At 68.0% G+C, this 56,993-nt stretch carries 44 protein-coding genes, 2 tRNA genes, 1 pseudogene and 1 CRISPR repeat array (1 of these 48 running past the window's edge); of the genes and pseudogenes, 18 read left to right on the top strand and 29 right to left on the bottom strand.

Annotated elements, in window-relative coordinates:
* The 5 genes in view from cas8c to cas2 are tightly spaced (at most 23 nt apart) and all read left to right on the top strand, a layout consistent with a single transcriptional unit that may run on beyond the window.
* Positions 1-782 carry the 3' end of a type I-C CRISPR-associated protein Cas8c/Csd1 gene (gene cas8c, locus CCZ27_RS11470; protein ID WP_096448291.1) on the top strand. It extends 1,036 nt beyond the left edge of the window, so 782 of the gene's 1,818 nt are visible here — the last part of the coding sequence; its start codon lies off the left edge, out of view; it ends in the stop codon at positions 780-782.
* The gene (gene cas7c / locus CCZ27_RS11465; RefSeq protein WP_096448289.1) at positions 782-1,663 is read left to right on the top strand and encodes a type I-C CRISPR-associated protein Cas7/Csd2; all 882 of its coding nucleotides are present in this window, start codon (positions 782-784) and stop codon (positions 1,661-1,663) included. The genes cas8c and cas7c overlap by 1 nt, the downstream gene beginning before the upstream one ends.
* Before the next feature lie 23 nt (positions 1,664-1,686).
* Complete coding sequence (gene cas4, locus CCZ27_RS11460) at positions 1,687-2,316, top strand: CRISPR-associated protein Cas4 (RefSeq protein WP_096448287.1); 630 nt, start codon at positions 1,687-1,689, stop codon at positions 2,314-2,316.
* A 3-nt stretch (positions 2,317-2,319) separates the two neighbouring features.
* Positions 2,320-3,360 carry a type I-C CRISPR-associated endonuclease Cas1c gene (cas1c, locus tag CCZ27_RS11455; protein WP_096448285.1) on the top strand — a complete coding sequence of 347 codons (1,041 nt, stop codon included), beginning with the start codon at positions 2,320-2,322 and terminating at the stop codon, positions 3,358-3,360.
* Between the two features lie 9 nt (positions 3,361-3,369).
* Positions 3,370-3,660, top strand: a complete 291-nt coding sequence (gene cas2, locus CCZ27_RS11450; protein ID WP_096448283.1) for a CRISPR-associated endonuclease Cas2 — start codon at positions 3,370-3,372, stop codon at positions 3,658-3,660.
* 189 nt (positions 3,661-3,849) lie between these two features.
* A CRISPR array of direct repeats spans positions 3,850-8,352; the repeat unit is 32 nt; unit sequence GTCGCGCCTTTCGTGGGCGCGTGGATTGAAAC.
* A gap of 158 nt (positions 8,353-8,510) precedes the next feature.
* Here the strand turns inward: cas2 and CCZ27_RS11445 are convergent.
* Together CCZ27_RS11445 and CCZ27_RS11440 are read right to left on the bottom strand one after the other, a co-directional pair.
* Positions 8,511-8,843: a YegP family protein gene (locus CCZ27_RS11445; RefSeq protein WP_096448281.1), complete on the bottom strand. Its 333-nt coding sequence runs from the start codon at positions 8,841-8,843 to the stop codon at positions 8,511-8,513.
* 364 nt (positions 8,844-9,207) lie between these two features.
* Positions 9,208-11,997, bottom strand: a complete 2,790-nt coding sequence (locus CCZ27_RS11440; RefSeq protein WP_096448279.1) for an AAA family ATPase — start codon at positions 11,995-11,997, stop codon at positions 9,208-9,210.
* A gap of 268 nt (positions 11,998-12,265) precedes the next feature.
* On the opposite strand from CCZ27_RS11440, the pseudogene CCZ27_RS11435 reads away from it, so the two are divergent.
* Positions 12,266-12,893: pseudogene (locus tag CCZ27_RS11435) on the top strand (hypothetical protein).
* Between the two features lie 3 nt (positions 12,894-12,896).
* Positions 12,897-13,595 (top strand): type 1 glutamine amidotransferase, encoded by a 699-nt coding sequence (locus CCZ27_RS11430; RefSeq protein ID WP_096448277.1) that lies wholly within the window; start codon positions 12,897-12,899, stop codon positions 13,593-13,595.
* A gap of 27 nt (positions 13,596-13,622) precedes the next feature.
* Here the strand turns inward: CCZ27_RS11430 and CCZ27_RS11425 are convergent, their stop codons facing one another.
* Together CCZ27_RS11425 and CCZ27_RS11420 are read right to left on the bottom strand one after the other, a co-directional pair.
* Positions 13,623-14,324 (bottom strand): hypothetical protein, encoded by a 702-nt coding sequence (locus tag CCZ27_RS11425; protein WP_096448275.1) that lies wholly within the window; start codon positions 14,322-14,324, stop codon positions 13,623-13,625.
* Between the two features lie 10 nt (positions 14,325-14,334).
* A complete protein-coding gene (locus CCZ27_RS11420; protein ID WP_096448273.1) occupies positions 14,335-15,612 on the bottom strand; it encodes a hypothetical protein in 1,278 nt (425 codons plus the stop codon).
* A gap of 276 nt (positions 15,613-15,888) precedes the next feature.
* Between CCZ27_RS11420 and CCZ27_RS11415 the strand changes: the two genes are divergently transcribed.
* Entirely contained in the window at positions 15,889-16,329 is a 441-nt protein-coding gene (locus CCZ27_RS11415; protein ID WP_157748551.1) for a hypothetical protein, read from the top strand.
* Between the two features lie 14 nt (positions 16,330-16,343).
* Positions 16,344-16,844, top strand: coding sequence for a YMGG-like glycine zipper-containing protein (locus tag CCZ27_RS11410; protein ID WP_096448269.1), 501 nt, complete (start codon positions 16,344-16,346; stop codon positions 16,842-16,844).
* A 132-nt stretch (positions 16,845-16,976) separates the two neighbouring features.
* Here the strand turns inward: CCZ27_RS11410 and prfB are convergent.
* The 4 genes from prfB to CCZ27_RS11390 all read right to left on the bottom strand — a co-directional run bounded on the left by prfB (position 16,977) and on the right by CCZ27_RS11390 (position 21,104).
* A protein-coding gene (prfB, locus tag CCZ27_RS11405) for a peptide chain release factor 2 (RefSeq protein ID WP_096448267.1) occupies positions 16,977-18,081 on the bottom strand; the annotation gives its coding sequence in 2 pieces (ribosomal slippage) (positions 16,977-17,999 and positions 18,001-18,081; 1,104 coding nt in all).
* 295 nt (positions 18,082-18,376) lie between these two features.
* Positions 18,377-19,225 carry a DODA-type extradiol aromatic ring-opening family dioxygenase gene (locus tag CCZ27_RS11400; RefSeq protein WP_096448265.1) on the bottom strand — a complete coding sequence of 283 codons (849 nt, stop codon included), beginning with the start codon at positions 19,223-19,225 and terminating at the stop codon, positions 18,377-18,379.
* A 14-nt stretch (positions 19,226-19,239) separates the two neighbouring features.
* On the bottom strand, positions 19,240-19,698 hold the full coding sequence (locus CCZ27_RS11395; RefSeq protein ID WP_096452461.1) for a carboxymuconolactone decarboxylase family protein: 459 nt from the start codon (positions 19,696-19,698) through the stop codon (positions 19,240-19,242).
* 215 nt (positions 19,699-19,913) lie between these two features.
* A complete protein-coding gene (locus CCZ27_RS11390; protein ID WP_096448263.1) occupies positions 19,914-21,104 on the bottom strand; it encodes a 4-hydroxybenzoate 3-monooxygenase in 1,191 nt (396 codons plus the stop codon).
* A 214-nt stretch (positions 21,105-21,318) separates the two neighbouring features.
* Between CCZ27_RS11390 and CCZ27_RS11385 the strand changes: the two genes are divergently transcribed.
* A complete protein-coding gene (locus tag CCZ27_RS11385) occupies positions 21,319-22,209 on the top strand; it encodes a helix-turn-helix domain-containing protein (protein ID WP_232516336.1) in 891 nt (296 codons plus the stop codon).
* A 34-nt stretch (positions 22,210-22,243) separates the two neighbouring features.
* Here CCZ27_RS11385 and CCZ27_RS11380 read toward each other — a convergent pair whose 3' ends face one another.
* From CCZ27_RS11380 to CCZ27_RS11350, 7 genes are all read right to left on the bottom strand, one after another.
* Positions 22,244-23,851, bottom strand: a complete 1,608-nt coding sequence (locus CCZ27_RS11380) for a SpoVR family protein (protein WP_096448259.1) — start codon at positions 23,849-23,851, stop codon at positions 22,244-22,246.
* Entirely contained in the window at positions 23,848-25,116 is a 1,269-nt protein-coding gene (locus CCZ27_RS11375) for a YeaH/YhbH family protein (protein WP_096448257.1), read from the bottom strand. Before CCZ27_RS11375 ends, CCZ27_RS11380 begins: the two co-directional genes overlap by 4 nt.
* A 101-nt stretch (positions 25,117-25,217) precedes the next feature.
* Entirely contained in the window at positions 25,218-27,140 is a 1,923-nt protein-coding gene (locus CCZ27_RS11370) for a PrkA family serine protein kinase (protein WP_096448256.1), read from the bottom strand.
* A 315-nt stretch (positions 27,141-27,455) separates the two neighbouring features.
* Positions 27,456-29,147, bottom strand: a complete 1,692-nt coding sequence (gene recJ / locus CCZ27_RS11365) for a single-stranded-DNA-specific exonuclease RecJ (RefSeq protein WP_096448254.1) — start codon at positions 29,145-29,147, stop codon at positions 27,456-27,458.
* On the bottom strand, positions 29,144-30,217 hold the full coding sequence (locus tag CCZ27_RS11360) for a hypothetical protein (RefSeq protein ID WP_096448252.1): 1,074 nt from the start codon (positions 30,215-30,217) through the stop codon (positions 29,144-29,146). The genes recJ and CCZ27_RS11360 overlap by 4 nt, the downstream gene beginning before the upstream one ends.
* 74 nt (positions 30,218-30,291) lie before the next feature.
* Entirely contained in the window at positions 30,292-31,101 is an 810-nt protein-coding gene (locus CCZ27_RS11355; protein WP_232516335.1) for a methyltransferase domain-containing protein, read from the bottom strand.
* Positions 31,094-31,849, bottom strand: coding sequence for an alpha/beta fold hydrolase (locus CCZ27_RS11350; protein WP_096452459.1), 756 nt, complete (start codon positions 31,847-31,849; stop codon positions 31,094-31,096). The genes CCZ27_RS11355 and CCZ27_RS11350 overlap by 8 nt, the downstream gene beginning before the upstream one ends.
* Before the next feature lie 191 nt (positions 31,850-32,040).
* Between CCZ27_RS11350 and CCZ27_RS11345 the strand changes: the two genes are divergently transcribed.
* Positions 32,041-34,233, top strand: coding sequence for a YgiQ family radical SAM protein (locus tag CCZ27_RS11345; protein ID WP_503660833.1), 2,193 nt, complete (start codon positions 32,041-32,043; stop codon positions 34,231-34,233).
* Here CCZ27_RS11345 and CCZ27_RS11340 read toward each other — a convergent pair.
* Positions 34,115-35,941 (bottom strand): GGDEF domain-containing protein, encoded by a 1,827-nt coding sequence (locus CCZ27_RS11340; RefSeq protein ID WP_157748550.1) that lies wholly within the window; start codon positions 35,939-35,941, stop codon positions 34,115-34,117. The two genes, CCZ27_RS11345 and CCZ27_RS11340, sit on opposite strands and share 119 nt — an antisense overlap.
* Positions 35,942-36,162: 221 nt before the next feature.
* Between CCZ27_RS11340 and CCZ27_RS11335 the strand changes: the two genes are divergently transcribed.
* Positions 36,163-36,606 carry a ProQ/FINO family protein gene (locus CCZ27_RS11335; protein ID WP_096448248.1) on the top strand — a complete coding sequence of 148 codons (444 nt, stop codon included), beginning with the start codon at positions 36,163-36,165 and terminating at the stop codon, positions 36,604-36,606.
* A gap of 9 nt (positions 36,607-36,615) precedes the next feature.
* Here the strand turns inward: CCZ27_RS11335 and CCZ27_RS23980 are convergent, their stop codons facing one another.
* A complete protein-coding gene (locus CCZ27_RS23980) occupies positions 36,616-36,777 on the bottom strand; it encodes a hypothetical protein (RefSeq protein ID WP_198363102.1) in 162 nt (53 codons plus the stop codon).
* Positions 36,778-36,892: 115 nt separating this feature from the next.
* On the opposite strand from CCZ27_RS23980, the gene CCZ27_RS11330 reads away from it, so the two are divergent.
* Positions 36,893-36,968: transfer RNA gene (locus CCZ27_RS11330), tRNA-Thr, on the top strand.
* Positions 36,969-37,071: 103 nt separating this feature from the next.
* Here the strand turns inward: CCZ27_RS11330 and CCZ27_RS11325 are convergent.
* From CCZ27_RS11325 to CCZ27_RS11310, 4 genes are all read right to left on the bottom strand, one after another.
* Positions 37,072-37,347 carry a hypothetical protein gene (locus CCZ27_RS11325; protein WP_096448246.1) on the bottom strand — a complete coding sequence of 92 codons (276 nt, stop codon included), beginning with the start codon at positions 37,345-37,347 and terminating at the stop codon, positions 37,072-37,074.
* A gap of 76 nt (positions 37,348-37,423) precedes the next feature.
* Entirely contained in the window at positions 37,424-40,204 is a 2,781-nt protein-coding gene (locus CCZ27_RS11320) for an Hsp70 family protein (RefSeq protein ID WP_096448244.1), read from the bottom strand.
* A gap of 10 nt (positions 40,205-40,214) precedes the next feature.
* A complete protein-coding gene (locus CCZ27_RS11315) occupies positions 40,215-42,101 on the bottom strand; it encodes an Hsp70 family protein (protein ID WP_232516334.1) in 1,887 nt (628 codons plus the stop codon).
* A 136-nt stretch (positions 42,102-42,237) separates the two neighbouring features.
* The gene (locus tag CCZ27_RS11310) at positions 42,238-42,798 is read right to left on the bottom strand and encodes a DUF2760 domain-containing protein (RefSeq protein WP_157748549.1); all 561 of its coding nucleotides are present in this window, start codon (positions 42,796-42,798) and stop codon (positions 42,238-42,240) included.
* 191 nt (positions 42,799-42,989) lie between these two features.
* Between CCZ27_RS11310 and CCZ27_RS11305 the strand changes: the two genes are divergently transcribed.
* Positions 42,990-43,066, top strand: a tRNA-Met gene (locus CCZ27_RS11305).
* A gap of 68 nt (positions 43,067-43,134) precedes the next feature.
* Here CCZ27_RS11305 and CCZ27_RS11300 read toward each other — a convergent pair.
* Complete coding sequence (locus CCZ27_RS11300; RefSeq protein ID WP_096448240.1) at positions 43,135-44,358, bottom strand: glycosyltransferase; 1,224 nt, start codon at positions 44,356-44,358, stop codon at positions 43,135-43,137.
* Between the two features lie 74 nt (positions 44,359-44,432).
* Between CCZ27_RS11300 and CCZ27_RS11295 the strand changes: the two genes are divergently transcribed.
* Positions 44,433-45,701, top strand: coding sequence for a lytic murein transglycosylase (locus CCZ27_RS11295; RefSeq protein ID WP_096448238.1), 1,269 nt, complete (start codon positions 44,433-44,435; stop codon positions 45,699-45,701).
* Between the two features lie 109 nt (positions 45,702-45,810).
* On the opposite strand, the gene CCZ27_RS11290 is transcribed toward CCZ27_RS11295, so the two are convergent.
* The 4 genes from CCZ27_RS11290 to CCZ27_RS11275 form a co-directional block, all read right to left on the bottom strand.
* Positions 45,811-46,665, bottom strand: a complete 855-nt coding sequence (locus CCZ27_RS11290) for a class I SAM-dependent methyltransferase (RefSeq protein ID WP_096452453.1) — start codon at positions 46,663-46,665, stop codon at positions 45,811-45,813.
* 230 nt (positions 46,666-46,895) lie between these two features.
* Positions 46,896-47,600, bottom strand: a complete 705-nt coding sequence (gene ubiG / locus CCZ27_RS11285; protein WP_096448235.1) for a bifunctional 2-polyprenyl-6-hydroxyphenol methylase/3-demethylubiquinol 3-O-methyltransferase UbiG — start codon at positions 47,598-47,600, stop codon at positions 46,896-46,898.
* A 118-nt stretch (positions 47,601-47,718) separates the two neighbouring features.
* Positions 47,719-48,438: an OmpA family protein gene (locus CCZ27_RS11280; RefSeq protein ID WP_096452451.1), complete on the bottom strand. Its 720-nt coding sequence runs from the start codon at positions 48,436-48,438 to the stop codon at positions 47,719-47,721.
* A 103-nt stretch (positions 48,439-48,541) separates the two neighbouring features.
* Positions 48,542-49,861, bottom strand: a complete 1,320-nt coding sequence (locus CCZ27_RS11275) for a TRZ/ATZ family hydrolase (protein WP_096448233.1) — start codon at positions 49,859-49,861, stop codon at positions 48,542-48,544.
* A 185-nt stretch (positions 49,862-50,046) separates the two neighbouring features.
* Between CCZ27_RS11275 and CCZ27_RS11270 the strand changes: the two genes are divergently transcribed.
* Entirely contained in the window at positions 50,047-51,411 is a 1,365-nt protein-coding gene (locus tag CCZ27_RS11270; protein WP_096452449.1) for a serine/threonine-protein kinase, read from the top strand.
* Between the two features lie 88 nt (positions 51,412-51,499).
* Here the strand turns inward: CCZ27_RS11270 and hemH are convergent, their stop codons facing one another.
* Both hemH and hrcA read right to left on the bottom strand, forming a co-directional pair.
* Complete coding sequence (hemH, locus tag CCZ27_RS11265) at positions 51,500-52,597, bottom strand: ferrochelatase (protein ID WP_096448231.1); 1,098 nt, start codon at positions 52,595-52,597, stop codon at positions 51,500-51,502.
* Positions 52,598-52,649: 52 nt separating this feature from the next.
* Complete coding sequence (gene hrcA, locus CCZ27_RS11260; protein WP_096448229.1) at positions 52,650-53,678, bottom strand: heat-inducible transcriptional repressor HrcA; 1,029 nt, start codon at positions 53,676-53,678, stop codon at positions 52,650-52,652.
* A gap of 123 nt (positions 53,679-53,801) precedes the next feature.
* Here hrcA and CCZ27_RS11255 point away from each other — a divergent pair, with 123 nt between their 5' ends.
* Together CCZ27_RS11255 and recN are read left to right on the top strand one after the other, a co-directional pair.
* A complete protein-coding gene (locus CCZ27_RS11255) occupies positions 53,802-54,686 on the top strand; it encodes an NAD kinase (protein WP_096448227.1) in 885 nt (294 codons plus the stop codon).
* A gap of 64 nt (positions 54,687-54,750) precedes the next feature.
* A complete protein-coding gene (gene recN / locus CCZ27_RS11250; protein ID WP_096448225.1) occupies positions 54,751-56,406 on the top strand; it encodes a DNA repair protein RecN in 1,656 nt (551 codons plus the stop codon).
* A 63-nt stretch (positions 56,407-56,469) separates the two neighbouring features.
* Here the strand turns inward: recN and fur are convergent, their stop codons facing one another.
* Complete coding sequence (fur, locus tag CCZ27_RS11245) at positions 56,470-56,907, bottom strand: ferric iron uptake transcriptional regulator (protein WP_096448223.1); 438 nt, start codon at positions 56,905-56,907, stop codon at positions 56,470-56,472.
* Positions 56,908-56,993 lie beyond the last annotated feature (86 nt).

The following is a 56,993-nucleotide window of genomic DNA, read 5'->3' as shown; positions in this document are numbered from 1 at the left end:
CGGTGCGCTACTGGCAGGTGGACACGCTGGAGGTGTTCGCCAAACGGCTGGCACAGCACGCCCAGGACTTGCGCATCGAACCGCTGCCGTGGCGTGTCGAGCCCACCGCCTATAGCGTGGTGCGGGCGACTGTGCCCAACCGCGAGGGTGCGAAGCCGAAGGTTGACGACGCCTTCGACAACCTGGTCGGCGAAACCATGCGCGCCATCCTCAGCGGTGGTTTGTATCCGCGCAGCCTGCTCGCCAACACCGTGATGCGCATCCGCAGCGACGGCAATCTTTCCGGCATGCGTGCCGCGATCTGCAAGGGTGTTCTGGCGCGTGAGCGCCGCCTGGGCATCCGCACTTCCGATGAGGAGATCCCTGTGAGTCTGAACAAGCAATCCACCCAGCCCGGCTACCTGCTCGGGCGGCTGTTCGCGGTGCTGGAGTATGCGCAACGCAGCGCGCTGGGCGGGCAGGTGAACGCCACCATCCGCGACCGCTATTACGGCGCCGCATCGGCGACCCCGGCCGCCATTTTCCCGGTGCTGCTGCGCAACACGCAGAACCACCTCGGCAAGCTGCGCAAGGAGCGGCCCGGCCAGGCGGTGACGCTGGAGAAGGAAATCCGCGAGATCGTCGAAGGTCTGCCGGATCGTTTCCCGCGCAGCCTGAAGATCGAGGACCAGGGCCGTTTCGCCATCGGCTACTACCACCAGTCCCAAGCCCATTTCACCAAGCGCGACGCCGCCGGCGACGCGGCCGAACACACCGCAATCGAGACCGAAGGAGCCATCTGATGACGGCCATCGCCCATCGCTACGAATTCGTCTACCTGTTCGACGTCACCAACGGCAACCCCAACGGCGATCCGGATGCCGGCAACCTGCCGCGCCTGGACCCGGAAACCAACCGCGGCCTGGTGACCGACGTGGCCCTCAAGCGCAAGATCCGCAACTTCGTGACCCTGGACAAGGAAGGCGGCCCGGGCTACGCCATCTACATGCAGGAAAAGGCCATTCTCAACAACCAGCACAAGCGGGCCTACGATGCGCTGGAGATCAAGCCCGAGGACAAGAAGCTGCCCAAGGACGAGGCCAAGGCGCGGGAGATCACCGCGTGGATGTGCGCCAACTTCTTCGACGTGCGCACCTTCGGCGCGGTGATGACCACCGGCATCAACGCCGGCCAGGTGCGCGGCCCGGTGCAACTGGGCTTCGCCACCTCGGTCGAGCCGGTGCTGCCGCTGGAAATCTCCATCACCCGCATGGCGGTCACCACCGAGAAGGAGGCCGAGGCGCAGAGCGGCGACAACCGCACCATGGGGCGCAAGCACATCCTGCCCTACGGCCTGTATCGCGCGCATGGCTTCGTCTCCGCCAAGCTGGCCGAACGCAGCGGCTTTTCCGACGACGACCTGCGACTGCTGTGGCGTGCGCTCATCAACATGTTCGAGCATGACCGCTCCGCCGCGCGGGGCGAGATGGCGGCGCGCAAGCTGATCGTGTTCGAGCACGACAGCGCCATGGGCAACGCGCCGGCGCACGTGCTGTTCGACACCGTCGAGGTCGAGCGTGTGAAGTCGGAGGATGACGGCCCGGCGCGCAGCTTTGCCGACTATCGGGTACGCATCGACGCAGAAGCCCTGCCGCAGGGCGTGAGTGTGCGCGAGTACCTGTAAGGCGCAGCGGCGGAGAACGGGCGATGGAAGACGACCTCCTGCCGATCTCCGCTCTGCAGCACTATCTCTACTGCCCGCGCCAGTGCGCGCTGATCCACGTCGAGCGCCTGTGGGCGGAGAATCGCCAGACCGCCGAGGGCCGCCTGCTGCATGACCGCGCCGACACGCCGCAGATCGAGCGGCGCCACGGCGTGCGCACGATTACGGCGATGCCGCTGTCCAGCGTCGAACTGGGCATCTCCGGCGTGGCAGACGTCGTCGAGTTCCGTCAGGAAGAGGGGGTGGAGATTCCCTGTCCGGTGGAATACAAGCGCGGACGCCCCAAGGCGCACCGCGCCGATGAAGTCCAGTTGTGCGCGCAGGCGCTGTGCCTGGAGGTCATGTCCGGCTGCCGGGTGGAAGAGGGGGCTCTGTTCTACGGCCAGACGCGCCGGCGTCAGGCCGTCGCATTCGACGACGACCTGCGCCTGCTCACGCTCGACACGATACGCATCACGCGCGAGATGATCCGATCCGGCCGGACCCCGCTCGCAACCTACCGGGCGGAACGCTGCGACGCCTGTTCGCTCATCGACCTGTGCCAGCCGAAACTGCTCGGCAAGGGGCAGGACGTCGAGGCGTGGCTGCGCGGCCAGATCGCGGAGGAGCCCTGATCCATGCGGCGACAGCTCAATACCGTATACGTGACGACGGAAGGCGCATGGTTGCGCAAGGATGGCGCCAACCTCGTCATGGAAGTCGAGGGCGAAGTACGGGCGAGACTACCGGCGCACATGCTCGAAAGCCTGGTGTGCTTCGGGCGGGTGCTGGTGTCGCCGCCGTTGCTCGGCTACTGCGCGGAGCAGGGCATCAGCGTGTGCTATCTGAGCCCCAACGGCAGGTTTCTTGCCCGGGTCGAGGGGCCGGTATCCGGCAACGTGCTGTTGCGGCGGGAACAGTATCGTCGTACCGACGATCCTTCGCGTTGCGCGGCTATCGTGCGGAACGTGTTGATCGGCAAGGTGCACAATCAGCGGGCAGTGGTGTCGCGCGGACTGCGCGACTACGGCAGCGATTTACCCGACCCGGCACAGGCTGAACTCGCGCATACCGACAAGCGGCTCAAGCGGATTGCCGACCGCCTGCTTGCCGATGCCCCGATCGACGTGTTGCGCGGCCTGGAGGGCGAGGCTGCGCAGAGCTACTTTGGCGTGTTCGACCATCTCATCCGCGTGCCGGACGCCGACATGCGCTTTGGCGGGCGCAGCCGGCGCCCACCCGCCGATGCGGCCAACGCGCTGCTCTCCTTCCTCTACACGCTGCTCACGCATGACTGCCGCTCCGCCCTGGAAACGGTGGGCCTGGACCCGGCGGTGGGATTCCTGCATCGAGACCGCCCCGGCCGCCCGAGCCTTGCACTGGACATGGTCGAGGAGTTCCGTCCCGTACTCGCCGACCGCCTGGCACTGACGCTGATCAATCGCAAGCAGGTTTCGACGCGCGATTTCATGCGCATGGACAACGGCGCAGTGCTGCTGAAGGAAGAGTCACGCAAGACCGTGCTCACCGCCTATCAGGAGCGCAAACGCGAATCGCTGCGCCATGCCTTCCTCGACGAAAAGATCGAAATCGGCCTGTTTCCCGTCGTTCAGGCGCAATTGATGGCCCGCCATCTGCGCGGTGACCTCGACGCTTATCCCCCGTTTCTGTGGAAGTAGGGCAGGCCGATGATGGTTCTCGTCAGCTACGATGTGAGTACCCGTGACGCCGGCGGCGAGAAGCGCCTGCGCCGCTTGGCCAAAGCCTGCCGGGACTATGGCCAGCGGGTGCAGTACTCGGTCTTCGAGATCGAAGTCGACCTTGCGCAGTGGACCTTTCTCAAGAGCAGGCTGTGCGAACTGATCGATCCCGAGCACGATAGCCTGCGCTTCTACTATCTCGGCCGGAATTGGCAGAACAAGGTCGAGCATGTGGGTGCAAAGCCTGTCCTCGATCTGAATGGCCCCCTCATCCTCTGACTCATCTCTACGCGCGAACCCCAAGCAGCCGGGCAGACCACGGGAGGTTCGCAAAGGCCGCGGGGCCCCGTGAGCAGGCAGTTCCCCCCGCCTTTCCATGTCCCCTCTGGTTCCATTTGCAGGAGATTCCCCGCGGTTCGCGGGAATGCGGTATTTTCCTTTTTGTCTTCAATCGGTTGCGAGGACGACGTCGCGCCTTTCGTGGGCGCGTGGATTGAAACAACCTTATCGAGCACGGCAAGCTGCGATTTGGTCGTCGCGCCTTTCGTGGGCGCGTGGATTGAAACAGCGGAAGCGCAAGCAATTCACGCATGCCGATATGTCGCGCCTTTCGTGGGCGCGTGGATTGAAACACTGGAGTAACTACCATGAATGCCATCGCTACCCGTCGCGCCTTTCGTGGGCGCGTGGATTGAAACTGGCCGCCATTGACCCGCGCGGTGATGCGGTCGAAGTCGCGCCTTTCGTGGGCGCGTGGATTGAAACGAGCGCACGGGCGGCTACCGGGTGGCGGACCTGCGTCGCGCCTTTCGTGGGCGCGTGGATTGAAACGCGAGGCGCTCGTGCAGGTACAGCGACGTCAGTCCGGTCGCGCCTTTCGTGGGCGCGTGGATTGAAACGGGCGCTGCTACGCGCACGGCGGCATCCTGGTGGGTCGCGCCTTTCGTGGGCGCGTGGATTGAAACCGCCGGGGCGGTGCAAGCTGAAATCTTCAACTCTTGTCGCGCCTTTCGTGGGCGCGTGGATTGAAACTGGATGCGCGCCCCAGCCTGATCCTGCAGGCACTGGTCGCGCCTTTCGTGGGCGCGTGGATTGAAACAAGGAAGTCTGGTACTGGTCCGCCCAGCTCCACGAGTCGCGCCTTTCGTGGGCGCGTGGATTGAAACTGGCCACCATTGACCCGCGCGGTGATGCGGTCGAGTCGCGCCTTTCGTGGGCGCGTGGATTGAAACACCAGCATCGCGGTGTCGTTCTATCCGCCCGAGGAGTCGCGCCTTTCGTGGGCGCGTGGATTGAAACTTGAGTTCGGTGGTGACGCGGCTGGGGAAGTCGCGGTCGCGCCTTTCGTGGGCGCGTGGATTGAAACATTTTGGCCAATATGATTGGCGTTATCTGTTGCTCTGTCGCGCCTTTCGTGGGCGCGTGGATTGAAACTCCTGCGCGCCGGCGATCGTGCATGGGTGATCGAGTCGCGCCTTTCGTGGGCGCGTGGATTGAAACGCGCTCGACGGCGAGTGGATCGGGACCGACCTGCGTCGCGCCTTTCGTGGGCGCGTGGATTGAAACCTGTCCGCGAAGATCGAGTGGATCGTAGCTGCTCAGTCGCGCCTTTCGTGGGCGCGTGGATTGAAACAAGAAGGTCGCGAGTCGTTCGACCTAATCCTAATCGTCGCGCCTTTCGTGGGCGCGTGGATTGAAACGTCGGCAGGCGCGCCGGTGTCGCTGTCGTTCTATTGTCGCGCCTTTCGTGGGCGCGTGGATTGAAACTTTTATGCCCATACGCAGCAAGTCCAACGGCAACAGTCGCGCCTTTCGTGGGCGCGTGGATTGAAACTCGACATGGTGCATGGCGTTGGCCGATGTCGATCGTCGCGCCTTTCGTGGGCGCGTGGATTGAAACGCCGACCCGTCCGAGGCGCCAGCTATTGAAGTGGCGTCGCGCCTTTCGTGGGCGCGTGGATTGAAACCACAGCCGGACGTATGCGCGATCGAGCAGCGTGCGTCGCGCCTTTCGTGGGCGCGTGGATTGAAACTTCATGCTCGACGCCGGCGCGGTGGTGAGGCTCAGGTCGCGCCTTTCGTGGGCGCGTGGATTGAAACCCAAGCGCAGAGAAACATTTCGCGCTGCCACAAGTCGCGCCTTTCGTGGGCGCGTGGATTGAAACTTGACCACCGGCGCGACGGAGGTGTTGATGATGCGGTCGCGCCTTTCGTGGGCGCGTGGATTGAAACTGCCCCTGAAACTGCGCTATCATTTGGTCACTGGGGTCGCGCCTTTCGTGGGCGCGTGGATTGAAACAGTATCCCATTTGGTTGGCCGATTTAGGCCGTGAAGTCGCGCCTTTCGTGGGCGCGTGGATTGAAACCAACCACCGGCCCAGTCGCCATCGAAAAAGAGCCGGTCGCGCCTTTCGTGGGCGCGTGGATTGAAACGTTCTCATGATCACCTTCAAAACCCCCTCAACGTAACGTCGCGCCTTTCGTGGGCGCGTGGATTGAAACTATCTGCATTTGAAACACTTGCGCTCTGTTGGTGGTCGCGCCTTTCGTGGGCGCGTGGATTGAAACTCGCAAGCTTGGATGGGACACGTACCTGATTGCCCAGTCGCGCCTTTCGTGGGCGCGTGGATTGAAACCATCCGCGACCGCGTGCTGAACTGCCTCGGACGCGTCGCGCCTTTCGTGGGCGCGTGGATTGAAACCATCGACCACTAACAATCCGGACGGCTCGACGACGTCGCGCCTTTCGTGGGCGCGTGGATTGAAACTGGCGTCGCCGGTCGGCAGTTGGGAGGAATTGCGGGTCGCGCCTTTCGTGGGCGCGTGGATTGAAACCGTCAGTACTAGGCGTGCGCCCTCGCGTGCTGGGGTCGCGCCTTTCGTGGGCGCGTGGATTGAAACCCTTGATCGAACTCTTGCGCAAGCTGCCTCCGGGTCGCGCCTTTCGTGGGCGCGTGGATTGAAACTGATCGATTGGCTGACGCTCCGCCACCCCCTCGAGTCGCGCCTTTCGTGGGCGCGTGGATTGAAACCTTGGCTTTGTGCGCCTCGGCTTGCGCCGCCTGCGTCGCGCCTTTCGTGGGCGCGTGGATTGAAACTTGCTGCCACTCAAAAAAGCCAGGCCGCGCGACTAGTCGCGCCTTTCGTGGGCGCGTGGATTGAAACCAGCGCGGGTTAGAAGTTGCTGTCCTGTTTCAACGTCGCGCCTTTCGTGGGCGCGTGGATTGAAACTTGCGGTAATCGGTGCCGACGAGGGAACGGAAATTGTCGCGCCTTTCGTGGGCGCGTGGATTGAAACGCGCAGGACTGGTACTGGGGCAGCCAGCAGCTCGAGTCGCGCCTTTCGTGGGCGCGTGGATTGAAACCGATGAGCTGGCCAAGATCGAAGGCGACCTGGCGTGTCGCGCCTTTCGTGGGCGCGTGGATTGAAACGACTCGGGGCCAGGGTACAGATGCAGGGTGGCATCGTCGCGCCTTTCGTGGGCGCGTGGATTGAAACCAGCGGGGCGACAACCGGCAGGGCTACACGGTTATGGTCGCGCCTTTCGTGGGCGCGTGGATTGAAACCTCAGTCTTATCAATGCTACCGTCCGGATTCATTTGTCGCGCCTTTCGTGGGCGCGTGGATTGAAACGAAGTTCCACTGAGCAATCGGCAAGCCGACACCTGGTCGCGCCTTTCGTGGGCGCGTGGATTGAAACCCAGCGAGCACCGTGCATCCCCATTCAAGTTCCACGTCGCGCCTTTCGTGGGCGCGTGGATTGAAACACGCCAGCGAGTACCAAAGCCACGAATGTCGAAGGTCGCGCCTTTCGTGGGCGCGTGGATTGAAACTTGTGCCTGGTCGCTGCACATCAGCGACACGGCGCGTCGCGCCTTTCGTGGGCGCGTGGATTGAAACAAGCGTGGCGCCCATTTCGTCCGACACTGGCCCGATGTCGCGCCTTTCGTGGGCGCGTGGATTGAAACTCCTGCCTGCTACCGGAGGCGTCGGCGGTAGCGTGTCGCGCCTTTCGTGGGCGCGTGGATTGAAACGCACTACTGCGCCGGCTGCGCGCCCAGTCGCGGCACGTCGCGCCTTTCGTGGGCGCGTGGATTGAAACCGCGTCGCGGCGTTGCAGCGAGGGCGCCGATGAGGTCGCGCCTTTCGTGGGCGCGTGGATTGAAACGTACGCACGCCCAACACGAGACAGGCCCTCGCGATGTCGCGCCTTTCGTGGGCGCGTGGATTGAAACGAGGCGGATCTCGCGGAGGCCAAGGCATGAGACTCGTCGCGCCTTTCGTGGGCGCGTGGATTGAAACGCGTTCAACTGGCAGAAGCCGACCGAACTGGCCTCGTCGCGCCTTTCGTGGGCGCGTGGATTGAAACCCGGTACGCCGGTTGCGCGAGGACGACATGCCGCGTCGCGCCTTTCGTGGGCGCGTGGATTGAAACAAGCTCAGTGGTCGGGATGCCCGCGCAAGCGTTCGTCGCGCCTTTCGTGGGCGCGTGGATTGAAACGAGCACGCGATCCCCAGCCCTGTGACTGCGCGGTGTCGCGCCTTTCGTGGGCGCGTGGATTGAAACGGTTTGCCGGCGCCCGGCGATGTGATCACGCAGGAGTCACGCCTTTCGTGGGCGCGTGGATTGAAACCGCGAAGTCGGGCATGGCCTTGCGCCAGGTGTAGGGTCGCGCCTTTCGTGGGCGCGTGGATTGAAACATCACGAGGGCGGTCGACGCGCGTCCGCTTTCCGGTGGTCGCGCCTTTCGTGGGCGCGTGGATTGAAACAAGCGCTACCCACTCGCGATCGGCGCCGAGCGTATGTCGCGCCTCTCGTGGGCGCGTGGATTGAAACTACAAAAGCCAGATCGGTAGCATTTAGCTGCCTGAGTCGCGCCTCTCGTAGGCGCGTGGATTGAAACAACTGCTCCGACTGGGTCTTCCTGCTGCGCCAGAGTCGCGTCCTTCGCGGGCGCGCGGCTTGAAACAACGGCCTGCGTGACCAGATCCCGATGGCACACAGGCCGTTTTCCCTGCGAGACAGGCATCGAACAAAGCCAGTCCCCTACTGCCTCCCGGAAAGATCCAGGAGAGTGCCGAGAGGACGTCTCACAGTCTTACTGCAGGACGTCCCTTGCCGGAGCAGTTATGTATTGTCCTTGACCACCTGGCTCACGCCATTCGATTTGACCGAGGAGATGCCCGCGTCACGTGTGGACTCGGAGGCATACATCTGGCTGGTACCGATCACTTGGCTGTTTGCAGCCTTCAGATTGAAATAGAGCTTGCCGTTCGACGCCGACTTCTTCTCGTATCGGTCCTCCGACTGGCAGTTTGCCTGCACTGACGCTATGCCGTTCTCCGCGGAAGCCCTGGCTTTGTAAAGTTCACTTGTGAGTATCGTTTCTGCATTGCCGGCCTTGAGAATGAAACGAAACTGACCGTCTGTACTCTTGCTCAGCTCGAACCAGCCTGCCATTTTTATCTCCTTGCAACGAACGGATGGCGCTCAGCGCCGGTTGAAGAAACTGACACATGTGGTATGGATATCGGGAAATGGGGCTGCCGGTACCCGGACGCTGGTATCACGGCATCGGGCCACGTATTCTCCAGGGGCTTGCCCGCCGGAAGAAGGCTCGGTAGCGGGGGCAAAGCAGGTGCAGCGAATCGTACCCTGTGCCGCGACACTTCTTCCACCATTGGCTATCGGTTGCCAGTATGCGGCGCCTTCACATCGGGCGTGGCGAAGTGGGGCTGCCCGATGCGCTTGCAGTGAAGTGTCCAGGGGCGCATTCCTTGGGGTGGGAGAATCTGTAGACAGGGCGGGCTGAGGCCGCGTCGCCTCAAACCTCCCGCTGCAGTACCCCGATCGGCGGTGCCCAGTCGCCGCCGGGTTGTTTCTTGCGGGTGACTAGGGTGAGCTGTGCCGGTGCGAAGACGTTGGCGTTGTGGGTGACCGGGGTGGTGATCAGGTATTGCGCGCGGGTGGCGCGCAGGAAGGTGCCGACGCGGTCGATGTTGGCGACGTCCAGGTGCGCGAAGGGTTCGTCGATGAAGACGAAGCCGCCGGGGCGGGCGTCGTCCATCAGCAGGCCGATCAGCAGGATCAGCGACTTCATGACCTGCTGGCCGCCGGAGGCTTCGCCGTCGTTGAGGCCGACGGCGCCCTTGCGGTCGAAGTCGAAGCGCACTTCCAGGCCGGCCTGGGCCAGCGACAGGTCGTCGTTTTCCAGGTGCGGGGTGGGGCAGTCCACGCCGACGTTGGCGAGTTCGCCGAGCGCCTTCAGGTTCCTGGCGTACTGGCGCACGGTGACGCGCAGCTTGGCGATGTAGGCGGCGCGCGCGGCGTCGGTGTGGATGCGCGCGGTGGTGCAGTAGCCCTGGCGGTCGAGGTAGTCGCGTTCGCGCAGCGTCACGTCGGCGGCGAGCCGGTCGCGCACCACGAGCACCGCCGGGTCGGTGATCCACTCGCCTTCGCCGAGGTGGCGGCGCAGGCGCTCGGCCTGCAGGCGGGCGCCGCGCGCGTCGCCGTAGCGCTCGGCCAGCAGGGCGAGTTCGGAGGTGTCCAGCCAGTGCGCCGGCATGCCGCGCCGGCGGCGGCGCAGTTTCAGGATGCGCTCGGCCTGCGCGCGGCGGCGCGGGCCGTGCTCGCGCGCGATGTCGGCCAGGCGCAGGTCGATCGCCTTCTGTTCGCGCGCGCGGCGGTCGACCTCGATCTGGATGCCGCTCAGCTTCTCGCTCAGCGCGTCCAGCGCGCCGCGCGTCTCGGCGCGGTCGGCGATCGCCTCGGTGAGGGCTTTGCGTGCCTGCGGCAGTTCCGCCTCGGCGGCCGCGTAGCGTTCGGCGCTGGCCGCCAGCAGTTGCGCCGACTGCAGGCCGAGCATGCGCTGGCGCAGCGACGCGACCCGCGCGGCGGCTTCGTCCAGCTTTGGGCGCAGCGCTTGCAACTGTCTGTCGAGGCCGCCGATCTCGTCCTGCAGGGCGGCGATGCGCGACTGGCGGGCGAGTTCGCCGAAGTAGAATTCCTGCGGCCGGCCGAGGTGGCGGGCGCCGCGGCGCTCGCGGTGGTAGCCGTCGCGGGTGATCCATTCCTGCTCGCGCGGCAGGTCGCGAGCGGCGCCGGCGTCTTCGACGCGGCGGATGCGGTTGAGCAGGTCCGCGAGCCAGCGCGGCACCGGTGCGGAAAACTGCACCACCTCGGCCAGGCTCATCGGCCGCGGCGGCGGCGCGGGTTCGCGCTCGGGCACGATGAAGTGGCGGAAGCGCTCGCGCTCGCCCAGCGCCCAGGCGGCGTGGCGGTCTGCTTCGCGTTCGAGCAGGACCAGGTGGCGGTAGGTGCGCAGGATGGCTTCCAGCGCCGCCTGCCAGGCGGGGTCGGTGACCTCGACGATCTCGGCCAGGCTGCAGTGGGCGATGCCCTCGGCGCTCAGCTTGACGCGAAAGCGCGCGACTTCGGCATCGCCCGGCGGGCCGTTGCGGTTGCGTTCGGCGCGCAGCGTTTCGGTGCGTTCCTCGAAGGCGGCGACGAGTTCGCGTTCCTTGCCGCGCAGGCGGGCGAGGGCGGCGTCGGCTTCCTCGTGCTCCTTGTCCAGTGCGACGGCATCGGCGCCATGTTCGGCGGCGAGCTGGGCACGCAGCGCGTCGCGCTCGGCGAGCAGCTTTTCCAGGTCGCGCACGCGGTCGTGGGTCGCGAGGTGGCGCTGCTCGGCATCGCCGTCGTGCTGCTTCAGCCGCTTGCGCTCGGCGGCGGCGGCGTCCTGCTCGGCACGCACCTTGTCGAGCCGTGCGCGGGCTTCGCGCTGCTCGGCCTGTTTTTCGGTGCGCTCGCGGTCCAGCCGCAGTAGTTCGCCGCGCTCGGCGGCGATCTCGTGCGCGAGTTCGGCGGTTTCCAGCCGCGGCACGATTTCCGCTTCCAGCGCCTGCACTTCGTCGGCGAGTTGCTTCCATTCGAGGAAGCGGTTGGCCTCGGCCTTCTTTTCCTCGGCCTGCGTCTTCAGCCGGTCGAGATCGATGCCGAGTTCGCCCAGTTCGCGCTCGGCGTTCTTCTGTTCTTCGCGCGCGGCCTGGTAGTTGTCCAGCACCTCCTTGTCGCCGAAGACGTCGAACACCAGTTCGAGCAGCGCCTTGGGCGAGTATTCGCACAGCTTGTCGGTGTCGCCCTGTTCCAGCGCCAGCACCTTGGTGATGGCCGGCGTCAGCCCGCCCCAGGCGAGCCGGTTCTGGTAGTCGCGCAGGCCGATCCAGTCGCTGGTGGCCTCCAGCGCCTCGATGTCCTGGTTGCCGTCGACGATGGCGTAGTCGCGGATCCAGTCGCCGCCGGCCTTGCGGATGCGGCAGGCGAGCGTCACCTCGTCCGACAGGCAGGGGAAGAAGGGCCGCCTGCCGGTGCTGCCCGGCACGTTGGCGACGATGGCCCTGATCCACGCGAAGCTGCGGTCGGCGCGGCGCACGTAGCGGCGGAAGTCGCGCTTGCCGGAGCAGCGCAGCGCGAACAGCGTGCGCAGCGCGTCCAGCAGCGTGGTCTTGCCCGAGCCGTTGGGGCCGACGATGGTGATGATCTGGGCATCGAGCGGCAGCGAGAAGCGGCGCCAGAAGTCCCAATGGACGAGTTCTAGGGTCTTGATGTGGAACATCGGGTGCTCGGCTGGGCGTGTCGGGGCGGTTTCGGCACCGGAGCGGGCTCCGCATGCGCTGCGTCTGCGGCCCGGCTGCGGACAGCGGGGCAGGATGCGAGGCCGGGAGTGTACCGGCGGCTCCGGTCCGCGGCAAATGAGCGCCGCAGCACGGCCGCCGGGGCTTGCGCCGGAACGGCGCACGGCGCGAAATGAGCTGCATCAATGCCGTGCATGGCGGGCTCGGGAACACTGTGCGCCTGTGCATCGACGCCCGAGAGGCAGGACCATGGACTTTCCCGAATTCTTCTGCCGCGTGCCGCGCATCCGCGTGCGCGACCCGCTCGCCGAATTCCTCGGTGCCGCCGAGGGCGGCGTGCTTGAGTACGGCTACGAGGATGCCGTCAGGCTCGCAGGGCATTCCTGCCCCACGGTGGCTTCGGCCTATGTGCTGGCCTGCCGCTCGATGGCGCAGCTTTATCCCGGCGAACTGCCCGAGCGCGGCGGCGTCCGCGTCGATTTCGCCGGACCGCTGGAACACGGCGTGACCGGCGTGATCGCCAGCGTGCTGATGCTGGTCACCGGCGCGGCGCAGCAGGGCGGCTTCAAGGGCATCGGCGGGCATTTCGTGCGGCGCGGGCTGCAGCAGTTCGATGCCGAGATCCCGCTCACGCTGCGCCTGACGCGCATCGACACCGGCGCCGCGATCGATGCCGCGGGACCTGTCGCGCGTGCCGGCGGCAGCCGAGATGCCGGTGCTGATGGGGCGCTGCATCCGCAACGAGGCGGACGCCGGGGAGCGCCGCCTCTTCGGCCGGCTGTGGCAGCAGCGCGTGGAACGCATCCTGCTTGAGCATTGGGACGACGATGCGGTGTTCCACTTCCGCGTCCCCGCAACGAGCACGACGGACGCCTGACCCATGCACGCACACATCCTGCAGCACGTCGCCTTCGAGGGCCCCGGCAGCATCGCCGCCTGGCTGGAGATGGCGGGCTGCGACATCGGCTGCACCCGGTTCCACGACGGCGAGGCGCTGCCCGATCCGGCCACGGTCGACCTGCTGGTGGTGATGGGCGGGCCGATGAGCGTGAACGACGAAGCCGAATTCCCCTGGCTGGCCGAGGAGACGCGCTTCGTCGGCGACATCATCCGCCGCGGCAGGCCGGTGCTGGGCGTGTGCCTGGGCGCCCAGCTCATCGCCAGCGCGCTGGGCGCGCGGGTGTTCCCCAACCGCGAGCGCGAGATCGGCTGGTTTCCGGTGGAGGCGGTGGCGCACGGCGATCCGGCGCTGTTCGGCTTTCCGCCGTCGGTCGAGGTCTTCCACTGGCATGGCGAAACCTTCGACCTGCCGGACGGCGCGGTGCGCCTCGCGCGCAGTGCCGCCTGCGACAACCAGGCTTTCCAGTTCGGCAAGGCGGTGATCGGGCTGCAGTTCCATCTCGAGACCACGCCCGCCTCGGCGCAGCAGATCGTCGAGCACTGCCGCGCCGAGCTGCGGCCCGCGCCCCATGTCCAGTCCGAAGCCGAAATCCTGGCGGCGCCGATCGACAGGTACCTCGCGATCAACGACCTGATGGGCGAGGTGCTCGCCTTCCTGCGTGCCGCCGGCGGCCGGTGAGGCGGGCGCCGCGGCCCGGTCGAGCTTTCAGGCGGTGGCGTCTGTCTCGTCGTCGGGCAGGGGCTCGTCGGCGTCGGATGGGCCCGCGTCCGGCAGGCGATGCCCGGCGGCGGCGAGCACTTCGCCCAGCGTGCCGTGGATGATGCGGTCGGCCATCACCCGGTAGTCGAGCGCGACGTCGAGCAGCGGCCCCTCGCCGATGATGCCGCCGCGGCGCTCGATGAAGCCCAGCCGGGCGAGCTTGCCGAGCGCGATCGTCAGCTTCGTCTTGCCGCCCAGGCGCGGGCCGAAGTCGGCCACCAGCGAGGCTTCCTGCAGGCTGCCCGACACGCTGTCGCCGTGGGCCACCGGCTTGTCGCCGCCGAACATGTCGGCCTGGCCGTCGTCGGCCAGTTCGCGGCGGGTGACCTGGCGCTCGCGCTTGGGCAGCACGATCAGCGACCAGATCACCACCAGCAGCGCGATCTCGTCGCGCCCCAGGCCGAGGTTGCTGGCGGCGTATTCGCGGCCGGCGCCGAACACCGGCTCGGCCATCTCGGGTTGCAGCGCGACGCCGACGTGGGCGGCGTAGGGGTTGTCCAGCAACTGCATGCCGACTTCCGCCAGGCGGCGATCCAGTTCCAGGCGGAAGGCTTCGTCGACCAGCGCGCGGCGCACCATGCGGTCGCTGCGCGGCAGCCAGCGCTGCGCCAGCAGCCGCGCGGTGAGGGTCTTGATGTCGTGGTCCATGTGCGCTTGCTCAGGCGGGGAAGGGGGGGCGGGGCGCGACTTCGCCGGCGTTGATGGCGGCGATCTCGTCCTCGCCCACCGGGACCAGCCCGTCGCCGAACCGTACGTCCAGCGGCAGGCGCATGAAGGCGCCGATGGGGCCGTCGACCGGGCTGGCCGACTCGCCGTCGGCCAGCAGCGCGAGCAGCGACAGGCGGTAGCTGGCGTGGGCGAAACCGCCGCCGGCGACGACGTCGTGCAGCGGCCGCGCCGCGGGCAGGGCCTGGAGCCGGTGGGTGAAATGCTGCAGCAGCGCGAGATCCTCGGTCTGCAGCACCGCATCCGCCGGCGCGGTGTCGGGCGGCGGCAGCGCGGCGTCGGCTTCGGCGCGCAGGCGTGCGTCGCCGAGCGCCGTTTCGGCGCGGTCGAGCAGTTCGTGGCCACCGGCCAGCAGCGGCAGGTCGGGCACCATTGCGAGGGCATCCGCCGCCAGCGTGCCGATGGCGGCGGCGTCGAGCTTGCGCAGCCATGCCGCGACGTCCGACGACGAAATCCCCGAACCGCCCAGCGTGACCCGCTGCGCCTCGATCTTGTTCAGCGCGCGCTGGAACGCGGCATCGGCCCGCGCCAGCCGCGACTGCGCCAGGCCGATGCGCTGCGCGACGCGGGCGATGTCGAAATCGACCTCGGGATCGGCCAGCAGCTTGTCGAGGATATCGGTGCCGCGCGCCAGCCAGCGGCCGTTGGCCGACAGGCGGCGGCGCGCGTCGAGGATGCGGAATTCCGAGCCGGAGGCGATCGCCTCTTCGAAATGCCAGGTGAGGTCGTTGAGCTTGGACAGCAGATGGCCCAGCGACTCGGCCGTCACGCCGCCCACCGCCTGCAGGCCGGCGAGCTGGGCGGTGAGAAAGCCGAGTTCGGCATCTTCTTCCTCGCCGAAGCGCAGCAGCATCGCGATCGCCGCCACCGCGTTGCGGCCGATGTCCGACAGGTGGTACTGGCCGTCCTCGCCGATGGAGAGCAGCGCGTTGTCGCGCAGGCGCTTGAGCACCGTTTCCAGCTTCACCGCGTCGAGATAGGCGAAGCGGGCGCGCAGGGCCTCCGGCGACCAGCGCGGCGCCTCGGCCTCGCGCCCGATCTCGCGCAGTACCAGCAAGCGCATCAGCACCTCCGCCTCGGTGCCGCGGAACAGCGTGATGAAGGCGTCGAGCAGCGGGCGCGCGGCATTCAGCGCGGCCAGTTCGGGCACCTCGTCGGCATCGACGCCGGATGCGAGGAATTCGGTGTAGAGGGTGGCGTCGTCGTTCAAGAACAGCCTGCTTCGGAAAGGCGCGGTCTTGCCGGCCGGCCCGGATCGGTGCGAAGGACCTGTTCCCGGCCTGCGGTCGCGGGCGGAAATCGCGGTCGCGGGAGCGCATCGCAAAGGCAGGCATTATAGCCGCGCACCTTACCGATCCTTACAATCTTCAGCGCCGGGGACGTTGGGCCGAAGGGGGCCGAAGAGCGAGAATTTCAGCGGATTCCCGTGCCGGCCGCGTCCTTCGCCGGGGCCGCCGGCGGTCTTCCGGATGCCGGAGAAGATGCCATGAAAACCCCGTTCCCACGCCTGGCTTCCCTTGCCAGGTTCGCCTGCATCGCCACGCTCGCATCGGCCTGCATCCTGCCGGCCTACGCCGACCGGGGCGACTTCCGCGGACGCCCGGGCGACCGCCCGGCCGCGCGCCATTTCGACCACCGCGAATGGCGCGGCGGCCGCTGGGTCCATGGCGATCACGGCGGCCACCTGGGCTGGTGGTGGGTCGTCTCCGGAGCCTGGTACTTCTATCCGCGGCCGATCTATCCGTATCCGCCGGTGGTGATCCAGCAGCGCGTTCCGGAACCTGCGATCGTGCAGCCAGCGCCGCAGGCTTCGCCGCCGGTCTGGTACTACTGCCCCGGTTCCGATGCGTACTACCCCTATGTGCAGCGTTGCCCGGAGGGCTGGCGCACCGTGCCGGCCGTGCCGCCCGGGCTGCGTGAAGAATGAGCGGGAGCCCGACGATGAAGCGTCTCGACATCCGGCCGTACGTCCTCCTCCCGGCCCTGCTGCTCGCCGGCTGTGCCGCCGTCCCCAGCGGCCCGCGCGTGGCGGTGATGCCGGCGCCGGGCAAACCCTTCGACCTGTTCGTGGTGGAAGAACGGGAATGCCGCCGCTACGCGGAAGAATCCATCGGCCTGGCGCGCGGCGACCTCGAAGCCCGCAGCGCGGTGGGCAGCGCCGCGGTGGGGACTGCGGTCGGCGCGGCGGCCGGCGCGCTGGCGGGCGGAGAGCGCGGCGCCGCGACCGGCGCCGGGGTCGGCCTGCTGGCCGGGACGGCGAGCGGCACGTCGCAGGCGGCATATGCCGGCGCCGACGCCCAGCGCCGCTACGACATCGCGTACCAGCAGTGCATGTACGCCAAGGGCAACCAGATTCCCGGCTACGCCTCTCCCTACCGCTACCGCGAATCGGCCCCGGCGGAAACGCCGTACTACTACCCGCCGCCGCCGCCCCGGCGCTGAGGGTGCGCGGCAAAAAGGAAAGCGCCGCCAGGAAGGCGGCGCGATCGGTGGCCGGGCAGGCCGGCCCGCGGCGGAATCGGATGCCCTGCGTCAGATGTTTTGAGTCCGATGTCTTGAGTCAGATGTCCTGAGTCAGACGCCCTGCTTGAGGCTGGCGGCGATGAAGTCGTCGAGGTCGCCGTCCAGCACCGCCTGCGTGTTGCCCACTTCGTGGTTGGTGCGCAGGTCCTTGATGCGCGACTGGTCCAGCACGTAGCTGCGGATCTGGTGGCCCCAGCCGATGTCGCTCTTGCTGTCTTCGAGCTTCTGCTGCTCGGCCTGGCGCTTGCGCAGTTCGAGTTCGTACAGCCGCGCCTTGAGCATCGACATCGCCTCGGCCCTGTTCTTGTGCTGCGAACGGTCGTTCTGGCACTGCACCACGGTGTTGGTCGGCACGTGGGTGATGCGCACCGCCGAGTCGGTCTTGTTGATGTGCTGGCCGCCGGCGCCGGAGGCGCGGAAGGTGTCGATGCGCAGGTCGGCGGGGTTGATGTCGATCTCGATGGAGTCGTCCACCTCCGGGAACACGAACACCGAGGTGAAGCTGGTGTGGCGGCGCGCATTGGAGTCGAACGGGCTCTTGCGCACCAGGCGGTGGATGCCGGTTTCCGTTCGCAGGTAGCCGTAGGCGTATTCGCCGCTGACCTTGATCGTGCAGTTCTTCAGGCCGGCGACTTCGCCCTCGGTCTCTTCCAGCACTTCGACGCCGAAGCCTTTCTTCTCGCAGTAGCGCAGGTACATGCGTTCCAGCATGCCGGCCCAGTCCTGCGCTTCGGTGCCGCCGGCGCCGGCCTGGATCTCGATGAAGCAGTTGTTGGGGTCCATCGGATTGGCGAACATGCGGCGGAACTCGAGCTTTTCCACCTCGGCCTGCAGGCCGCCGAGGTCGCCTTCGACCGCCTCGAAGGTATCGTCGTCGCTCTCGGCCTCGGCCAGGTCGAAGAGATCCTTCAGGTCGCGCGCCTGGGTGTCGATCGTCTGCAGCGTCAGCACCACGTCCTCGAGCTGGCGCTTTTCCTTGCCCAGATCCTGCGCGCGTTCGGCGTCGTTCCAGACGGCCGGGTCTTCCAGGGCGCGGTTGACCTCTTCGAGCTTCGATGCTTTCACATCGTAGTCAAAGATACCTCCGTAGTTCGCGACCCCGGGCGGTGAGATCGGCGAGTCTTTCGGCGATGGCGTTGAGGCGTTCGGCGTCCATGGAACTGCTCCGGCTGAATCTGGGAAACCGCGCATTATACGCGGGGCGGGCAAACACCGCGCGGGCCGGTGGACGGCGCAGCCGGGGCGGACGAGCCTGTTTGCAGGCCGGCCTCGAAACGACCGCTTCTCCGTGGTTGGTATAGACCAGCCGGCCGCGGAGCGGTGCCCGATCTGCCGGGCTCGGGATGGCGACCGACGCCGCGCCGGACAGCCTGGCCGGACGGAACGGCCCTGCGCGGCGGCCTGGCACGGAAGGCGGGCGCCGGGCCGGCGGCGCCCGCCCGAAGGGCACGTCAGCCGAGGCGTGCGAGGACGTCGATGTCGGCCATCGCCATCACCGCGTTGCCACTGCCCGAGGACTGCGTGTATTGGCCGTACTGGCGCGCGGCGAGCCTTGTGCCGTTGGCGGCCATCGCGTGCACGGCGCCCAGCAGCGTCGCCAGCGGGCGGCCGCCCATCTCGGCGCCGACGAAGCGGGCGTAGTCGCCGAAGTCCGCGATCGCCTCTTCGACGCGGCCTTCCTTCAGCCGTCCGATGAAGCGTTCGTCGGCCGCGATCCGCTCCTGCAGCGGCCAGTTGGCGCGGCCGCGCACCAGCACGTGGCTCAGGGCCGAACTGGCGACGAGCACCGCGCGCCGGCCCAGGCGCCGGGCCGTTTCATGCACGGCGGCACCGGCCCGCAGGCATTCGTCGATGTCCGACATCAGCACCGACGGCAGCACGACCACCGGCACTTCCGCCTGCGGATCGAGGTACTGCATCGGCACGAAGGTGCCGTAGTCCCAGGCGAAGTGCTCGGACTCGTTGCGCACCGACGGTACCCCCGCGGCGCCGAAGGCTTCGACCAGGGCGCCGGCGAAGGCGGGGTCGCCCGCATGGTCGTAGGGGCTGCCCGGAATCAGTTGGGGCGCTTCGTCGGCGACGCAATGGCCCTTGTGCCTGGGCTGGCAGGTGACCGGCCAGTCGAAGGTCGCCACCCAGTGGCTGGAGACGACCACCCAAAGGTCGGGCCCGAGCGCGCGCAGCGCCTTGCCCAGTTCCAGTTCGGCATCCACCAGGTTCTGCTGGTAGTCGGGCGTGTTCCGGGACAGGCCCAGCGTCGGCACGTGGGCGGCAATCGCCGCCGCAATCAGTCCGCTCATGATCCGACCTCCCTTCAGGCGCTGGCCCTGGCCGCTTCGTCGTCGGCCTCGCGCTTGGCGATGTTGGCGATGATCTCGGCGCCGCGGTTGGCCGCGGACAGGCCGCGGAACAGGAAGGCCAGGCTCACCACCGCCTGCATTTCCTCCCAGCTCGCACCGGCGCGGCGCGCGGCGATGCCGTGCAGCGGCGCGGCGTCGTTGAGGTCCATCAGCAGCATGCCGAACAGCATCAGTTGCGCCGTCTTCACGTCGAAGCACTCCGGGTACATCGCGTGGGCGCGCATCTTTTCCTGCATTTCGAGCAGGGTGGGGTCGAGTGCGCCGGTGACGTTGATGCGGGCTTCGATGCGCGGCGGCACGAAGCCGATGAGTTCCTTGTAGATCGCAAAGCGTTCTTCCGCGCTCTGGTCCTGGTCGGCATAGGCGCCGATGCGTTCGCGGACGATGTCGACATTGACTCGGGGTGGCAGCATGGGGTTCTCCTGTTGGCGGATGCCCGGGCGGCGCATGGCCGTCCGGTGCGGAGGATGGGCGAAGGGTCGGGCGGCATGGCCCGCCGCGGCGGGCCGCGCCGTTCAGTGGGCGACGCCGACGCCGCGCGTCCCGAAGGCGGTCCCGGGCGTGCCGCCTGCTTGCGCGGGTTGATGGTCATGGTTCTTGCTCGGGGCGCACCGGGCGGCGGCGATTGTCATGCGGGACCTTCGAACGGCAGCCCGACGTAGTTCTCGGCCAGCGAGGCCGCGGCTGCGCGCGAACTCACCACGTAGTCGAGCTGGGCGCGGCGGAAGCGGCGGGTGATCGTGTCCTCGCCGTCGAAGTCGTGCAGCATGGTGGTCATGAACCACGAGAAGTGCTCGCCGCGCCAGATGCGCTTGAGCGCGCTGGCGCCGTAGCCGGCGAGCGCTTCCCGCGAGGCCCCGCGGTAGAAATCGGCGATCGCGCCGCTCAGCAGCACGACGTCGCCCGCCGCCAGGTTCAGGCCCTTGGCGCCGGTGGGCGGCACGATGTGGGCCGAGTCGCCGGCGAGAAACAGCCGCCCGTGCTGCATCGTTTCGCAGACGAAGCTGCGCATCGCGATGATGCCTTTCTGGAAGATGCGGCCTTCCTTCAGCTTCCAGCCATCGCTGCCAGCCGTGCGCGCATGGAATTCCGTCCAGATGCGATCGTCGGACCAGTTGTCCACGCTGTCGGCAGGGTCGCACTGGAAGTACATGCGTTGGACGGTCGGCGTGCGCGTGCTGACGAGCACGAAGCCGCGGTCGCTCTGGGCGTAGATCAGTTCCTCGCTGGAAGGCGGTGCCTCGCACAGGATGCCGAACCAGCCGCAGGGGTAGGTCTTCAGGTGCTCCCGGCGGACGGCGGCCGGGATCGCTTGGCGCGAGGGGCCGTGGAAACCGTCACAGCCGGCGATGAAGTCGCATTGGATCTCGTGCGCCTCGCCGTTCCTGGTGTAGCGGATCGACGGCCGTTCGCTGTCTACATCGTGCAGGCCGACATCGGCCACGCCGAACTCGATCGTCGTGCCGTTCCCCAACACGGCGGCGACCAGATCGGTGATGACCTCGTGCTGCGGATAGACCATGATCGACTTGCCGCCGGTGAGTTCGTGCAGGTCGATGCGATGGCGCTTGCCGCCGAAGGCGAGTTCGATGCCGTGGTGCTCGAAGCCCTCCCGCATCATGCGGTCGCCGACGCCGAGCTGCTTGAGCAGTTGCACGGTCGGGTATTCGAGCACGCCTGCCTTGATGGTTCCCTCGATGGCTTCGCGGGCCTGCTGCTCGAGGATGATGGAATCGATGCCCTGAAGGTGGAGCAGGTGCGAAAGCAGCAGGCCCGCCGGGCCTGCGCCGATGATGCCGACCTGGGTTTTGTGCGCCATTTTTCGTCTCCGCTGGAATGATGGGGTCTTGTCCTTGACCCGCGCGCCCTGTCTTGCGGGCGGGGGACGGAAACGAAGCTTACGGACACAATCAAAATCGATGAATGTAAGAATTAATGAGATTTATGGTAGTTTTCGAAAGCCGCTGCATCGCCTCGGCCGTGACGTGGCAAACCTTCCTCCCCGGCCGGGCCGGTTCCCGGAGTTGATGCCCGTGGATGACGCCTCCCGCATTCCCACCTACAAGCTGTTCGGCGAAACGGAACTCTGGCCGGCGCCCGAGCCGATGCACTACGAGACGATCGTCGAGCGCAGCTCGCTGTACGACTGGGAAATCACGCCGCACCGCCACGACAACCTGTTCCAGATCCTGTTCCTGGAGAGCGGCGGGGCGGGCATGACGCTGGAAACGCAAAGCGGCGCGCTGCCGACGCCGTGCATCGTGGCGATGCCGCCGCGGCGCGTGCATGGCTACTCGTTCTCGCCGGACGTGGTCGGCCACATCGTCACCATGCCGCAGTTCCTGCTGGGCGAACTGCTGGTGCCGTCGCCCGAACTGCACGGCGAACTCGGCAGCCCGCATCGACACCTGCTGGGCGACGAGGCGGCGTCGCTGGCGCTGCTGCGCCAACTGTTCCACCGGCTCAGGGAGGAATACACGGGCAGCCGGCCGGGCCGCGTCAGCGTGATGCTGGCGATCCTGACCCACGTGCTGGTCTGGCTCGCACGCGCGGGCGGCAGCGCGCGCCAGGACGTCGGGCAGGAGCGCTTCGCCCAGCGGCTGGACCGCTTCCACGAACTGATCGACCGCAATTTTCGCGAGCGGCGGCCGGTGAGCTTCTATGCCGGCCAACTCGGCGTGTCGACCGTGCAGCTCAATATCGCGTGCCGCCGCAAGACGGGGCGCAGCGCGCAGCAACTGATTCACGACCGCCTGCTGCTGGAGGCGCGCCGCCTGCTCGCCTATTCGGATCTCGATGTGGCCAGCATCAGCTATGCGCTCGGCTTCCGCGATCCGTCGTACTTCTCTCGCTTCTTCACAAAGGCGCAAGGCACTGCGCCATCGGCGTTCCGCCAGTTGCACGGCCGCGCGCGGGAGGGGTGAGCGCAGGCCGGGCCGGATCGCACCGGCCTGCGCTTCAGCGTCCCGTGCCGTTCGCCGGGCGGAGAGTCCCGTTCAGGAAAGGGCCGCTTCGAGTCCGGCCGTCCGTCCCTGGCGCTCGGCGCTCGGCGCGCGTCTCGTGGATCAGCCGGCATTCGCCTGCTTCGTCCACCGCTTCGAGGCGCACGGTGAATCCCCACAGCCGGGCGATGTGCTTCATGACCTCTTCGGTGGTGTCGCCCAGGGGGCGGCGCTGGTGCTGCTGGTGGCGCAGGGTGAGCGAGCGGTCGCCGCGCAGGTCGACGTTCCAGACCTGGATGTTGGGCTCGCGGTTGCCCAGGTTGTACTGCTCGGAGAGGATCTGGCGCACGCGCTGGAAGCCCGGATCGTCGTGGATGGCCGACACCTTGAGCTTGTCTTCGCGGTCGTCGTCGAGCACGGCGAAGAAGCGGAACTCGCGCATGACCCTGGGCGACAGGTACTGGGCGATGAAGCTCTCGTCCTTGAAGTTGCGCATGGCGAAATCGAAGGTCTCGCGCCAGTCGGAGCCGGCGATCTCGGGGAACCAGCGGCGGTCCTCGTCGTCGGGGTCCTCGCAGATGCGGCGGATGTCGCGCCACATGGCAAAGCCCAGCGCGTAGGGGTTGATGCCGCTGTACCAGCGGCTGTTGTAGGGGGGCTGGGCGACGACGTTGGTGTGCGACTGCAGGAACTCGAGCATGAAGCTGTCGGCCAGCAGCCCTTCGTCGTACAGGGTGTTGAGCAGGGTGTAATGCCAGAAGGTGGCCCAGCCTTCGTTCATGACCTGGGTCTGGCGCTGGGGGAAGAAGTACTGCGCGATCTTGCGCACGATGCGCACGACCTCGCGCTGCCAGGGCTCGAGCAGCGGGGCGTTCTTCTCGATGAAATAGAGCAGGTTTTCCTCCGGCTCGGCCGGAAAGCGCGGGTGCCGGGCGCGGGCGTCATCGCGCGTCTCGTGCGACGGCAGCGTGCGCCACAGGTCGTTGACCTGCGTCTGCAGGTAGTCCTCGCGCTCCTTCTGGCGCAGCTTCTCCTGCGCCACCGAGAGCTTGCCGGGGCGCTTGTAGCGGTCGACGCCCAGGTTCATCAGGGCGTGGCAGGAGTCGAGCAGCATCTCGACTTCTTCCTCGCCGTAGCGCTCCTCGCACTGGCTGATGTAGTTCCGCGCGAACACGAGGTAGTCGATGATGGCGTCGGCGTTGGTCCAGGTGCGGAACAGGTAGTTGCCCTTGAAGAAGCTGTTGTGGCCGTAGGCGGCGTGGGCGATCACCAGCCCCTGCATGGTCAGCGTGTTCTCTTCCATCAGGTAGGCGATGCAGGGGTCGGAGTTGATGACGATCTCGTAGGCCAGCCCCATCTGCCCGCGCCTGTAGCCTTTCTCGGTGGCGAGGAAGTGCTTGCCGAAGGACCAGTGGTGGTAGTTGACCGGCATGCCGACCGAGGCGTAGGCGTCCATCATCTGCTCGGCGGTGATGACCTCGATCTGCACCGGGTAGGTGTCCAGGCCGTAGTCCCTGGCTACGCGGGCGATCTCGCCGTGGTACTGCTCGATGCTGTCGAACGTCCATTCCGACGTGGCGGGCAGGGGCGCGGCTTTGCGGGCGGTTCGGGTTGCGCGTTTCATGACAGGCTCTTCTTGAACAGTTCACGGAACACCGGATAGATGTCGGCCGGCGACTGGATGCGCTGCATGGCGAAGTTGCTGCGCGAGGCGCGTACGGTCTCGTACTCCTGCCACAGGTTCTGCGCGTCTGCGTCGGTGATCTCGATGTAGGCGAAGTACTGGCAGGCGGGCAGGATGTCCTGCGCGAGCAGGTCGCGGCTGACCGCGCAATCGTTTTGCCAGTTGTCGCCGTCGGAAGCCTGGGCGCCGTAGATGTTCCACTGGCCGTTGGCGTAGCGCTCGCGGATGATGTCGCGCATCAGCACCAGCGCGCTGGAAACCACCGTGCCGCCCGATTCGCGCGAGTGGAAGAATTCGTCCTCGTCGGTCTCCTGGGCCACCGTGTGGTGGCGGATGAAGACGACCTCGATGTGCTCGTAGGTGCGCGTCAGAAAGAGGTGCAGCAGCATGAAGAAGCGCTTGGCAGTGGCCTTGCGGTTCTCATCCATCGAGCCGGAGACGTCCATCAGGCAGAACATCACCGCCTGGGTGGTCGGCTGCGGCACCCGGATGCGGTTGTTGTAGCGCAGGTCGAAGCTGTCGATGAAGGGGATGTTGTCGATCTTCGCGCGCACGCGGCCGATCTGGTCGCGCAGCGCGACGACCGCGGCGGCGTCCTCGCCATCTTCTTCCAGCGCGTCGTCGAGTTCGCGCTGCAGTTCGCGCAGCCGCGCGTTGTACGGTGAACCCAGCGCCAGGCGGCGGCCGAGCGCGCCGCGCAGGGAGCGCACGACGTTGATGTTGGTGGGCACCCCGTCCGAGGTGAAGCCGGCGCGCCGCGTCTTGAGATCGGTGATGCAGGCCAGTTGCGTGCGGATCAGCCGGGGCAGTTCCAGGTCCTCGAAGAAGAGGTCGAGGAACTCCTCGCGCGAGAGCTGGAACACGAAGGCATCCTCGTGTTCGCCCTCGTTGCCGGCCTCGCCCTGGCCGCCTCCGCCACCGTCGCCGCCGGACGGGCGCCGGATGAGGTCGCCGGCGGAGAACTGGTCGTTGCCGCTGAAGACCTGCTCCCAGATGCCGCCGCGGCCCTGGTGCAGGATGGGCTCGGACAGGTCGCGCGCGGGGATGCTGATCTTCTCGCCGTTGTCGAGGTCGCGGATCGAACGGCCATGGATCGCCTCCGACACCGCCTTGCGGATCTGCTGCTTGAAGCGGCGCATGAAGCGCTGGCGATTGACGGTGCTCTTGTGCTTGCTGTCGAAACGTCGATCGATGATGCGGGCCATGATGCCTCCTCGATGGTGTCGGGCCCGGACGGCCGCTCCGGTGGCCGGGCCCCGCCCGCGGCGCACGCCGGGTGCGCCGCGGTGCCGGCCGGTCGCCGCGCCTACGACGACTTGCGCACGCGCAGGTACCACTCGCACAGCAGGCGCACCTGCTTCTCGGTGTAGCCCTTCTCGATCATGCGGTTGACGAAGTCCTGGTGCTTCTTCTGCTCGTCGGCGCTGGCCTTGGCGTTGAAGCTGATGACCGGCAGGAGGTCCTCGGTGTTGGAGAACATCTTCTTCTCGATCACCGCGCGCAGCTTTTCGTAGGAGGTCCAGCTCGGGTTGCGGCCGTCGTGCTTGGCGCGCGCGCGCAGCACGAAGTTCACCACCTCGTTGCGGAAGTCCTTGGGGTTGCTGATGCCCGCCGGCTTCTCGATCTTCTCCAGCTCCTCGTTGAGCGCCGCGCGGTCGAGGATCTCGCCGGTGTTGGGGTCGCGGAATTCCTGGTCCTGGATCCAGAAGTCGGCGTAGGTGACGTAGCGGTCGAAGATGTTCTGGCCGTATTCGGAGTAGCTCTCGAGGTAGGCGGTCTGGATCTCCTTGCCGATGAACTCCGCGTAGCGCGGCGCCAGGTATTCCTTGATGCCGGCGATGTAGCGTTCCTCCGCCTCGGGCGGGAACTGCTCGGCCTCGATCTGCTGCTCGAGCACGTACATCAGGTGCACCGGGTTGGCGGCGACCTCGCGGTGGTCGAAGTTGAACACCTTGGACAGCACCTTGAAGGCGAAGCGGGTGGAAAGCCCGGTCATGCCCTCATCGACGCCGGCGTAGTCGCGGTACTCCTGGTAGCTCTTGGCCTTCGGGTCGGTGTCCTTCAGGTTCTCGCCGTCATAGACGCGCATCTTGGAGAAGATGCTGGAGTTCTCCGGTTCCTTCAGGCGCGAGAGGATGAAGAACTGCGCCATCATCTTCAGCGTGTCCGGGGCGCAGGGCGCTTCCGACAGCGAGCTGTGGGCGAGCAGCTTCTCGTAGATGCGGATCTCGTCCGACACGCGCAGGCAGTAGGGCACCTTGACGGTGTAGATGCGGTCGAGAAAGGCTTCGTTGTTCTTGTTGTTCTTGAACGCCGCCCACTCGGACTCGTTCGAGTGCGCCATCACGATGCCGTCGAACGGGATCGCGCCGAAGCCCTCGGTGCCCTTGTAGTTGCCCTCCTGCGTGGCGGTGAGCAGCGGGTGCAGCACCTTGATCGGCGCCTTGAACATCTCGACGAACTCGAGCAGCCCGCGGTTGGCCAGGCACAGCCCGCCCGAGTAGCTGTAGGCGTCGGGGTCGTCCTGCGAATACTGCTCGAGCTTGCGGATGTCGATCTTGCCCACCAGCGACGAGATGTCCTGGTTGTTCTCGTCGCCGGGCTCGGTCTTGGCCACCGCGGTCTGCCTGAGCACCGAGGGCGTGAGCTTGACCACGCGGAACCTCGTGATGTCGCCGCCGAACTCGTTCAGGCGCTTGACCGCCCACGGGCTCATGATGGTGTTGAGGTAGCGGCGCGGGATGCCGTAATCCTCCTCCAGGATGCGCCCGTCCTCGGCGACGTCGAACAGCCCCAGCGGCGACTCGCTCACCGGCGAGCCCTTGATCGCGTAGAAGGGCACCTTCTCGATCAGGCTCTTGAGCTTCTCGGCGAGCGAGGACTTGCCGCCGCCCACCGGCCCGAGCAGGTAGAGGATCTGCTTCTTCTCCTCCAGCCCCTGCGCGGCGTGGCGGAAGTAGGACACGATGTGCTCGATGACCTCTTCCATGCCGTAGAAGTCGCGGAAGGCGGGGTAGATCTTGAGCACCTTGTTGGAGAAGATGCGCGACAGCCGCGGGTCGAGCCGGGTGTCGACGAGTTCCGGTTCGCCGATCGCCATCAACATGCGTTCGGCGGCGGTGGCGTAGGCGGTGCGGTCGCTGCGGCAGAGTTCGAGGTAGTCCTGCAGCGACATTTCCTCTTCGCGCGCCGTTTCGTAGCGGGCCTGGTAGGCATTGAAGATGCTCATGGCAACGTCTCCTAGCATGGTGATGGGTCGAGCCCTGCTGTCGCGCAACCGCAGACCGGCGCCGGAAGCGGCCGGTGCCGAACTGCCGTTGCTTCGATGTCGACGAGGTCAAAGCATCAGCCGTGCCAGACTTGTTGCGGTGCACAAAGAGCGCGCGGGAATACGGCGGACGATCAGGGGATCGGCGCCGCCCCCGCGGCTGCGGTCAGGCGACGGGCATGGAGGGGGTGTTGCGGACCGCACAAATCCGATGCACGGTTTTGGGGCGTTGCACCAAAAGTGCACGGAAATCAACAGTGCGGAGGCGGCCGGGGCTCAGGCCGTTTCGAAATGCTCCAGCATCAACTGCACGCTGGCGACGCCGTTGTATTCGTTGACGCCCAGGCGATAGGCGGCACGGATCTGCGCGGCGGTGCCGTCGGCGTGGTTGAACCGGATGGCGTCGTAGCGGGTGCCGTTGCGCGACAGCTCGAGCTTCAGGTGACGCTCCTTCAGCAGGCGCTGGCGCTCGACGCGGAAGACGTCGTCGAACAACGGGGCGGGAAAGCCCTGGCCCCAGATCTCGCCGTCGAGCATGCGCACCGCGTCCAGCGCGAAGTAGCCCGATTCCAGGCTGCCGTCGGTATCGATGCGGCGTTCGCGGTCGGCGGGTTCCAGCAGTTCGCCGACCACGTCCTCGAACGCGGCCTTGAAGCGGGCGAGGTCGCTTTCCATGATCGTGAGCCCGGCCGCCATCGCGTGGCCGCCGAAACGCGCGATCAGCTCCGGATGGCGCTTGGTGACGAGATCCAGCGCATCGCGCAGGTGCAGGCCGGGAATCGAGCGGCCGGAGCCCTTCAGTTCGCCGTCGCCGGCACGTGCGAAGGCGACGGTCGGGCGGTGCAGGCGTTCCTTGATGCGGCCGGCGACGATGCCGATCACTCCCTGGTGCCAGTCGGGCTCGAACAGCGACACGGTGGCGGCGTTGCCGGCGTCGAAACCGGCCAGCCGCGCCAGGGCGTCTTCCTGCATGCCGGCTTCGATGGCGCGGCGTTCGCGGTTGAGCTTGTCGAGTTCCTGCGCGATGTTGAGCGCGCGGCCGGCGTCGTCGGTGATGAGGCATTCGATGCCCAGGCTCATGTCCGACAGGCGGCCGGCGGCGTTCAGGCGCGGGCCGATCATGAAGCCGAGGTCGGTGGCGCTGGCGCGCGCCGGGTCGCGGCCGGCCACCGCGAACAGCGCGCGGATGCCGGGCTGCAGGCGGCCGGCGCGCATGCGGGCGAGGCCCTGCGCGACCAGGATGCGGTTGTTGCGGTCGAGCTTCACCACGTCGGCCACGGTGCCCAGCGCGACGAGGTCGAGCAGGTCGGCGAGGTTGGGTTCCCTGCCGCCGGCGAAGGCACCGCGCTCGCGCAGTTCGGCGCGCAGCGCGAGCATGGTGTAGAACATCGCGCCGACGCCGGCCAGCGCCTTGCTCGGGAAGTCGCAGCCGGGCTGGTTGGGATTGACGATGACGTCGGCCTCGGGCAGCACGTCGCCCGGCAGGTGATGGTCGGTGACGATGGTGGCCATGCCGTGTGCGCGCGCGGCGGCAATGCCTTCGACGCTGGCGATGCCGTTGTCCACGGTGATCAGCACCTCGGGTTCGAGCCGGGCGGCGATCTCCACCATCGCCGGGGTCAGGCCGTAGCCCAGCGTGACGCGGTCGGGCACCAGGTAATGCACGTCGGCGCCGAAGGCGCGCAGCGCGCGCATGCCCACCGCGCAGGCGGTGGCGCCGTCGCAGTCGTAGTCGGCGACGATGACCATGCGCGCGCCAGCCTCGATGGCGTCGGCCAGCAGTGCGGCGGCTTCGTGCGTGCCGCGCAATGCTTCGGGCGGCAGCAGGTTCTTGAGGCCGGTGTCGAGTTCGTCGGCGCGGGCGATGCCGCGCGCGGCGTACAGGCGGGCGAGCAGCGGGTGGATGCCGGCATCGGCAAGGCTGGCGTAGGCGCGCTGCGGGACGGCGCGGGGCTGGATGCGGGTCATCGGTCGGAGTCCGGAGGGGGCGGCGGCGCGTCGGGCAGGGCCATCGGCGCGGGGGCGACGGACTGCAGCAGGGCCTCGAAGGCGTAAGGCTTGCGCCAGAACTTCCAGCGGTCCGCGCTGCGCAGCTCGAGGTCCAGCGTGCCGCGGTCGCTCGGGGCGAGCAGGCGCAGGCTGCCCATCCGGCCTTGCCTGATGGCTTCTGCGAGCGGTGCGAACCAGTCGCGTTCGAGCGCGGCGAGGCCGCGGCGCCAGGCGTCGAGGTCCAGTTGCTGGGCCGGCTTGCGCAGGGTGTCGAGCACGACCAGCGTGTCCTGCCGCAGGGCGGTGGAGATGTCCGGCGCGCCGGCCGGCACGCCCGCCGCGCGGGCGAGTCCCACGCAGAGCGGATCGTCGGTCTGCACCAGGGCGGCCCGGATCGCCGGCGTGCGGCCGGCATCGCCCGCGCCCCACAGCCATACGCTGTTGACCGCGCGCAGGCCGGCTTCCTCGCGTGCGCGGCTGCGCGCATGGTTGTGCAGCACGATCTGCGCTTCGTTCATCGTGCGCTGCCACGATCGGGCTTCCTCGCCCTCGGGCAGGAAGTGCTTGACCGGCCGGCCGACGACGTCGTCCAGCGGGTACAGGGTGGTGCGGGCCGGCTTGTCGAGGCGCAGGTACCAGCGCGTGGGCGTGCATACCTCGAAGCGGCCGATGTCGGTGAAGGTTTCGTTCAGCGCGGCGACGAGTTCGCCGGCTTCGGCGGCGTCGAGTTCGCCTTCGGGAAAGGTCTGCAGCAGCAGGTGCTCGCGTGCGAACGACAGGTTCACCGGATCGGCGCACAGCCAGTGGCTGCCGGGCGCGGGTGGCGATGCGCAGGGCTCGCCGAGGCGGCGCAGCAGGGCCGTCGGCATCGTCCCGGCTTCCAGCCCGAAGAGGCGGGCGAGCTGCCTGTCGTAGGGGTCGAAGCCGTGCACCTGCCGCCTGCCGCGGCCGAGCAGGGCGGCCAGCCCGTCGAGCGCCAGCCCGGAAGCCGGGCCGAGCAGCGTGGCGGTGGGCCACAACAGGCCGGGGATCAGAAGCTGGATCTGCATCGGAGCGAAAGCGTGAAAAGCGGCGCGAGTCTAGCACGCCGCGGCGAGTGCCATCGCTGGGTGCAAAGGCAGCCTCAGCGCTTGCGCAGGGCGAGCAGGATCAGGTCGTAGGTGGCCGGCAGCATACCGTCGGGCCGGCGGTGCGCCTCGTAGCGGCTTTCGAGCCGCCGCCAATGGGCGCGTGTCAGCGCGGGGCGCGGGCCGCCGCCGACGCTGTGCGCGCCGATGGCCTTGATGTCGCGCAGCAGGCGGCGCAGGTCGGGCGCAAGCGCATGGACGCGCGGCGCGGCGGCGGCGGCCTCGTCGAGGCCGGCCCTGGCGGCCTCTTCGCGCCAGCGTTCGAGCGGATGGAAGCGGATCACGTGCTCGGCGTCGTCCACCGCGGCGAAGGCTGCGCGCAGTTCGCACAGCGTGGCGGGGCCGAGCGTGGCGAGCCAGGCGACGCCGCCGGGACGCAGCACGCGGGCGATCTCGCCCAGGGCGAGGGCGGGGTCGCACCATTGCAGCGCCAGGCTGGACCAGACGGCGTCCATCGTCCCGCCGGCCAGCGGCAGGGCTTCGAGATCGCCGCAGACGAGGCCGGGGGCCGTTCCGCGGGTGGTCTTTTCCGGCCGGCCGCTGGCCAGCCGCGCAAGCATTGCGGGCGCGAAGTCGAGCGCGAACAGTTCCGCCTGCGGGCACAGCGAGGCGAGCAGCCCTAGCCCGTAGCCGGTGCCGCAGCCCGCGTCCAGCACGCGGCGCGGCGTGCCGCCGCAGGGCGCGGTGGCGGCGAAGCCGGCGAGCCGGTGGCAGATCTCGCGCTGCACCGCCGCGGCGCCGTCGTAGCTGGCCGCGGCGCGGTCGAAGGCGCTGCGCACCGCCTGCTTGTGCTGCCGTCTAGTCAAGGACGAACCGTCCGATGGCGGCGGCGCATTCCGCCGGCCGCGACACGAAGGGCGCATGCCCGCAGTCGGAAAAGCGCAGCAGTTGCGCGCGGGGCAGGCAACCGGCCAGCCACTGCGCAGCGCCGACTGGCATCAGCGCGTCGCCGTCGCCATGCAGCAGCAGCGCCGGCTGGCCGATGCGCGCGGCCGCCGGCCTGAGGTCGGCTGTGGTGAGCACCCGCAGGCCGTCCGCCAGCGCGCTGGTGTTCTCGGGGCCGGTATCGTCCAGCGCCTCCGCGAGCGCCGCGGAGACCGCGCGCCGGCGGCCGTCGCCGAGCGCCTGCAGGGCGGTGAAGCGCTGCATCGCGGCAGTCGGGTCGAGCCCGAAGCGCGTGACGAAATCCTGCGCGGCGGCCGCGTCCAGCCCGTGCGGCCAGGGGTCGGCGGCGCCGGCGGGCGGCGCCGATACGAAGCGCGGCGTGGCGCCGATCAGGATCAGCCGCGCAACCCGCTCGGGGTGGCGTGCGGCGAGATCGAGGGCGATCAGCCCGCCGAGCGACCAGCCGCACAGCACGGCGGTCCCGTCGGGCAATTGCGGCAGCAGCGCATCCGACCATGCATGGAGTTCCGGCGGCGCGGCGGGGGCACCGGCGTGGCCGGGCAGCGCGGGCGTCCGCAGATCCGGCATCGCCGGCAAGGCTTGCACCAAGGGTCGCCAGACGGCGGGGGTGAGGCCCCAGCCGTGCAGCAGGACCAGCGGCAGGCTCATCGGCCGTCTCCCGGCGACATCCGGGCACTGGGGGGAGCGAGGGCGGACGAGGGCATGGCGGAATCCTGCGGCAGGGCGGGAAATGTCGCGCAAAGCGGCCGGCGGTGTCAAACCGGGGCAGGCGCGGCGGCCGGCGGCCGCAGGCAAATTGCAGCGAACGGGCCTCTCGGGTCGATACAATGGCGCTCATCATGAAACAGTCCAGTTCTCCCGCCGGGTGGAGTGCGGCCGACGGCATCGTCGCGCGGGCCGCTTCCGGCCGCCGCACCGCTCCCTTCCTGCCCATGTCGCGTGCCGAGATGGACGCGCTGGGCTGGGATGCGTGCGACGTGATCCTCGTCACCGGCGATGCCTATATCGACCATCCGAGCTTCGGCATGGCGCTGGTCGGCCGCCTGCTGGAGGCGCACGGCTTTCGCGTCGGCATCATCAGCCAGCCGGACTGGCAGTCGGCCGAGCCCTTCCGTGCGCTGGGCAGGCCGCGGCTGTATTTCGGCATCACCGCCGGCAACATGGATTCGCTGGTCAACCGCTACACGTCGGACCGCAAGATCCGCTCCGACGACGCCTACACCCCCGACGCCGAGGCCGGCAGGCGCCCCGACCGCGCGGTGACGGTGTACGCGCAGCGTGCACGCGAGGCCCATCCCGACGCCAACATCGTGATCGGCAGCATCGAGGCCAGCCTGCGGCGCATCGCGCATTACGACTACTGGTCGGACAAGGTGCGGCGCTCGGTGCTGCCGGACTCCAAGGCCGACATCCTGCTGTTCGGCAACGCGGAACGGGCGCTGGTCGCGCTGACCTACCGCCTGGCGGCCGGCGAGCCGATCGGGCAGATCCGCGACCTGCGCGGCACCGCCTTCATGGTGAAGCCGGGCTGGATGCCGGGCGCGGAATGGGAGGAGATCGATTCGCTGGCGCTCGATCGGCCCGGGCGCATCGACCGGCATCCCGACCCGTACGCGATGGAGCCGGCGCCGGCGCGGCAGGCGCAGGACGGCGCGCAGCCGGTGCGCATCGTGCCCGCCGCCGAGCGGGTCGCCGCGCGCCGCGCACGCCGCGAGCACCAGGTCGTCCGCCTGCCGTCCTACGAGCAGGTGAGGGAAGACGAGGTGATGTATGCCCATGCGTCGCGCGTGTTCCATCTCGAGTCCAACCCCGGCAATGCGCGCGCCCTGGTGCAGCGCCACGGCGAGGGGCCGGGTGCGCGCGACGTATGGCTGAACCCGCCGCCGGTGCCGCTTTCCACGCCGGAGATGGATTTCGTCTACGGCCGGCCGTACGCGCGCGCGCCGCACCCGGGCTACGGCGATGCCCGCATCCCGGCCTGGGACATGATCAAGTTCTCGATCAACATCATGCGCGGCTGCTTCGGCGGCTGTACCTTCTGCTCGATCACCGAGCACGAGGGCCGCATCATCCAGAGCCGCTCGCACGCGTCGATCATCCGCGAGATCGAGGAGATCCGCGACAAGCAGTCCGACTTCAAGGGCCACATCACCGACCTCGGCGGGCCGACGGCGAACATGTACCGCATGGCCTGCAAGAGCAAGGCGATCGAGGAGAACTGCCGGCGGCTGTCGTGCGTGTATCCGGGCGTCTGCGAGAACCTGGACACCGACCATTCGTCGCTGGTCGAGCTTTATCGCAAGGCGAGGGCGGTACCGGGCGTGAAGCGCATCACCATCGGTTCCGGCCTGCGCTACGACCTCGCGGTGCGCTCGCCGGAGTACGTGAAGGAACTGGTCACCCATCACGTCAGCGGCCTGCTCAAGATCGCGCCCGAGCATACCGAGGACGGGCCGCTCTCCAAGATGATGAAACCGGGCATCGGTGCCTACGAGGCCTTTGCCGAGATGTTCGAGAAGTTCTCGAAGCAGGCGGGCAAGAAGCAGCATCTGGTGCCGTACTTCATCGCCGCGCATCCGGGCACGACCGACGAGGACATGCTGAATCTCGCGCTGTGGCTCAAGCGGCACGATTTCCGCCTCGATCAGGTGCAGACTTTCCTGCCGACGCCGATGGCGATCGCCACGACGATGTACCACACGCGCAAGAACCCGCTGAAGAAGGTGTCGGCGGATTCGGAAGCGGTGGAGACTGCGCGCGCGGGCCGCATCCGCAAGCTGCACAAGGCTTTCCTGCGCTGGCACGACCCGGAGAACTGGCCGCTGCTGCGCGAGGCGCTGAAGCAGATGGGCCGCGCAGACCTGATCGGCAACGGCCCGCGCTGCCTGGTGCCGCGCCAGCAGCCCGGCGCCGCTATGCCGGGGCCGGCACGGCGAACACGCGATTCCGGCCCGCCTGCTTCGCCTGGTACATCGCCGCATCGGCGCGCGACAGGGCGCCCTGCATCGCCTCGCCCGAAGTCCAGGGTGTGACGCCGGCGCTGAAGGTGATGACGACCTTGTCGTTGTTCGCCATGAAGAATTCGCGCGTGAGTTCGCGCTGCAGGCGCACGAGGGCCAGGTTCGCCTGATCGATGTCGGTATCGGGGAACAGGATGACGAATTCCTCTCCCCCCTGGCGTGCGAGCGTGTCCTGCGGGCGCAGGTATCTGCGCACAGTGCTGGCCAGCATGACCAGCGCCTCGTCGCCGGACTGGTGTCCGTAGTTGTCGTTCAGGCGCTTGAAATTGTCGATGTCCAGCAGGGCGACCGACAACGGCGCGCGGCGGCGGTCGGCCCGGGCGCGTTCCTTCTGGCCCATTTCTTCCAGGCCGCGGCGGTTCAGTGCGCCGGTGAGCTGATCGTGCCGCATCAGGCGGCTGGCTTCATCCAGTTCCTGTTGCAACTGGGTGATGCGCAGTTCGGCGCTGCGGGCGTGCTCGCGTGCCGCGGTGAGTTCATCGCGCGACTGTCTCGCCTGTTCCTGAATGGCGCGCGTCTCATGCATGACCTCGCCCAGCAGCGGCCCGATGGCGTTGATGTCCCGGGTTTCGGCGATACGCTGCGCGAAGCCGCCGATGCGGTCATGGTAGCTGCCGGTGCTCTCGGCGAAGTGCGCGAGCTGGTCCACGAAGCCCGCCAGCATCTCGCGCAGGTAGCGTTGTGCTTCGATCAGGTCCTGCTTGAGCCGGCCCTGCTTGTAGATGAGCCCTTTCAACTGCTGCTCCGCGGCGTCGAGGGTGCGCGGAGTGGGCGGCGCGTCGACGATCTCGCGCAGCATTTCGATCTGGCCGCTCAACCAACTGTCGTCGATCACCAGTTCATCGATGTTGCGCAGCAGCAGACGAAGCAGGTCGAGCAGGCCGGTGCGAATCTCCGCGTCGTCGGCGGCAGCGTTCTCCAGACGTTCTGCGTAGCGGCGCAGCGGGCGCTTGAGGGCGGACAGTGCATCGGCATCGCTCGCCTGCTTCACCGCCACCGCCAGCCGGACGGCCTCGTCGGCGAGGTCGGGATGGCTGCCGAGAAAGGCCGGAATCACGTCCTCGAAGGCGAGCGAGAGCAGCATCCGCAGACTGTCGACGAGTTCGCCCGCGGCCGGGGCCGCGGACAGCCGCGCGCCGATCACGGTGCGCAGGGACGATGGCGGAGCAGCCGTCGACCCGCTTGCGGCCTGAGCGGAGAGGGGCTCCATCCCGGCATCGATGGCGAGGGGCAGGTCGCCGTCGGCGGGCGCCTGCGTCCAGCTCTTGACGAGTCCCTGGAGCCGGGGGAACAGCGCGGCCGGATCGCTCGCGTTCAGCACGCGATCCAGCGCCTCGCGCTTGCGCGCGGTCGTCCAGCCGGCCTGGCGGGCTTCCCACTGCCGCACGAGGGTGGCGATGAGATCGTTCCAGGGGAGCGTCTCGGCGCCCTGCAGGCTGCTAAGGTAGCGCTCGAGCGCTTCATTGCCGGCACGCGGATCGCCTGCCGCCATGGCCTGGTCCAGATTGCGCCCCAGCCGCTGGCGTTCGGCCGTGTCCCGCGGCAGGCGGCGTACGAGCTGGCGCACGAACTGCTCGGGAAATGCATCCTCGCCCGCCTGGGTGCCGGCGATCTCGTGATACAGCCGCTTGTAGTTGTCGGGCGTCGGGGCGACTCGGCGCATGGCGAGCTGGCGCAGGGTTTCGCGGGCGATCTCCGTGGGATTGCTGAGGGTGGCCATGCTGTCCGCTTGTGTGGTTGGGGCGCTGGATGAACGCCGATACAAGCGCCGGATTATAGTTTTGGCGCGGCCGCCGATGATGCGATTTCCCCACGATGGGTACAGGAATTTCCGGCTTGCGCAGGCTGCTTGAGGATGGCCCGGGGAGGGTAGAATGGCGGCCGATCCGTTTGAGTGAAGCACGCCTGCCCGATTGCGCGCGCATCGGGCCTTTTCCAGAGATGAATACCGAAACCACAACCGACCAGGCGGCCGAGGCCGCTCCGCAAGCCAAGCGCCTCGAGCCGCGCGCCATCCTGCAGCGCCTGGAGGCGTCGTCGCCGACTTTTCGTGACTGCAGGCCGCTCGCGCTGCGCATCGACAAGAGCATCGCCGAGCGCTTTCCGGAGTTCGACCGCAAGAGCCTGCGCAATGCGCTGCACATGTTCACGGCTTCGACGCGCTATCTGAAATCGGTGGAGCGTTCGAAGGAGCGATTCGATCTCGACGGCAACGTGGCGGGCGAAGTGACCGACGAACAGCGCGCCCATGCCGCAGCCACGCTGAAGGAGCGGTTTGCGTCCGTCGCCCGCAAACAGCGCGAGAAACGAGAAGCCGAGGAGGCCGAGCGCCGCCACACCGAAAAGCTCAAGCAACTGGTGGACAAGTTCGGCCGCCACGGCTGAGCCCGCGGATCAGCGCGGGCGGTCGCTGCGTTCCGCGTCGGAACGCAGCAGCCACACGGCCGTGGCGGCGGTGATGACCACCACCATCGCACCGCCGCTGTGCCCCACGCCGATCAGCAGGCCGGCCAGAAGGCCAAGGCCCATCAGTACGCGATTGATCTTCGGTTCCACGGTGTCGTCTCCTTGAATGGCGCTGCTGCCAATGACTGTTTAAATATACAGTAATTGACGGCAAGGTCAAGGCGAGCGCCCGTGGCATTGCCTTGCGCTATAATCCGCGCTCGCCGCCGGCATAGCTCAGTTGGTAGAGCAGCGCACTTGTAATGCGAAGGTCGGGGGTTCGACTCCTCTTGCCGGCACCAAGAACACATGCGGAACCGGTGCTCCAATGAAAAAGGCCAGTTTCCGCACTGGCCTTTTTCATTGGAGGGGCGGGCCGCGAACCGCCCGGACGGCGGGTCCGGCCTAGCAGGCCGGCCGGGCGGAGTGATCGGAGCGGGTACGCCAGGCGTCGAAGTCTTCCCGCTCGACGTAGGTTTCGAGCCGGTTGAGGTTGCCCGGCAGTTGCCGGCCCTCCCATTGCTCGGTCGCCCAGCGCTTGATGTTGGCATGCAGTTCGCCGCGCTGGATGGCGTTGGCCAGCAGGACTTCGGCATCGTGCTCGGAGAGGGCGCCGCCCGCCATCAGCCGGGCGGCTTCGAGCAGGCTCAGGGTGTTCGGTCCAGCCTCGTGCTTGATCATGTCCGTCTCCCTGCTTGTTCGATGTCGTTCGACGAGGACGGCAAGGCGGCATGCGCGCGTCTTGCGGTTCAGCGCTTCAGATCAGCTTCAGCCCGGGTGGCAGCGATTCGCCGAAGCTGCGGCCCTGGTCGGCAGCGTCGAGCTGGGCGCTTTCGCACATCATGGTAATCCAGCTTTGGGGGGCACGGACGGCTGCCAGCCGGCGCGCGATTTCCTCCCGCGCGGCCGGCGGCAGATCGCGCGTGCGGTCGCCGGTCATGCGTGCCACCTGGGCGGCGGCAAAGGCGGCGGGTTCGACGGATTTCCAGTCGAGCGCGAGGATCGCCGCCAGCCATTCGGCGGCGATGTCCGGCGGCACGACGTTGTGCGCACTGCCGTACAAGGGCGCGCGCGCGCCGACGCGGCCGACCGCCCACCAAGTGTGGGCCTTCTCGGACGGATGCCGCAGGCGCTCGAGTAGCCACTTGCCGACTTCGATCCGGTGCATCACCGGCACCCGTTCCAGCGACGCGGCCAGCCGCACCATGTCGTCGTAGCTGCCCTGCACCGGGTCGCGGGCATGCCTGCCGCTGCCGGCATGTTCGAGGTGGCCGGCCAGTACCTCCAGCACTTGCAGTTGCGCGGCTTCGGCCAGGCCGCCGGCGCAGCGGCGCCACAGGGTCCACCATTCGCACCAGTTGCGCGCCTCGTTGGCGTACTGGATGCCCTGCGGAAACAGCGCCCACAACTGCCCGATGCGCCAGTCGTCGAGCGCGGCGCCGAGTCCGGGGCGCAGGCAGTAGCCGGTGAGATTCAGCCAGATGCGCTCGTGCTCTGCCGAACGCCGGCGCCGGCGGGCGCGCTCGAGCAGGGTGTCGAAAAGGGTACGGAGCAGAGCGAGATCCCAGTCCTCGCGGCGGCCGAGCAGGCGTTCCAGGCGGGCGCGCAACTGGCGCACGTCCTTCGGATCGACATCCTGCGACTGCGCGCCAAAGGCCCGGTCGATCAGGCCCAGGGCGTCGTGCAGGCGAGGATGGGGCACGGTGGCCGCAGCGACGCCGTCGTCGGCATCGGCCTCGTTGCGCAACTGGAAGGCGAGCTGCCAGCGGCGGCTCGCGTCGTCGATGCCGACGCAGTGCATTTCCAGCGTGCCGACCTCGGTCAGCATCGTAACCAGCCGCACCGCGACTTCTTCGCGGCGACCTTCGGCGGTGGCAGGCAGGCGGGCGGCGAGTGCCGGCAGGCGGACGAAATCGTCGTCTGCCAGGTCGACGAGGTCGCCGGCCTGGCGCGGCGTGTCGCTGCTGGACGATACGAGGTGGAAGTGCACCGCCTGCCCCAGCCGCAGTGCGAAGCTGCGCCCGGGCAATTCCACCTCGCAGCCGTATTCGGTGCCGCGCGGCAGCACGCAGAGGGTACTGGCGCCGCCGCGCTCGTCCTCGAGCACGAGGAAATGGCTGCGTGCCGAGCCGCCGCCGATGCCGGGGCCGAGGTTGGTGCGGCCCGCACGTACGAGGGCGAAGGCGACGGCGCCGCGCGCCACCGCGACATCCGGGTCGTCGTCGTGCAGCACGCGGAGCGCTGCGCCGCGCCATCGAGCGAGCAGGTGCTCGATACGCGCGGACAGCGCACCGGCGCGGAACACGCCGCCGTTGAGCAGCAAGGTGTCGGGGACGGGCAGCGCGCCTTCCGCCGGTGCGGCATCGCTCAGCGCGGTGCGCGCGGCGGTGGCGTGCCGGTGCAGGAAGGCGGCGAGGTGGCGGGTGATCGCGGGGTCGGCCGGGTACGGCAGGCCGAACTCGACGATGCCTGCGCGCCGGCGCTGCGGCAGGTCGTCCGGGCCGGCCAGGGGCAGGAAGCCGTCGACGACCAGGCGCGCCACTTCGTCGCGGCCGAGCTCCACCGAGCGCGCCGCACCCACCAGCCGGGCGCCGGCGCCGAGCAGCGTCACCGTCGCGCGCTCCGGCGCATCGGCGTCCAGCAACCGTTCCTTCGCCACCCGGCAGCGCTGCACGAGCTGGGAGAAGCGGGCTGCGGACAGGCGCTCGCCGCCGTCGGTCAAGCGCCGTTCGGCGAGATGGGCCAGCGCCAGGTCCATGTTGTCGCCGCCCAGCATCAGGTGGTCGCCAACGCCGATGCGGGTCAGGCGCGGCGCTCCGCCGTCGCGGGCGGGTTCGACCTGGATCAGCGTGAGGTCGGTCGTGCCGCCGCCCACGTCGCAGACCAGCACCAGCCGCGATTGCGCAAGTTCGGAGGCGAGACCGTGGCGATGGCGGAACAGCCAGTCGTGGAAGGCCGCCTGCGGTTCTTCCAGCAGGCGCAGCGCGGGCAGGCCCGCCAGCCGGGCGGCTTCCACCGTGAGCGCGCGGGCGCCCTCGTCGAACGAGGCCGGCACGGTGAGCACCACGTCCTGCCGCTCCAGCGGCGCATCGGGGTGGCGTGCGTTCCAGGCTGCGCGCACGTGGGCGAGGTAGCTCGCGCTGGCCACCACCGGCGATACCTTGGGGACGTCCTCGCCTGCGCCCCAGGGCAGGATGGGCGCGCTGCGGTCCACGCCCGCGTGCGACAGCCAGCTCTTGGCGCTGGCCACGGCGCGGCCGGGCACCTGGGCGCCGAGTTCGCGGGCGAAGCTGCCGACGACGGCCCGAACCGGGTCGAAGCCGGTCTCGTGCCGCCAGGGCAGCGCCAGCTCCGCGTCGTCGAGTTCTCCGGCGGCCGGGTGATACCGCACCGAGGGCAGCAGCGTGCGTGCCGCCACTTCGCCGCGGCCTGCGAGCTGCTCGATCGGCAGCAACCGGATGCGATCGTCGCCTTCGGCCGCGAAGGCGACCACGGTGTTGCTGGTGCCGAGGTCGATGCCGACGGTGTAGCGCGTCACGTCGGGAGGGTCAGCCCCGTTCGCCGGCGTCGCCGCGCACGTCGAACTGCACCTTCCAGCGCTCGCCGCCGTCCGGCGGCAGGGCTTCGAGTTCGAGCGTGCCGGTTTCGGTCACGCGGGCGTGCAGGCGCACGCGCACGATGTCGCCGGGCGTGCGGCCCTCGGCCGGCAGGGTGAGTTCGATTTCCTCGAGTTCCTGAAGCTCGTCCGGGGTCCAGAAGTCGAGCAGGGCGCCGACCTGGTCCTGGCGCCTCACCGAAGAGCCGAAGAAGCGAAAGCGTACCGGTTCGCCGACGACGAGGCCGAACTCGCGCTCGGACAGTGCAGCCTCGGTGCCTTCTTCCATGCCAAAAGGGGCGAGGCACAGGGCTTCGAGGGGCGGCTCCATGCCCGGGATCGCCGGCATCGAGGACTCCACCTCCACGTAATAGGCGCGCGCGGTGCCGCCGCGGATGCGCACCCCGCGTCCGCGCCGCACATAGCCGTAGTAGGCCGCGCCGCGTGCCACCGCGAGGTCGAGATCCGCACCGCCGAGCAGGCGGGCGGGTGCGGCGCCGTCCGCCGCCAGCCAGCCGTTGAGCACGTCCAGCACGCGATCGGCGATCAGGCCCGACTTCAGCACGCCGCCGTTGAGCAGGACCGCGGTCGGATGCAGGAAGCCGCCCTCGCCGGAGCGGCCGGCAAAGCCTTCGAGTTCAGCCGTGGCGCCGAGCTGGCGGGTCAGGAAGGCGGCGAGATGACGGGTGATCGCCGCATCCTGCGCATAGGGCAGGCCGAGCTGGGTCAGCGCGCCGCGTGCGCGGCTGATCGGCGGGTCGCCGACCGCCACCTGCGGGAAGAAGCCGTCGAGCAGGCTGGCGGTGAGTTCTTCGCGCGTGACTTCGGTGCGGATGGAGCCGCCGATCAGCTTCGAGCCGCGGCTGGGCACGACCACCGGCACGCTGCCGATGTCCGCGTCGCCGAGCAGCGCTTCCTTGGCGCCGCGGCAGGCATGGGCCAGCGCGCGCGTCTGCCACGGATCGAGCCGCGTGCCCTGTGCCGCGAGCTTGCGCGTGACACCGTAGGCGAGCGCCAGATCCATGTTGTCGCCGCCCAGCAGGATGTGATCGCCGACGGCGACGCGGTGCAGCTCCAGGTTGCCGTCGCGCTCGAGCACCGCGATCAGCGACAGGTCGGTGGTGCCGCCGCCGATGTCGACCACCAAGATCAGGTCGCCGGGCTTCACTTCCTTGCGCCAGTCGCTGCCGCTGCGCTGGATCCAGCTGTACAGGGCGGCCTGCGGTTCTTCGAGCAGGGTCGTCGGCGGATAGCCCGCGGCTCGCGCGGCTTCGGCGGTGAGTTCGCGTGCGGCGGGGTCGAAGGAAGCCGGAATGGTGACGGTGACGTCCTGCCCGTCGAAAGGCGCATCCGGATGTGCGGCATTCCAGGCGTCGCGCAGGTGGGACAGGTAGAGGATCGAGGCGTCCAGCGGCGAGATGCGCGCGACCTCGGCCGGCGCTTCGGCCGGCAGGATGGCGGCGCGGCGGTCCACGCCCGGGTGGCACAGCCAGCTCTTTGCACTGGCCACCAGGCGGATGGGCGTCGCCGCCCCGCGCGCGCGGGCGAACTCGCCGACGGCGTAGTCCTGGGATGCGGTCCACGGCAGATGCAGGTCGCCCTCGGCCAGTTCGTCGGTGTGCGGCAGGTAGAGGAAGGACGGCAGCAGCGAAAGCGCCTCGACCGCGCCCGGAGCGGTGAGCTGCGGGATGGGCAGGACCTGCTGCACGGCCTTTTCACCGTCGCTCGCGCCGACGTCCACGAAGGACAGTGCGCAGTGGGTGGTGCCGAGATCGATGCCGATCGTGTAGCGGGCGCCGTTGCCGGCGGTGCTCACCGGACTGCCCTCGCGTCGCTGCACGACGTCCTTTCCAAAAGAGGGAGATCACCCCCTGCGGACGGCTGCGCGGAGGCGTTCATGACGACCCTCCCGTCGCTGCGCGACGACCTCCCCGAGGGAGGGGGAGCGCCTCCTCCGGACGGCCGCGCGGAGGCGCTCATAGCTCCACCTCCGCCTGGGCGACGACGCTGGCGTCATGGCCTTCGGCCAGTTTCGGCAGGCGGCTTTCGGTGACGCGCCAGCCGCGGTGGCTGAGGCTGCCGGTGAAGGGGGCCTTGCCGACGACGTTGCCGGTCAGGCGGATGGCGGCGGCGTCGAAACCTTCGGCCAGGGTGATGCGGCTGCCCTCGGCTTCGGAGCGCACCGGCCCGATGCTGAAATGCTCGCGCAGCACCTTGCGGCAGCCTTCATGCACCACCCGCGCGGCGGCGCCGATGTCGGCGTCGGAATAAGCGCCGACGTCCTCCTGCACGAAATCGACGAAGCGGGCTTCGCGCTGCAGCAGGCCGATCAGTTGGAGCGCGGCGCCGGGCGGGTTTTCGCGCAGCGCCGGCGTTGCCGCGGGTGCTGCGCCGGAGGCGGAAGGTCGGTCTGCCGTCGGGCCGGCCGGCAGGTCCCCATCGCGCAATTGCTGGAGCCTGGCGGCGAGTTCGGGCTGGAACAGGACGGAGAAGGCGAGGCCGATGCGGCGCACGAAGGAAGGAGTCGGACGAGGCATGAGCAGATCCTTTTGCCGAAGTTTGTTGCGACGCAATATAACCCAGCCGGCGGCGATTGCCCTAACGAGGCGGTCGCCCGGGGCGGTGCGGATGGCCCTGGTCGGGATGGGTCTCGTGCGGGGCGAAGGTGCTTCCGGGAATGGAAAGCTTGCTGTTCCGTCCGGATGTGTATATAGTTCCGCTTCTCCGACGCGGGGTGGAGCAGCTCGGTAGCTCGTCGGGCTCATAACCCGAAGGTCACAGGTTCGAATCCTGTCCCCGCAACCATATACAAGAGACAGGCCGGTGGCGTGAGCTGACCGGCCTGTTTTTTTGCGCCTGTACCGGACGGCCCCTCACTCCATGTGGCCGTCGCCGAGTTCCGTGCCAGAGCGGATGCCGCCGGGGGGTGCCGCGGCGGCCGTCCCGCTCGTCAGGCGCCGATACAGATCCGCAAGTCTCTCCGCCATGATGCCGTCCGCCCATTGCCTGCTGTGGAGCAGGGCCTGTGCGGAGAGCGCCTGGCGGCGCGAAGGGGAGGCCAGCAGCCCGATCAGTTCGCTGGCGAAGGCGTCCCTGTCGTCCGTGGAGACGATGGCGCCGGAGTGCGGCGTGAGGATGTCCCTCGTGCCCATCTCGGCGAGCGCGACGACCGGCAGGCCGGAAGCCATCGCTTCGAGCAGCACCAGGCCCTGGGTCTCGGTGCGGGAAGCGAACACGAAGGCGTCCGCCCCGGCGTAGCAGTCGTGCAGTTCCCGCCCGCGGTCGAGGTAGCCGACGAAGCGGACGGCGGATGCCAGGCCGCGCCGGGCGGCGTCTCTTTCCAGTTCGGCCAGCGCCGGCCCTTCGCCGGCAACCACGAGGACGAAGCCGGGCAGGGCCGCTGCCGCGATGGCCGCGACGTCGATCAGGAAGCCGATGTTCTTCTCGTGCGCGACGCGGCCGATGAAGAGCGCCACCGGCGCCGTTGCGGCAATGCCATATGCGCGGCGGAAACGTTGCCCGTCCCCCGCCCCGAAAGTCTCGATCGGAATGCCGGTTGGCAGTACGTGCAGCGCGGAGGACACCCCGTAGGCGGCGAGGCGGTCGCGCATGGCGGTCGACGGTACGACCACGCCATCGACCGTGTTGCACTGGGAGCGGGACACCCGGCGCGCGAGGGCACGCAACGGGCCCGGCGGCAGGAAGGGCGCGTAGTGGTGCAGGTATTCCTCGAAGAAGGTGTGGTAGCTCAGCAGCAGCGGCAGCTTGAGCCTGCGGGCCGCGGCGACGCCGGCGTAGTGGGCGACGAAGGGCGTCTGGATGTGTACCAGGTCGCATGAAGCGGCCTCGCGCAGGGCGGCGGCCCGCATGCGTCGCCAGGACGCCAGCCTGTCTTCCGGATCGCGGGGAACCCTGCGTCCCGGTACGCGGACGACCCCGGGTTCCGCTGGCTGATCCACATCTTCGCCGTAGTCCGGCGCCAGCAGGCGCACGTCGATGCCGCAGGCGCGAAGGGCGTGGCGAAAGGTCGCGATCGACGTGGAAACACCGTTGACGCGCGGGAAATAGACGTCGGAGACCATCAGCACCCGTTTCATGGGCGCCGAGACTGACAGGGCGGTGTTACGCTGCGGTTACGGTCCCGTCCGCCCGGCTGGCGTAAAATGCGGGCATGAATACGTCCCCCAGTCTGCGGGCTGCGCCGCAGGATCGCGCGCCTCGTCCCCGGAACCGCCGTTTCTCCCGTGCCGGCTTTCTGGCCGCGATTTCGCTGCCGTTGCTGTCCGCCAGTACCGCCACCTTGGCGGACGAGGAGTTCGCGTCCTGCCTCGCTCGGCTGCGGCCCGAAGCGATCTCCAAAGGCGTGTCGGGCGCAACCTTCGATGCACAGACGGCAATGCTCGCTCCGGACATGGCGGTGATCGGCTTTCTCGATGCCCAGCCCGAATTCGTGACGCCGATCTGGGACTACCTCGCCGCGCTGGTCGATGAGGAGCGCGTGGCGGACGGGCGCGGGATGCTGTCGCGCTGGGACGAGGTTCTGCGCCGGGTCGAGGCCGAGTACGGCGTCGATCGCGCGACGGTGGTGGCGGTGTGGGGCGTCGAGAGCAACTTCGGCCGCAATTTCGGCACGCGCCCGCTGCTCACGTCGCTGTCGACGCTGTCTTGCTACGGCCGCCGGCAGTCCTACTTCCGGGGCGAGTTCTTCACCACGCTCAGGATCATCCAGGAAGGGCACGTGGCGCCCGAGCGCCTCACCGGGTCGTGGGCGGGCGCCTTCGGGCACACGCAGTTCATGCCGTCGACCTTCATGCGGCTGGCGGTGGACTTCGACGGCGACGGCCGGCGCGACCTGGTCGACAGCGTGCCCGATGCCCTGGCCTCCACCGCCAACTTCCTCAAGCGCGCGGGCTGGCGCGGCGATCTGCCCTGGGGTTTCGAGGTGGCCTTGCCCGCGGGTTTCGATACCTCGTCGGCGGGGCGACGCAACAAGCAGCCGATGCGCGACTGGGCTGCGCGCGGCGTCCGGCGCAGCGATGGCAGCGGACTGCCGCCCGGCGAGACGGCGGCTGCGCTGCTGTTGCCGGCGGGGGCAGGCGGGCCGGCCTTTCTCGTCACGCGCAATTTCGACGCGTTGTATTCGTACAACGCCGCGGAGAATTATGCGCTGGCCATCGCCCACCTGTCCGATCGCCTGCGCGGCGGCGGGCCGTTCGTCACCGGCTGGCCGACCGACGATCCCGGCCTGTCCCGCGCCGAGCGGCGCGAACTCCAGACGCTGCTGATCCGGCACGGCCATGACATCGGCGAGGCTGACGGCGCGATCGGCGCGCGTACGCGCGAGGCGCTCAAGGCGGTGCAGACCGAACTGGGCCTGCAGCCCGACGGCCGCGCAGGGCAGAAGGTGCTGCGGGCGTTGAGAGCCGCGGTCGCCAACTGAGGAACACCGCTGGACGCCAGTTGGCGGTCCAGCGGCGCGAGAGGCCGCCTCTACCGGCGGACGACGGTTCCGGCGGAGTCTTCGATGCTGGCAGGCCCCGCGGACTTCCTCAGTTCGCCGGCGTGTCCGTGGCCGGCTGGCCGGGGAAGAAGCGCTCGCCGAGTTCTTCCAGCCCCAGTTCGTGCAGCAGCCCGGCCAGCCGCTCGGAAGGCCGCCGGCGCGGCAGGTCCTTGTAGCTGGCGATGATCAGCTCGTTCTTCATCGAGTGTTCCCAGCCCACCAGCTCGGTGACGCTGACCTGGTAGCCGTGCGATTCGAGCTGCACGCAGCGCAGCACGTTGGTGGCGTGGCTGCCGAATTCGCGTGTGTGGATGGGATGGCGCCACAGTTCGGTGAGGCTGTTCCTGAGCGCCTGTGCCTTGTTCTTGCGCAGGACCGCTGCGACTTCGGCCTGGCAGCACGGTACCAGCACGATGAAGCGCGCCTGCTTCTTCAGCGCGAAGCGGATCGCGTCGTCCGTGGCGGTGTCGCACGCATGCAGTGCGGTGACGACGTCGATGCGCTGCGGCAGGCGATCGGAGGTGATGGAATCGGCCACCGTCAGATTCTGGAAGCGCATGCCGCGAAAGCCCAGCTTGTCCGCCAGGCGGCGCGAGCTCATCACCAGTTCGTCGCGCGTCTCGATGCCGTGGATGCAGCCCTGGGGCGCCTGCGACTTGAAGAACAGGTCGTAAAGGATGAAGCCGAGATAGGACTTGCCCGCACCGTGGTCCACGAGCTGAATGTCGGGCCGTTCCGCGAGCGCTTCGGCCAGTAGCGGTTCGATGAAATGGTAGAGGTGATAGACCTGCTTGAGCTTGCGCCGGCTGTCCTGGTTGAGCGTGCCGTCGCGCGTCAGGATGTGGAGCTGCTTGAGCAGTTCGATCGACTGATCCGGGCGGATCTCGGGATGCTGAGCGTTCATCTTCTTTCGATCTGCTGCGTGCCACCGCGGCGGAGCGGTGATCTGCATGTCGACAAAATGTAAAAAACGACCGCAGTGGCCGGCCGTTTCGAATCGGCGGAGAAAAACGGTGCCGTCCTGCGGCCCGTGCCGGCGCTCGATGTCATCGGTTGCGCCCGACGCCCGGGCGGCATTTCCCGGTTCGATCTCCGGAACCGGCATTGAATCGATACGGCCGGCGCGAACGGCGTTCAGCCCGAACGCCGCGTATGGATCATGTAATTGACCGACGTATCGTCGCCCAGGGAATACACCTTGGTCAGCGGGTTGTAGCTCAGGCCGCTCATGCCCTGCATGTCCAGCCCGGCATTGCGGCAATGGCGCGACAGCTCGGACGGTTTCAGGAACTTGGCGTATTCGTGCGTGCCGCGCGGCAGCAGGTTCAGCACGTATTCCGCGCCGATGACCGCGAAGACATAAGCCTTCAGATTGCGGTTGATGGTCGAGAAGAAGACGTGGCCGTCCGGTTTCGCCAGCCTGGCGCAGGCCGCGATCGTACTGGCCGGATCGGGCACGTGTTCGAGCATTTCCATGCAGGTGACGACGTCGAACCGGCCGGGATTCTCGGCCGCGAAGGCTTCCGCACCGGTGTGCCGGTAATCCACCTTGAGCCCGCTCTCGTAGAGATGCAGGCGAGCCACCCCGAGTGCCTTCTCGGAGAGGTCGATGCCGGTGACCGCCGCGCCGCGTGCCGCCATGCTCTCGGACAGGATTCCGCCGCCGCAGCCGACGTCGAGCACCGTCTTTCCCGCGAGCGCCGCCCGGCTGTCGATCCACTCCAGACGCAGCGGATTGATCTCGTGCAGCGGTTTGAACTCGGATTCGGGGTCCCACCAGCGGTGGGCGAGGTCGCTGAACTTCTGGACTTCAGCCGGATCGGAATTGGTCGTGTTCATCGGGATCGGAGCCTTTGGGGAACGGCAGTGTGACCGTCGCGGGCGTATGCGGTTCGGCGGTCGCCTCAAAAACAAAAAGCCCCGCCGAGGCAGGGCTTTCCGTACATCGGGCTGCGGATTACTTGGAGCCGATGACTTCCACTTCCACGCGGCGATCCGGCTGCAGGCACTCGATCAGAGCCTTGCGGTTCTTGATCTTGTCGCACTTGGCACCGGTGACGGGCTGCTTCTCGCCCTTGCCTTCGGTATAGACGCGGTTCGCTTCCACGCCCTTGGAAACCAGGTAGGTCTTCACGGCCGCGGCACGGCGCTCGGACAGCTTCTGGTTGTAGGCGTCGGAACCGAGGCGGTCGGTGTGGCCGACGGCGAGGATCACTTCCAGCTTGACCTGCTTGGACTGGGCGGCCAGATCATCCAGCTTGGCCCTGCCTTCCGGCTTCAGGACGGCCTTGTCGAAGTCGAACAGGGCGTCGGCGGACAGCTTGATCTTGTCGGCGGTGGGCCTCGGCGCAGCGGCAGGGGCGGCCGGCGCGGCAGCAGCCGCGACCGGCGCAACGCACTTGTCCTTCGGAACGATGTCGCCGTCGCATTCGCAACCCGCCGGGAACTGACCAGCCATCGCGGTCGACGCGGCAGCCGGGCTCCAGTAGCCGGTGCGCCAGCACAGGCCGGTACCGCTGCGGGCGACGACGTTGCGGGCATCGATGACGTACGGGATTTCGCCCTTGCTGTCGACCACCACGTCCTTCACCTGCTGAGCGTAGGCGACAGGAGCAGTAAGGCCGATCGAAGCGATGGCGGCCAGCATGAGCATCTGTTTCTTGGTCTGTTTGATCATGGTTTCCTCTTTGAAGGCGAATCGCCGGAGTTGCCACTGCATTGGAGAAGGAAAACAGCAACGAATCGCCGTCTCCACGTCAGGTCGAACTTACTTATCCAGTTCAATTAGCGAGCTTAGTTTGCCACACCGTCGCAATTCGGAGCAATTCTTTGTCGCTTATTTGCAACAGCGCAACGCCTTCAGCCACGCGGATTTCGCCGTCTATCCAGACGTGCGAGACATGCTCCCGGCCCGCGACGTGCACGAGATGGGAAATGGGGTCGAAGCAGGGCCGCATCAGAGCGTCGCCAAGATCCACCGCGCAGAGGTCGGCCCGTTTCCCGGGGACGATGGAGCCGACTTCCGCCCCCAGGCCCAGTGCTTCGGCGCCGGCCAGCGTGGCCATGTGCAGTGCGGCATGGGCCGGCACGGCCGTCGCGTCCTTGCTGCCGACCTTGGCGAGCAGGGCCGCGTGCCGCATCTCCTGGAACAGGTCGAGCCGGTTGTTGCTGGCCGCGCCGTCGGTGCCCAGCCCGACGCGGACGCCCGCGGCGAGCAGCTGGGCGACGGGTGCGATGCCGCTGGCAAGCTTCATGTTCGAGGTCGGGCAGTGGGCGACGCTGGCGCCGTGGCCGGCGAGCAGTTCGATTTCCTGCGCGTCGAGATGCACGGCGTGCACGCCCACCATGTTGTCCGCCACGACGCCGAGCTTCGCCAGCCGGGCCAGCGGGCGCATGCCGTGGGCTGCCAGCGAGTTGCGGATCTCGCCCTCGGATTCGTGGATGTGGATGTGCAGCGGCAGATCGAGTTCATGGGCGAGGGTCTGGGCGCGCCGCAGATTGGCGTCGGAGACGGTGTAGGGCGCATGCGGCGCGACGGTGAAGCCGATCCGCGGGTGGTTCTTCCAGTGGTCGCGGGCGGCGAAGCCCTTGCGCAGGTAGTCGTCCGCATCCGCCGCGTAGGACGTGGGAACGTCGATCAGAACGATGCCGACCCGTGCCCGCATGCCTGCCAGATCGAAGGCTTCCGCAGCCGCGTCGGGATGGAAGTACATGTCGCTGCACGTCGTGATGCCGCCGCGCAGCATCTCGACGGCTGCGAGCAGCGTGCCTTCGCGAACGAAGGAATGGGAAACGTGTTTGTTCTCGGCGGGCCAGATGGCCTCCTGCAGCCAGCGCATCAGCGGCAGATCGTCGGCGATGCCGCGCAGAAGGTTCATCGCGGCGTGCGTGTGGAGGTTGACCAGCCCCGGGATCAGCGCGTGTTCGGGGAGTTCGACGACGCGGGCGGCATCGACCGTGCGGCGGGCCAGGTCGCTCGGCATCACGGCGGCGATGCGGCCGAAGCGGACCGCGACGGCGTGATGGTGGAGCACGGCCCGCGCGGGTTCGACGGGAATGACCCAGCGTGCGTAGATCAGGAGGTCGGCCGGTTCGTTCAAGCGTGGTTCTCCGCGTGGGCGCAATGGCGGGAAGGGTGCGGCGATTTAAGCACGGCGGCGGAAGCGCGAACAACATGGGCGGGGCTGGCGGCACCGCGTTCGCATGGCCGGGCGGGCGGGGTTCGTGACAGAATCGGGGCGTCGACTTTTGATCGCGGGCATTGTCGGTCCGCCGCGTGGATGGCATGAACGGATTGCCGGAGAAAATCGGTCGGTATCGGATCCTGCGCGAAATCGGGCGCGGTGCGACGGCAGTGGTCTATCTGGCCGAAGGCCCGGACGACCCTCGGCCGGTGGCGCTGAAGCACGTCCGCTTCGACGACAAGGTGCGGGACGAGGCGAAGTGGAACCGGCGCCTGATCAAGCTGCTGAAGGCCGAGAAGGCGGTGGCCACGCGCCTGGACCATCCGAACATCATCCGGATCTACGATGCGTCGATCGAACCCGGCCAAGCCTACGTGGTGATGGAGTATTTCCCGGGTGCCTCCCTCGAGCGCCATTGCTCGTTCGAGCATCTGCTGCCCATCCACCGCACGATCGGCATCGTGTTCAAGTGCTGCATGGCCCTGGATCACGCGTATCGCCAGGGGATCGTCCATCGCGACATCAAGCCGGCGAACATCCTCGTCGACGACCAGGACAACGTGAAGATCACGGATTTCGGCCTCGCGCTGAACGTCAGCAAGCGGGTGGAGACGGATTCGACCTTCATCATGGGGGTGGGGTCGCCGGCCTACATGAGCCCCGAGCAGATCAAGGGATATCCCCTCAACCAGAAGACGGATCTCTATTCGCTCGGCGTCGTGCTGTTCCACCTTCTCACCGGCCGGCTGCCTTTTCGCGGCACCAACCCGGCGCAGCTCATCTACAAGATCATCAACGCCGATCCGCCGTCGGTGTCGCAGCTCAATCCGGACGTGCCGGAGCAGATGGATGCGGTGATCCGCCGCGCGCTCGAGAAGGATCTCTATTCGCGCTACAAGAACGGCGCCGAGTTTGCGAAGGACCTGGCGGCCGTGCGCTACAAGATCCTCGACGACAGCTACGTCCCGCCGGACACCCAGCGCTTTAACCAACTGCGCAAGCTGGCGTTCTTTACCGAGTTCGAGGACGTCGAGCTTTGGGAAGTGCTGCGTATCTGCTCGTGGAGGCAGGTGGACAAGAACATCGCCCTGGTTCGCGAGGGCGAGGCCGACCAGCGCTTTGCGATCGTCCTCGATGGCCGCGTGGAGCTTTCCGTCGGCGGGCGCAAGGTGGCCGAACTCGGCCGAGGCGAGGTCTTCGGCGAACAGGCGTGGATCGACAGCATCGAGCATCGGCACATGCTGTCGGTGGTTTCGCTCGAAGCGCTGACCTATCTGGAGATCAATCCGGCCGCGCTGGCGCTTGCCAGCGACGAGGTGGTCGAGCGTTTCCGTACCCAGGTGTCTACGGTCGTCGTGCGCCGGCTTGCAATCATTGCACGCACCCTGTCGCAGCACATGCCCGCCGCGGCAGTGGGTGAATACACGGCGACGGGCAGCCTGGATTTGCGCCTGGTGGACGGCTGAGCCGTTTGGCAGCTCCCGGTGTTCCGGCGTCCCAGGCATCGCATCGCGCGCAATCGGCTGCGGCAGGCTGCCTGAACGCTCCGTGCGTTTATCGCGTGGCGCCCAGCGCGAGTGCCCGCTGCCTGCTTGCCGCGATCTCGCCCGCATCCGCCGCCGGTGCTTCCAGCCAGTTGCCGAGGTTGCGCCGGGCTAGGTCCGCGAGTGCGGAGATCCAGTCGTCGCGTTCGTTCAGGCAGGGGATGTAGTGGAAGGTCTTGCCGCCCCGGGCGAGGAAGGCATCGCGGCATTCCATGGCGATTTCCTCCAGGGTTTCCAGGCAGTCCGACACGAAGCCCGGGCAGATCACGTCCACGCGGCGGGTTCCGCTTTTCGCCAGTGCTTCGAGTGTGGGCTGGGTGTAGGGCTGCAGCCACTCGGCCTTGCCGAAGCGCGACTGGAAGGTCACCGCGGCGCGGTCGGCCGGCAGTTCCAGGGCGTCGAAGACGAGGCGCGCCGTCTTCATGCATTCGCAGTGATAGGGGTCGCCCAGGTCGAGGGTGCGGCGCGGGATGCCGTGGAAGCTCATCACCAGCTTGTCGGGTGTGCCGTGGCGCGCCCAGTGTTCGCGGATGTTCCGCGCGATTGCGGCGATGTACCCCGGATCGTCGTGGAAGCTGCGCACGTAGCGGATCTCGGGCAGGTTGCGCCAGTTGCGCAGGCAGTGCGCCACCTCGTCGATGGCGCTGCCCGTCGTGCTCGACGAGTATTGCGGATAGGCCGGCAGCACCAGGATGCGGGTGCAGCCCCGGGCACGCAGGGCGTTCAGCATGTCGGGAATCGACGGCGCGCCGTAACGCATGGCCCAGGCGACTTCCAGGTCGGGGCGGCGGGTTTCGGCGAGGCGGGCGGCGAGCAGCTTTGCCTGGCGCTCGGTATGCACCTTGAGCGGCGAGCCTTCTTTCGTCCAGATGCTGGCGTATTTTTCCGCCGACTTCGCCGGCCGGAGGTTCAGGATGACGCCGTTCAGGATCGGCCACCAGGCCGCCCGCGGAATTTCCACCACGCGAGGGTCCGACAGGAACTGCTTGAGGTAGGGGCGCAGGGCGCGGGCGGTAGGGGCTTCGGGCGTGCCCAGGTTCACGAGCAGCACGCCGATGCGCGCGCGCGCGTCGTGCTCGTAGGCGGGTTCGCTCCAGTAGCGGGCCATGGGGGTCCTTGGATTCGGTTCTTGCAGCGGAGCGGGCGCCGGCGCGCTCCGGTCAGTGATTGGACGACAGCGCGCTGGACAGCAGCCTGGCGGTGATGTCCACGATGGGGATGACGCGATCGTAGGCCATGCGCGTGGGGCCGATGACGCCGACCGACCCCACCACCCGTCCATCGACTTCGTAGGGCGCGGTGATCACGCTGCATCCATCCAGCGGCGCCAGGCCGGATTCGCCGCCGATGAAGATCTGGACCCCTTCGGCGCGGTTCGACAGGTCCAGCAACTGCATCAGCCCGGTCTTCTGGTCGAAGAGCTTGAAGAGTTCGCGCAGGCGCGACATGTTGGACGACAGGTCCTCGACCTCCAGCAGATTGGTTTCGCCGGAGATCACGTAATTGGTCGCGGTTTCCTCGGCCGCTTCCGAGCCGGCGTCCACCGTTGCCGTCATCAGTTCGGTCATGTCGCTGCGCAGTTGCCGCAGTTCGGCCCGCAGCCGGTGCCTGATCTCATCGAAGGAAAGGCCGACGAAATGTTCGTTCAGGTAGGAAGCGGCGCTGCTGAGTTCGGCAGCGATATAGGCACGACGCGTCAGCAGGATGCGGTTCTGCACGTCGCCCGCGGTGGTGACGATGATCAGCAGGATGCGCGTCTCGGACAGGCTGATGAACTCGAACTGACGGATGCGGACCGCGTCCTTGCGCGGTGCCACCACGACGCCGGCGAACTGCGTGAGGCCGGACAGCACGTGCGAGGCCGAATTCAGCAGCCGTTGAGGCTGGTCGGGCTGCAACTGGCCCTTGAGCTCGCGGACCTGGGCGCTTTCGAGCGGCTGCACGGTGAGCAGCGCATCGACGAAGAATCGGTAGCCGCGTGCCGTGGGCACGCGCCCGGCGGAAGTGTGGGGGCTGGCGATGAAACCGGCTTCCTCCAGATCGCTCATGACGTTGCGCACGGTGGCCGGCGACAGTTCCAGGCCGGAGAAGCGCGACAGCGCACGGGAGCCCACCGGCTGGCCTTCCGCGATGTAGCGTTCGATCAAGGTCTTGAGCAGGATCTGGGAGCGGGTGTCGAGCGTGTTCATGTGGGCGTCGGGGCTGTTGCCGGGATTCTACGAAAGTGTGGCGGCCGTGGTAAGCGGCGGGTAGTGCGGGAGATGACCGTCGGCTTCCGGTTTTGTCGGCTGGATATGGTTTAATCCGCGGCTATGAGCATGCACTTCGACAACATCGCGCTGATCGGCAAATATCAGAGCCCGGACGTCGCCGAGTCCGTGCTCGAGATCGCACGTTTCCTGCGTTCGCGAGGGCGTAACGTATGGATGGAACAGGGTACGGCAAGTTCCATCGGCGGTGCGGGAGACTACCCGATCGCGGCCTACGAGCAGATCGGCGCCGAGGCGGACCTCGCGGTGGTGGTCGGCGGCGACGGCACCATGCTCAACACGGCCCGCCGCCTTGCCGAGCACGCGGTACCGCTGGTGGGGGTCAACCTCGGGCGGTTGGGCTTCCTGACCGACATTTCGCGCTCGAACGCACTGGCGTGTCTTGCCGAGATCATCGAGGGGCGGTTTGGCGAAGAGTCCCGCTTCATGCTCGATGCCGAGGTGCTGCGTGGCGGTGTGCGCGTCTTCTCGACCCGCGCGCTGAACGATGTCGTCGTCAACAAGGGCGACCTCGGCCGCATGATCGAGTTCGACCTTGCGATCGACGGCGAATACGTCTATACGCAGCGCTCCGATGGCATGATCCTGTCCACCCCGACCGGATCGACTGCCTACGCGCTGTCGGCCAACGGTCCGATCCTGCACCCGAGCGTCGGCGGCATCGCGCTCGTGCCGCTCTGTCCGCATGCCCTGACGGCACGTCCCGTCACGTTGCCGGACAGCAGCCGCATCGAGATCTCGCTGCTGCTGCCGCACGATGCACGCGTGCATTTCGACGGCCAGGCCCGCTTCGATCTGCGTGCCGGCGACTGCGTGCGCGTCACCCGCTCGCCGCACGCCTTGCGCCTGCTGCATCCGGTCGGCTACAGCTACTACGCCATGCTGCGCGAAAAGCTGCACTGGAGTGCTGCTCCGCGCCACAACTGAACCCGCCGTCCGCGCCGATGCGGGCGCGGATCCTGCTGCAGTCCTGCCTTCGTTTTCTCACATCATGCTGCGACGACTCACCATACGCGACTTCGTCATCGTCGACCGCCTCGAACTCGATTTCGCCGCAGGATTCGGCGCGTTGACCGGCGAAACCGGCGCTGGCAAATCGATCCTGCTCGATGCGCTCGGGCTCGCTCTCGGGGGGCGCGCGGAGGCCGGGGTCGTGCGCGCCGGGCAGGAGCGCGCCGACATCATCGCCGAGTTCGATCTGCCGCAGCAGGGCGGACTGGCCGCCTGGCTTGCCGATGAGGCGCTGGAGGCCGAGGAGGGGGCGGTGATCCTGCGCCGGGTGGTCGACGCCGGCGGGCGCAGCCGGGCCTGGATCAACGGTACCGCGGTGACGCTCGCGCAACTGCGGGCGGCGGGCGAGTGGCTGGCCGACATCCACGGCCAGCATGCCCACCATGCGCTCCTGCGCGCCGAGGCCCAGCGCGAACTGCTCGATGCCTGTGCCGGTGCGCGCGCGATCGCGACGGAAGTCGCCCGCTGCCATCGCGAATGGCAGGCGCTCGCCAACCTCAGGCGCGAGGCGGAGGCGGACTCGGCAAACTCGGCGCGCGAGCGCGAACTGCTCGCCTGGCAATCGAAGGAGCTGGAGGAACTCGCCTTCGACGGCAGCGAGTGGGACGAACTCAATGCTGAGCACAGCCGTCTCGCCCATGCGGCGGGGCTGATGGAAGGCGCCGACGAAACCCTGGCCGCCCTGGGCGAGGGCGACTACGCGGTCTGCGCGATCCTGCGCCATCTCGATGGCCGCGTCGCCGAACTCGCCGACATCGATCCCGGCCTGGCAGACGTGCGCGAACTGCTGTCGGCCGCCGCGATCCAGGCCGACGAGGCGCTGCATGCGCTGCGGCGCTACCGCGAGCGCCTCGATCTCGATCCGCAGCGGCTGGCCGAGGTGGAACGCCGCATCTCGACGGTGATGGATACTGCGCGCAAGTATCGCGTGGTGCCCGAAGCCCTGCCCGAACTCATGAGCCAGTGGCGCGAACGCCTGGCCACGCTGGAGGCGCGCTCGGACCCGGCCAGACTGGAGCAGGCCGAGGCCGAGGCGTACGGGCGATTCGGGGCCGCGGCGGCAAGCCTGTCCGCCTTGCGCCGGCCCGCGGCCGAGGCGCTGTCGAGGGAGATCACCGAGGCGATGCAGACGCTCGCGATGGCCGGGGGGCGCTTCGATGTGGCGCTCGAACCTTCCCAGCCCTCCGCGCATGGCGCGGAGATCGTGGAATTCCGCGTTGCGGCAAATCCGGGTCAGGCACTGCGCAGCCTGGCCAAGGTCGCCTCCGGCGGGGAGCTGTCGCGGATCGGCCTCGCCATCCAGGTCATGACGAGCCGCGACTCGGCCACGCCGACGCTGATCTTCGACGAGGTGGACGTCGGTATCGGCGGGCGTGTGGCGGAGATCGTCGGCAAGCTGCTCGCCCGTCTCGGACGGGAGCGCCAGGTTCTGTGCGTCACCCACCTGCCGCAGGTCGCTGCGTGTGCCGACTGGCAGTGGCGGATCGCCAAGGTGGAGCGGGGAGGGCAGACGCTCAGCGAGGTGACGCCGCTTTCCAGCGAGGAGCGCATCGAGGAGATCGCGCGCATGCTGGGCGGCGTGAACATCACCGCGACCACGCGCGACCACGCGGCGGAGATGCTGGGGCAGCGCTGAAGGGCTGGATGCGGGCCGCGGTAGCAGGCGGCTTCGCCGACGGGGCGTGCGCGCCGGGGCGGGTCAGGAGCCGCCGCCGCGGTTGGGGCAGTCCTTGCGGACGCAGTCGGCGTACAGATACAGCGCGTGCTCCTTGATGGTGAAGCCGCGCTCTTCGGCAATGCGTTTCTGGCGCTGTTCGATCTCGGGGTCGTAGAACTCTTCCACCTTGCCGCATTGCAGGCAGACGAGGTGGTCGTGGTGATTGCCCTGGTTGAGTTCGAAGACCGCCTTGCCGGATTCGAAGTAATGGCGCTCCAGCAATCCGGCCTGCTCGAACTGGGTCAGCACGCGATAGACCGTCGCCAGCCCGATGTCCATGCCCTCGCTGATCAGCAGGCGATAGACGTCTTCGGCGGTGAGGTGGCGCTGCTCCGCGCTCTGGAACAGGTCCAGGATCTTCAGGCGTGGGTAGGTCGCCTTCAAGCCTATGCTCTTCAGGCTCTTGGAATTCTCTGACATGGCTGTCCATACGGATGGCGAGGTGACGCGCAGTCGGAGAATGCGCGAAGTTCGGCGAAAGGCCGACTTGCCCTATGTTATATTTT

It is taken from the genome of Thauera sp. K11 (genome assembly GCF_002354895.1).
GTDB lineage: Bacteria > Pseudomonadota > Gammaproteobacteria > Burkholderiales > Rhodocyclaceae > Thauera > Thauera sinica.
Note: the sequence above shows the minus strand (reverse complement) of the source record. Positions and strands in the feature narration are given on the sequence as shown.

Bases quoted from the DNA above. Each gene is read 5' to 3' on its own strand.
- CCZ27_RS11360 (WP_096448252.1), bottom strand. From the start codon at position 30,217: ATGCAGATCCAGCTTCTGATCCCCGGCCTGTTGTGGCCCACCGCCACG.
- CCZ27_RS11440 (WP_096448279.1), bottom strand. From the start codon at position 11,997: ATGTTCCACATCAAGACCCTAGAACTCGTCCATTGGGACTTCTGGCGC.
- CCZ27_RS11280 (WP_096452451.1), bottom strand. From the start codon at position 48,438: ATGATCAAACAGACCAAGAAACAGATGCTCATGCTGGCCGCCATCGCT.
- CCZ27_RS11255 (WP_096448227.1), top strand. From the start codon at position 53,802: ATGAGCATGCACTTCGACAACATCGCGCTGATCGGCAAATATCAGAGC.
- CCZ27_RS11430 (WP_096448277.1), top strand. From the start codon at position 12,897: ATGCACGCACACATCCTGCAGCACGTCGCCTTCGAGGGCCCCGGCAGC.
- ubiG (WP_096448235.1), bottom strand. From the start codon at position 47,600: ATGAACACGACCAATTCCGATCCGGCTGAAGTCCAGAAGTTCAGCGAC.
- CCZ27_RS11375 (WP_096448257.1), bottom strand. From the start codon at position 25,116: ATGGCCCGCATCATCGATCGACGTTTCGACAGCAAGCACAAGAGCACC.
- hrcA (WP_096448229.1), bottom strand. From the start codon at position 53,678: ATGAACACGCTCGACACCCGCTCCCAGATCCTGCTCAAGACCTTGATC.
- CCZ27_RS11345 (WP_503660833.1), top strand. From the start codon at position 32,041: ATGAAACAGTCCAGTTCTCCCGCCGGGTGGAGTGCGGCCGACGGCATC.
- CCZ27_RS11340 (WP_157748550.1), bottom strand. From the start codon at position 35,941: ATGGCCACCCTCAGCAATCCCACGGAGATCGCCCGCGAAACCCTGCGC.
- cas7c (WP_096448289.1), top strand. From the start codon at position 782: ATGACGGCCATCGCCCATCGCTACGAATTCGTCTACCTGTTCGACGTC.
- CCZ27_RS11395 (WP_096452461.1), bottom strand. From the start codon at position 19,698: ATGCTGCCACCCCGAGTCAATGTCGACATCGTCCGCGAACGCATCGGC.
- CCZ27_RS11290 (WP_096452453.1), bottom strand. From the start codon at position 46,665: ATGAACGCTCAGCATCCCGAGATCCGCCCGGATCAGTCGATCGAACTG.
- CCZ27_RS11425 (WP_096448275.1), bottom strand. From the start codon at position 14,324: ATGGACCACGACATCAAGACCCTCACCGCGCGGCTGCTGGCGCAGCGC.
- CCZ27_RS11415 (WP_157748551.1), top strand. From the start codon at position 15,889: ATGAAAACCCCGTTCCCACGCCTGGCTTCCCTTGCCAGGTTCGCCTGC.
- cas4 (WP_096448287.1), top strand. From the start codon at position 1,687: ATGGAAGACGACCTCCTGCCGATCTCCGCTCTGCAGCACTATCTCTAC.
- CCZ27_RS11350 (WP_096452459.1), bottom strand. From the start codon at position 31,849: ATGAGCCTGCCGCTGGTCCTGCTGCACGGCTGGGGCCTCACCCCCGCC.
- cas2 (WP_096448283.1), top strand. From the start codon at position 3,370: ATGATGGTTCTCGTCAGCTACGATGTGAGTACCCGTGACGCCGGCGGC.
- CCZ27_RS11390 (WP_096448263.1), bottom strand. From the start codon at position 21,104: ATGGCGCACAAAACCCAGGTCGGCATCATCGGCGCAGGCCCGGCGGGC.
- CCZ27_RS11445 (WP_096448281.1), bottom strand. From the start codon at position 8,843: ATGGCAGGCTGGTTCGAGCTGAGCAAGAGTACAGACGGTCAGTTTCGT.
- CCZ27_RS11400 (WP_096448265.1), bottom strand. From the start codon at position 19,225: ATGAGCGGACTGATTGCGGCGGCGATTGCCGCCCACGTGCCGACGCTG.
- CCZ27_RS11380 (WP_096448259.1), bottom strand. From the start codon at position 23,851: ATGAAACGCGCAACCCGAACCGCCCGCAAAGCCGCGCCCCTGCCCGCC.
- CCZ27_RS11335 (WP_096448248.1), top strand. From the start codon at position 36,163: ATGAATACCGAAACCACAACCGACCAGGCGGCCGAGGCCGCTCCGCAA.
- recJ (WP_096448254.1), bottom strand. From the start codon at position 29,147: ATGACCCGCATCCAGCCCCGCGCCGTCCCGCAGCGCGCCTACGCCAGC.
- hemH (WP_096448231.1), bottom strand. From the start codon at position 52,597: ATGGCCCGCTACTGGAGCGAACCCGCCTACGAGCACGACGCGCGCGCG.
- CCZ27_RS11300 (WP_096448240.1), bottom strand. From the start codon at position 44,358: ATGAAACGGGTGCTGATGGTCTCCGACGTCTATTTCCCGCGCGTCAAC.
- recN (WP_096448225.1), top strand. From the start codon at position 54,751: ATGCTGCGACGACTCACCATACGCGACTTCGTCATCGTCGACCGCCTC.
- CCZ27_RS11325 (WP_096448246.1), bottom strand. From the start codon at position 37,347: ATGATCAAGCACGAGGCTGGACCGAACACCCTGAGCCTGCTCGAAGCC.
- CCZ27_RS11270 (WP_096452449.1), top strand. From the start codon at position 50,047: ATGAACGGATTGCCGGAGAAAATCGGTCGGTATCGGATCCTGCGCGAA.
- CCZ27_RS11310 (WP_157748549.1), bottom strand. From the start codon at position 42,798: ATGCCTCGTCCGACTCCTTCCTTCGTGCGCCGCATCGGCCTCGCCTTC.
- fur (WP_096448223.1), bottom strand. From the start codon at position 56,907: ATGTCAGAGAATTCCAAGAGCCTGAAGAGCATAGGCTTGAAGGCGACC.
- cas1c (WP_096448285.1), top strand. From the start codon at position 2,320: ATGCGGCGACAGCTCAATACCGTATACGTGACGACGGAAGGCGCATGG.
- CCZ27_RS11410 (WP_096448269.1), top strand. From the start codon at position 16,344: ATGAAGCGTCTCGACATCCGGCCGTACGTCCTCCTCCCGGCCCTGCTG.
- CCZ27_RS11370 (WP_096448256.1), bottom strand. From the start codon at position 27,140: ATGAGCATCTTCAATGCCTACCAGGCCCGCTACGAAACGGCGCGCGAA.
- CCZ27_RS11295 (WP_096448238.1), top strand. From the start codon at position 44,433: ATGAATACGTCCCCCAGTCTGCGGGCTGCGCCGCAGGATCGCGCGCCT.